This is a genomic window from Trinickia sp. (assembly GCF_051953955.1).
Taxonomy (GTDB): Bacteria; Pseudomonadota; Gammaproteobacteria; order Burkholderiales; family Burkholderiaceae; genus Trinickia.
The window spans coordinates 1-56,094 of record NZ_JBQCIF010000032.1; the positions used below are offsets into that span (position 1 = coordinate 1).

Annotated in this window: 55 protein-coding genes and 1 riboswitch (1 of these 56 only partly in view); of the genes, 8 read left to right on the forward strand and 47 right to left on the reverse strand. The window is 64.8% G+C overall.

What is annotated here, in order from left to right; all coding sequences use genetic code 11:
- From ACTHNZ_RS07185 to ACTHNZ_RS07250, 14 genes are all read right to left on the reverse strand, one after another.
- Window positions 1–734: UDP-N-acetylglucosamine 1-carboxyvinyltransferase (locus tag ACTHNZ_RS07185; RefSeq protein WP_440541814.1), on the reverse strand; the 734-nt coding region annotated here is incomplete at its 3' end.
- Between the two features lie 15 nt (window positions 735–749).
- Window positions 750–998: a BolA family protein gene (locus tag ACTHNZ_RS07190; RefSeq protein WP_440541815.1), complete on the reverse strand. Its 249-nt coding sequence runs from the start codon at window positions 996–998 to the stop codon at window positions 750–752.
- Between the two features lie 19 nt (window positions 999–1,017).
- Window positions 1,018–1,773, reverse strand: a complete 756-nt coding sequence (locus ACTHNZ_RS07195) for an ABC transporter permease (RefSeq protein WP_440541816.1) — start codon at window positions 1,771–1,773, stop codon at window positions 1,018–1,020.
- The gene (locus tag ACTHNZ_RS07200; RefSeq protein ID WP_440541817.1) at window positions 1,770–2,696 is read right to left on the reverse strand and encodes an ABC transporter ATP-binding protein; all 927 of its coding nucleotides are present in this window, start codon (window positions 2,694–2,696) and stop codon (window positions 1,770–1,772) included. The genes ACTHNZ_RS07195 and ACTHNZ_RS07200 overlap by 4 nt, the downstream gene beginning before the upstream one ends.
- A gap of 254 nt (window positions 2,697–2,950) precedes the next feature.
- Complete coding sequence (locus ACTHNZ_RS07205; protein ID WP_440541818.1) at window positions 2,951–3,262, reverse strand: STAS domain-containing protein; 312 nt, start codon at window positions 3,260–3,262, stop codon at window positions 2,951–2,953.
- The gene (locus tag ACTHNZ_RS07210) at window positions 3,259–3,891 is read right to left on the reverse strand and encodes an MlaC/ttg2D family ABC transporter substrate-binding protein (RefSeq protein ID WP_440541819.1); all 633 of its coding nucleotides are present in this window, start codon (window positions 3,889–3,891) and stop codon (window positions 3,259–3,261) included. The genes ACTHNZ_RS07205 and ACTHNZ_RS07210 overlap by 4 nt, the downstream gene beginning before the upstream one ends.
- A 144-nt stretch (window positions 3,892–4,035) precedes the next feature.
- Window positions 4,036–4,950, reverse strand: coding sequence for an MlaA family lipoprotein (locus ACTHNZ_RS07215; protein ID WP_440541820.1), 915 nt, complete (start codon window positions 4,948–4,950; stop codon window positions 4,036–4,038).
- 38 nt (window positions 4,951–4,988) lie between these two features.
- On the reverse strand, window positions 4,989–5,555 hold the full coding sequence (gene mlaD, locus ACTHNZ_RS07220) for an outer membrane lipid asymmetry maintenance protein MlaD (protein WP_440541821.1): 567 nt from the start codon (window positions 5,553–5,555) through the stop codon (window positions 4,989–4,991).
- A 45-nt stretch (window positions 5,556–5,600) separates the two neighbouring features.
- Window positions 5,601–6,368, reverse strand: coding sequence for a lipid asymmetry maintenance ABC transporter permease subunit MlaE (gene mlaE, locus ACTHNZ_RS07225; RefSeq protein ID WP_440541822.1), 768 nt, complete (start codon window positions 6,366–6,368; stop codon window positions 5,601–5,603).
- The gene (locus ACTHNZ_RS07230) at window positions 6,365–7,189 is read right to left on the reverse strand and encodes an ABC transporter ATP-binding protein (RefSeq protein ID WP_440541823.1); all 825 of its coding nucleotides are present in this window, start codon (window positions 7,187–7,189) and stop codon (window positions 6,365–6,367) included. The genes mlaE and ACTHNZ_RS07230 overlap by 4 nt, the downstream gene beginning before the upstream one ends.
- 124 nt (window positions 7,190–7,313) lie before the next feature.
- Complete coding sequence (gene thiE, locus ACTHNZ_RS07235; RefSeq protein WP_440541824.1) at window positions 7,314–8,411, reverse strand: thiamine phosphate synthase; 1,098 nt, start codon at window positions 8,409–8,411, stop codon at window positions 7,314–7,316.
- A gap of 40 nt (window positions 8,412–8,451) precedes the next feature.
- Window positions 8,452–9,276: a thiazole synthase gene (locus ACTHNZ_RS07240; RefSeq protein ID WP_440541825.1), complete on the reverse strand. Its 825-nt coding sequence runs from the start codon at window positions 9,274–9,276 to the stop codon at window positions 8,452–8,454.
- Window positions 9,277–9,427: 151 nt separating this feature from the next.
- Entirely contained in the window at window positions 9,428–9,625 is a 198-nt protein-coding gene (gene thiS, locus ACTHNZ_RS07245; protein ID WP_440541826.1) for a sulfur carrier protein ThiS, read from the reverse strand.
- Between the two features lie 108 nt (window positions 9,626–9,733).
- Window positions 9,734–10,906 carry an FAD-dependent oxidoreductase gene (locus ACTHNZ_RS07250; protein WP_440541827.1) on the reverse strand — a complete coding sequence of 391 codons (1,173 nt, stop codon included), beginning with the start codon at window positions 10,904–10,906 and terminating at the stop codon, window positions 9,734–9,736.
- Window positions 10,907–11,044: 138 nt separating this feature from the next.
- A riboswitch (TPP riboswitch) is annotated at window positions 11,045–11,184 on the reverse strand.
- 341 nt (window positions 11,185–11,525) lie between these two features.
- Between ACTHNZ_RS07250 and ACTHNZ_RS07255 the strand changes: the two genes are divergently transcribed.
- Entirely contained in the window at window positions 11,526–13,289 is a 1,764-nt protein-coding gene (locus ACTHNZ_RS07255) for an ABC transporter ATP-binding protein/permease (RefSeq protein WP_440541828.1), read from the forward strand.
- A gap of 43 nt (window positions 13,290–13,332) precedes the next feature.
- On the opposite strand, the gene thpR is transcribed toward ACTHNZ_RS07255, so the two are convergent.
- The 4 genes from thpR to ACTHNZ_RS07275 form a co-directional block, all read right to left on the reverse strand.
- Window positions 13,333–13,926 carry an RNA 2',3'-cyclic phosphodiesterase gene (thpR, locus tag ACTHNZ_RS07260; protein ID WP_440541829.1) on the reverse strand — a complete coding sequence of 198 codons (594 nt, stop codon included), beginning with the start codon at window positions 13,924–13,926 and terminating at the stop codon, window positions 13,333–13,335.
- 4 nt (window positions 13,927–13,930) lie between these two features.
- Window positions 13,931–15,397 carry a glutamate synthase subunit beta gene (locus ACTHNZ_RS07265; RefSeq protein WP_440541830.1) on the reverse strand — a complete coding sequence of 489 codons (1,467 nt, stop codon included), beginning with the start codon at window positions 15,395–15,397 and terminating at the stop codon, window positions 13,931–13,933.
- A 161-nt stretch (window positions 15,398–15,558) separates the two neighbouring features.
- Window positions 15,559–20,259: a glutamate synthase-related protein gene (locus ACTHNZ_RS07270; RefSeq protein ID WP_440541831.1), complete on the reverse strand. Its 4,701-nt coding sequence runs from the start codon at window positions 20,257–20,259 to the stop codon at window positions 15,559–15,561.
- Between the two features lie 417 nt (window positions 20,260–20,676).
- The gene (locus ACTHNZ_RS07275; protein WP_440541832.1) at window positions 20,677–21,411 is read right to left on the reverse strand and encodes a transposase; all 735 of its coding nucleotides are present in this window, start codon (window positions 21,409–21,411) and stop codon (window positions 20,677–20,679) included.
- A 187-nt stretch (window positions 21,412–21,598) separates the two neighbouring features.
- On the opposite strand from ACTHNZ_RS07275, the gene ACTHNZ_RS07280 reads away from it, so the two are divergent.
- On the forward strand, window positions 21,599–22,321 hold the full coding sequence (locus tag ACTHNZ_RS07280) for an OmpW/AlkL family protein (protein ID WP_440541833.1): 723 nt from the start codon (window positions 21,599–21,601) through the stop codon (window positions 22,319–22,321).
- Between the two features lie 272 nt (window positions 22,322–22,593).
- Window positions 22,594–22,971: a DUF883 family protein gene (locus ACTHNZ_RS07285; RefSeq protein ID WP_440541834.1), complete on the forward strand. Its 378-nt coding sequence runs from the start codon at window positions 22,594–22,596 to the stop codon at window positions 22,969–22,971.
- Window positions 22,972–23,111: 140 nt separating this feature from the next.
- Here the strand turns inward: ACTHNZ_RS07285 and ugpQ are convergent, their stop codons facing one another.
- The 12 genes from ugpQ to ACTHNZ_RS07345 form a co-directional block, all read right to left on the reverse strand.
- Complete coding sequence (gene ugpQ / locus ACTHNZ_RS07290; protein ID WP_440541865.1) at window positions 23,112–23,855, reverse strand: glycerophosphodiester phosphodiesterase; 744 nt, start codon at window positions 23,853–23,855, stop codon at window positions 23,112–23,114.
- A gap of 96 nt (window positions 23,856–23,951) precedes the next feature.
- Window positions 23,952–25,037 (reverse strand): sn-glycerol-3-phosphate import ATP-binding protein UgpC, encoded by a 1,086-nt coding sequence (locus tag ACTHNZ_RS07295; protein ID WP_440541835.1) that lies wholly within the window; start codon window positions 25,035–25,037, stop codon window positions 23,952–23,954.
- Between the two features lie 18 nt (window positions 25,038–25,055).
- Window positions 25,056–25,901, reverse strand: a complete 846-nt coding sequence (ugpE, locus tag ACTHNZ_RS07300; protein ID WP_440541836.1) for a sn-glycerol-3-phosphate ABC transporter permease UgpE — start codon at window positions 25,899–25,901, stop codon at window positions 25,056–25,058.
- Window positions 25,901–26,782 (reverse strand): sn-glycerol-3-phosphate ABC transporter permease UgpA, encoded by an 882-nt coding sequence (gene ugpA, locus ACTHNZ_RS07305; RefSeq protein ID WP_440541837.1) that lies wholly within the window; start codon window positions 26,780–26,782, stop codon window positions 25,901–25,903. The genes ugpE and ugpA overlap by 1 nt, the downstream gene beginning before the upstream one ends.
- Before the next feature lie 10 nt (window positions 26,783–26,792).
- Window positions 26,793–28,127: a sn-glycerol-3-phosphate ABC transporter substrate-binding protein UgpB gene (ugpB, locus tag ACTHNZ_RS07310; RefSeq protein WP_440541866.1), complete on the reverse strand. Its 1,335-nt coding sequence runs from the start codon at window positions 28,125–28,127 to the stop codon at window positions 26,793–26,795.
- Between the two features lie 101 nt (window positions 28,128–28,228).
- Window positions 28,229–29,356: a deoxyguanosinetriphosphate triphosphohydrolase gene (locus ACTHNZ_RS07315; RefSeq protein ID WP_440541867.1), complete on the reverse strand. Its 1,128-nt coding sequence runs from the start codon at window positions 29,354–29,356 to the stop codon at window positions 28,229–28,231.
- Window positions 29,357–29,501: 145 nt separating this feature from the next.
- A complete protein-coding gene (aroB, locus tag ACTHNZ_RS07320; protein ID WP_440541838.1) occupies window positions 29,502–30,578 on the reverse strand; it encodes a 3-dehydroquinate synthase in 1,077 nt (358 codons plus the stop codon).
- Window positions 30,575–31,081 (reverse strand): shikimate kinase, encoded by a 507-nt coding sequence (locus tag ACTHNZ_RS07325; RefSeq protein WP_440541868.1) that lies wholly within the window; start codon window positions 31,079–31,081, stop codon window positions 30,575–30,577. Before ACTHNZ_RS07325 ends, aroB begins: the two co-directional genes overlap by 4 nt.
- A 151-nt stretch (window positions 31,082–31,232) precedes the next feature.
- Entirely contained in the window at window positions 31,233–32,930 is a 1,698-nt protein-coding gene (locus ACTHNZ_RS07330; protein WP_440541839.1) for a type IV pilus secretin PilQ, read from the reverse strand.
- Window positions 32,927–33,682, reverse strand: a complete 756-nt coding sequence (locus ACTHNZ_RS07335; RefSeq protein WP_440541840.1) for a hypothetical protein — start codon at window positions 33,680–33,682, stop codon at window positions 32,927–32,929. The genes ACTHNZ_RS07330 and ACTHNZ_RS07335 overlap by 4 nt, the downstream gene beginning before the upstream one ends.
- A 167-nt stretch (window positions 33,683–33,849) precedes the next feature.
- Complete coding sequence (locus ACTHNZ_RS07340; protein WP_440541841.1) at window positions 33,850–34,521, reverse strand: hypothetical protein; 672 nt, start codon at window positions 34,519–34,521, stop codon at window positions 33,850–33,852.
- Window positions 34,518–35,321 (reverse strand): pilus assembly protein PilM, encoded by an 804-nt coding sequence (locus tag ACTHNZ_RS07345; protein ID WP_440541842.1) that lies wholly within the window; start codon window positions 35,319–35,321, stop codon window positions 34,518–34,520. The genes ACTHNZ_RS07340 and ACTHNZ_RS07345 overlap by 4 nt, the downstream gene beginning before the upstream one ends.
- Before the next feature lie 255 nt (window positions 35,322–35,576).
- Here ACTHNZ_RS07345 and ACTHNZ_RS07350 point away from each other — a divergent pair, with 255 nt between their 5' ends.
- Complete coding sequence (locus ACTHNZ_RS07350) at window positions 35,577–38,039, forward strand: penicillin-binding protein 1A (RefSeq protein ID WP_440541843.1); 2,463 nt, start codon at window positions 35,577–35,579, stop codon at window positions 38,037–38,039.
- A gap of 16 nt (window positions 38,040–38,055) precedes the next feature.
- Here the strand turns inward: ACTHNZ_RS07350 and cyaY are convergent, their stop codons facing one another.
- Entirely contained in the window at window positions 38,056–38,373 is a 318-nt protein-coding gene (cyaY, locus tag ACTHNZ_RS07355) for an iron donor protein CyaY (protein WP_440541844.1), read from the reverse strand.
- Window positions 38,374–38,425: 52 nt separating this feature from the next.
- Between cyaY and lptM the strand changes: the two genes are divergently transcribed.
- Together lptM and lysA are read left to right on the forward strand one after the other, a co-directional pair.
- Complete coding sequence (gene lptM, locus ACTHNZ_RS07360) at window positions 38,426–38,698, forward strand: LPS translocon maturation chaperone LptM (protein WP_440541845.1); 273 nt, start codon at window positions 38,426–38,428, stop codon at window positions 38,696–38,698.
- 14 nt (window positions 38,699–38,712) lie between these two features.
- Window positions 38,713–39,975 carry a diaminopimelate decarboxylase gene (gene lysA, locus ACTHNZ_RS07365; protein ID WP_440541846.1) on the forward strand — a complete coding sequence of 421 codons (1,263 nt, stop codon included), beginning with the start codon at window positions 38,713–38,715 and terminating at the stop codon, window positions 39,973–39,975.
- A 12-nt stretch (window positions 39,976–39,987) separates the two neighbouring features.
- Here lysA and msrQ read toward each other — a convergent pair whose 3' ends face one another.
- The 5 genes from msrQ to ACTHNZ_RS07390 all read right to left on the reverse strand — a co-directional run bounded on the left by msrQ (window position 39,988) and on the right by ACTHNZ_RS07390 (window position 46,149).
- The gene (gene msrQ / locus ACTHNZ_RS07370) at window positions 39,988–40,707 is read right to left on the reverse strand and encodes a protein-methionine-sulfoxide reductase heme-binding subunit MsrQ (protein WP_440541847.1); all 720 of its coding nucleotides are present in this window, start codon (window positions 40,705–40,707) and stop codon (window positions 39,988–39,990) included.
- A gap of 17 nt (window positions 40,708–40,724) precedes the next feature.
- Entirely contained in the window at window positions 40,725–41,729 is a 1,005-nt protein-coding gene (gene msrP, locus ACTHNZ_RS07375) for a protein-methionine-sulfoxide reductase catalytic subunit MsrP (protein WP_440541848.1), read from the reverse strand.
- 197 nt (window positions 41,730–41,926) lie between these two features.
- On the reverse strand, window positions 41,927–43,108 hold the full coding sequence (gene ccsB, locus ACTHNZ_RS07380; protein ID WP_440541849.1) for a c-type cytochrome biogenesis protein CcsB: 1,182 nt from the start codon (window positions 43,106–43,108) through the stop codon (window positions 41,927–41,929).
- Between the two features lie 15 nt (window positions 43,109–43,123).
- The gene (locus ACTHNZ_RS07385; RefSeq protein WP_440541850.1) at window positions 43,124–45,361 is read right to left on the reverse strand and encodes a cytochrome c biogenesis protein ResB; all 2,238 of its coding nucleotides are present in this window, start codon (window positions 45,359–45,361) and stop codon (window positions 43,124–43,126) included.
- 128 nt (window positions 45,362–45,489) lie between these two features.
- Complete coding sequence (locus tag ACTHNZ_RS07390; RefSeq protein ID WP_440541851.1) at window positions 45,490–46,149, reverse strand: c-type cytochrome; 660 nt, start codon at window positions 46,147–46,149, stop codon at window positions 45,490–45,492.
- Window positions 46,150–46,484: 335 nt separating this feature from the next.
- Between ACTHNZ_RS07390 and yihA the strand changes: the two genes are divergently transcribed.
- Window positions 46,485–47,150 (forward strand): ribosome biogenesis GTP-binding protein YihA/YsxC, encoded by a 666-nt coding sequence (gene yihA / locus ACTHNZ_RS07395; RefSeq protein ID WP_440541852.1) that lies wholly within the window; start codon window positions 46,485–46,487, stop codon window positions 47,148–47,150.
- A 310-nt stretch (window positions 47,151–47,460) separates the two neighbouring features.
- On the forward strand, window positions 47,461–48,459 hold the full coding sequence (gene hemB, locus ACTHNZ_RS07400; protein WP_440541853.1) for a porphobilinogen synthase: 999 nt from the start codon (window positions 47,461–47,463) through the stop codon (window positions 48,457–48,459).
- Window positions 48,460–48,581: 122 nt separating this feature from the next.
- On the opposite strand, the gene dsbD is transcribed toward hemB, so the two are convergent.
- From dsbD to rplO, 11 genes are all read right to left on the reverse strand, one after another.
- Complete coding sequence (gene dsbD / locus ACTHNZ_RS07405) at window positions 48,582–50,447, reverse strand: protein-disulfide reductase DsbD (protein ID WP_440541854.1); 1,866 nt, start codon at window positions 50,445–50,447, stop codon at window positions 48,582–48,584.
- On the reverse strand, window positions 50,440–50,751 hold the full coding sequence (gene cutA, locus ACTHNZ_RS07410; protein ID WP_440541869.1) for a divalent-cation tolerance protein CutA: 312 nt from the start codon (window positions 50,749–50,751) through the stop codon (window positions 50,440–50,442). Before cutA ends, dsbD begins: the two co-directional genes overlap by 8 nt.
- Before the next feature lie 243 nt (window positions 50,752–50,994).
- A complete protein-coding gene (rplQ, locus tag ACTHNZ_RS07415; protein WP_440541855.1) occupies window positions 50,995–51,387 on the reverse strand; it encodes a 50S ribosomal protein L17 in 393 nt (130 codons plus the stop codon).
- A 161-nt stretch (window positions 51,388–51,548) separates the two neighbouring features.
- Window positions 51,549–52,526: a DNA-directed RNA polymerase subunit alpha gene (locus ACTHNZ_RS07420; protein WP_440541856.1), complete on the reverse strand. Its 978-nt coding sequence runs from the start codon at window positions 52,524–52,526 to the stop codon at window positions 51,549–51,551.
- Window positions 52,527–52,650: 124 nt separating this feature from the next.
- On the reverse strand, window positions 52,651–53,274 hold the full coding sequence (gene rpsD, locus ACTHNZ_RS07425; protein WP_440541857.1) for a 30S ribosomal protein S4: 624 nt from the start codon (window positions 53,272–53,274) through the stop codon (window positions 52,651–52,653).
- A 165-nt stretch (window positions 53,275–53,439) separates the two neighbouring features.
- Entirely contained in the window at window positions 53,440–53,844 is a 405-nt protein-coding gene (rpsK, locus tag ACTHNZ_RS07430) for a 30S ribosomal protein S11 (RefSeq protein ID WP_017777173.1), read from the reverse strand.
- A 28-nt stretch (window positions 53,845–53,872) separates the two neighbouring features.
- Window positions 53,873–54,238: a 30S ribosomal protein S13 gene (rpsM, locus tag ACTHNZ_RS07435; RefSeq protein WP_440541858.1), complete on the reverse strand. Its 366-nt coding sequence runs from the start codon at window positions 54,236–54,238 to the stop codon at window positions 53,873–53,875.
- A gap of 41 nt (window positions 54,239–54,279) precedes the next feature.
- Window positions 54,280–54,396, reverse strand: coding sequence for a 50S ribosomal protein L36 (gene rpmJ / locus ACTHNZ_RS07440; protein WP_004199844.1), 117 nt, complete (start codon window positions 54,394–54,396; stop codon window positions 54,280–54,282).
- A gap of 20 nt (window positions 54,397–54,416) precedes the next feature.
- Window positions 54,417–54,635, reverse strand: coding sequence for a translation initiation factor IF-1 (gene infA / locus ACTHNZ_RS07445; protein WP_004521905.1), 219 nt, complete (start codon window positions 54,633–54,635; stop codon window positions 54,417–54,419).
- Between the two features lie 8 nt (window positions 54,636–54,643).
- Window positions 54,644–55,993 carry a preprotein translocase subunit SecY gene (secY, locus tag ACTHNZ_RS07450; protein ID WP_440541859.1) on the reverse strand — a complete coding sequence of 450 codons (1,350 nt, stop codon included), beginning with the start codon at window positions 55,991–55,993 and terminating at the stop codon, window positions 54,644–54,646.
- A 61-nt stretch (window positions 55,994–56,054) separates the two neighbouring features.
- On the reverse strand, window positions 56,055–56,094 hold the end of the coding sequence (gene rplO, locus ACTHNZ_RS07455; protein WP_440541860.1) for a 50S ribosomal protein L15. 395 nt of this gene lie beyond the right edge of the window; the window shows 40 of its 435 coding nt (coding positions 396–435); its start codon lies off the right edge, out of view — the gene reads right to left on this strand; it ends in the stop codon at window positions 56,055–56,057.

Here is a 56,094-nt window from a genome sequence, read left to right on the forward strand (position 1 = left end):
AGGCGCTCGACGCCCTCGACGGTGATGCGCGGCGTGCCAGCGCCCTCGATGCGCGCGCCCATCGCCTTGAGGCATTCGGCGAGGTCGACGATCTCCGGCTCCATCGCCGCGTTCTCGAGCACGCTGGTGCCCTCGGCGAGCGCGGCCGCCATCAATACGTTCTCGGTCGCGCCGACGCTGACCATGTCGAACACCACGCGCGCTCCGCGCAGGCGCTTCGCGCTGGCCTTGATGAAGCCGTGGTCGACGCTGACCTCCGCGCCGAGCGCCTGCATGCCCTTGATGTGCTGGTCGACCGGGCGCGCGCCGATCGCGCAGCCGCCGGGCAGCGACACCCTCGCATGCCCAAAGCGCGCGACGAGCGGCCCCAGCACGAGAATCGACGCGCGCATCGTCTTGACGAGCTCGTAAGGCGCGACGGGATTCTCCACGGCACTGGCATCGAGCATCAATTCGTTCGACGATCGCTCTTCCCGCACGCCCATTTGCGCGAGCAGCTTGAGCGTCGTGCGCACGTCCTGCAGATCGGGCACGTTCGAAAGATGGAGCGGATCGGCCGCCAGCAGGCTGGCGCAAAGGATCGGCAGCGCCGCATTCTTCGCACCGGAGATACGGACTTCGCCGGCTAGCGGCCGTCCGCCTTCAATCACGAGCTTGTCCATGCTCATTTGCCCGCTTCGGGCCTCCGTGGCGGCGCCGCTACCGGCGTCGCGTGAATCTTGTGTGATGCGCACTCTTGAAATCTCGAATTATCCGTTCTGCCCGTTCTGCCATTCCGACGGCGTGAGCGTCTTCATGCTCAGGGCGTGGATTTCTTGCCGCATGCGCTCGCCGAGCGCCGCATAGACGAGTTGATGCCGCTGGATCAGGCGCTTGCCTTCGAAGGCCTCCGCGACGATCGTCGCGAAAAAATGCTGGCCGTCGCCTTCGACTTCCAGATGCCGGCAGGCGAGCCCTGCTTCGATGTATTGCTTGACCTGATCGGGGGTCGGCAACATGGTGGATGCTCCTTTCGATTCAATAGCGCAGCTTGTAGCCCGACGCGAGCAGACGCATCGCGAGCACGGCGATCAGCGCGAAAAATCCGCCGACGACGGCAAGGCTCGCGAGCGGGTCGATGTCGGACAAGCCGAAGAACCCGTAGCGAAAGCCGTCGATCATGTAGAAAAACGGGTTCAGCCGCGACACCTCGCGCCAGAGCGGCGGCAACGTATGGGTCGAGTAGAACACGCCCGAGAGGAACGTGAGCGGCATGATCAGGAAATTCTGAAACGCGGCAAGCTGATCGAACTTCTCGGCCCAGATCCCCGCGATGAGCCCGAGCGTGCCGAGAATCGCCGAGCCGAGCACGGCGAACGCGACGATGAACAGCGGGGCCGCGAACTTCACCGGGATGAACCAGATCGTCACGATGAACACGCCCAGGCCGACGGCGAGCCCGCGCACGACCGATGCGAGCACGTAGGCGCCGAACATTTCCCCATAGGTGAGCGGCGGCAGCAGCACGAACACGAGGTTGCCCGTGATCTTCGATTGGATCAGCGACGACGAACTGTTCGCAAATGCGTTTTGCAGGACGCTCATCATGACGAGCCCCGGTACCAGGAAGCTCGTGTACTCCACGCCCGGATAGACTTCGACGTGCCCGCGCAAAGCGTGCCCGAAGATCGTCAGATAGAGCAGCGCCGTGATGACGGGCGCGAGCACCGTTTGGAACGACACCTTCCAAAAGCGCAGGATCTCTTTGTAGAAAAGCGTGCGAAATCCGCTCATGCGAGCCCCTCTACTAATTCGGGCGTATTCATCAATTGGACGAAAACATCTTCGAGGTCCGCCTTGCGCACGTCGATCTCCTCGAACGTGCAGCCCGCCGCGCGGCATTGAGCGAGGATGCGCTCGACGTCGTCGTAGGTGGACAGGCGTAGCAAATGCTGCCGCGAGCCCGGCTCGGCCGGCTCGATCTCGAGCGCGCGCAGCTCCGTGGGCAACACGCCGTCGGCCAAACGCACGAACAGCTGCATGCCGGCAAAACGCTGCAGCAGCGCACTCGTGCGATCGAGCGCGACCATTTCCCCGCGGCGCAACATCGCAATGCGGTCGCACAACGATTCGGCTTCCTCGAGGTAGTGCGTCGTCAGCACGATCGTGTGACCCTCACGGTTCAGCCGCGAGATGAATTTCCAGAGCGTTTGACGTAGCTCGACGTCGACGCCGGCCGTCGGCTCGTCGAGCACGATGACGGGCGGACGGTGCACGAGCGCCTGCGCGACGAGCACGCGCCGCTTCATGCCGCCCGAGAGCGCACGCATGTTCGCATCGGCCTTCTCGGTCAGATCGAGATTGGCCATGACTTCGTCGATCCAATCGTCGTTGCGGTGAAGCCCGTAGTAGCCCGACTGAATGCGCAGCGTTTCGCGCACCGTGAAGAACGGATCGAATACGAGTTCTTGCGGCACGACACCGAGCGCACGCCGCGCTTGCCGGAAGTCGGCGACGACGTCGTGCCCCCGCACCGAGACACTGCCTTCGTCGGCACGGGCCAGCCCGGCGAGGATGCTGATGAGGGTCGTCTTGCCCGCGCCGTTCGGGCCGAGCAGGCCAAAAAACTCGCCTTCCTCGACCGTCAAGCTGACGCCCTTGAGCGCTTGCAGCGCCTTATAGCGCTTCTTGACGTTGCGGATTTCTATCGCTGACATGGATGTGCGCGGCCTTTTTCGGCGGCGCGCCTTTGTTTAGACGTGATTCTTGCCCGATTCCGGGGCCCGGACGGGCATGGGGTTCGTCGCGCTTGGCATGCGCGCCATTTCGGCAGCGAAACGCCCTGCGCCGAAAAACGGTTGATTATAGGCTAAGTCGGGATCGGCGATCGGGCCCCGCCACCGGCCCGGACGTAGCCGGCAGGGGCGGCACGGGGCCGCCGCGGTACGCCGCAAAGGCTCACGCGCCGCCGTCAGAGCGGCGCGGCGTTCACGGGCGCGGGCGAATGTCTCGCCGCGAAGAGCGTGTCGATGCCGTAGACCTGCGCGAGGCTCGCGAGGCCGCTCGGGACGTTCAGTATCTCGAGCACGCGCCCGCGCGCCTCGGCGGCGCGGCGCCAAGCGAGCAGGACCGCGAGCGCGGAGGAGTCGAATTGCGAAAGCTGCGCGCAATCGACGGCGGCGGCGCCGCCTTCGATGCGCGCCAAGCCGGCCGCGAGCGCACTCGTCGCGCTCGCGTGCGTGAGCGTCGCGCCCGTGGCGAAACGGCTCGTATCGGCGCTCATGACGGTTGCTTGCCCGCGGCGAGCTGTTGATTGCGCTGCGTCAGGAATTGCAGCAGGCCGTCGACGCCGCCTTGATTGATCTTCTCGGCGAATTGCTGCTGATAGGCCTGGATCAGCCATGCGCCCGCGACGTTGAGGTCGTAGACGCGCCAGCCTTGCGGCGTCTTGTAGAGACGATAGTCGAGCTCGACCGGCTGGCCGTTGTTGATGACGCTCGAGCGCACCACCACGTCGGTCGCGCCCGGGTCCGCGCGGAACGGCTTGAACTGCACCGTTTGGTCGCGCACCTGCGACAGCGCGCCCGCATACGTGCGGATCAACAGCATCTTGAACTGCTCCACCATCTGATCTTGCTGCTGCGGGGAAGCCTGGCGCCATGCGCGGCCCATCGCCAATTGCGTCGTGCGGCGGAAATCCGTGTACGGCAGGATCTTTTCGTTCACGACCTGCGTGATCTTGTTGATGTCGCCGTTCTTGATGCTCGAGTCGCTCTTGATTTGGTCGAGCACCTGATTCGTCACCGTTTTGATCATGCCTTCGGGCGAGTTCGTGTCGACCGTTTGAGCAAAGCTGCCGGTGCCGAACGACAGCAGCGCGGAAAACAAAGCAAAGCAGAAGAATTTTTTCATCGTCGATCCTTAAATTTCGAGGAACCGGAGTTCGAACTCACCATGCCATGCAAGTTCGAGACCGGTCCAACATCGGGCGGCAACATTCGTTTCGAATCGTTACCGCGCAAGCCCCCCAACCGGGATTGAGCGCCCGCCGCGCGCTCAGCGCGGCAGCAAGCGGATCCCCGGCACGCCGCCGTGCGAGGGCGGCACGTACTGCTGCCCCGGAATCGTCTGCCCATCGCCGTCCGTCGAGCTCGCCGGCGCCGCAGGCGCTGCACCCGAGCTCGGCGCGGGGCTCGCCGCCGCCCCCGACGCGCCATCCGGCGCCGCCGCGGAGCCGTCGTCGTACTTCGGCAGCGAATCGTCGTAGTTCGGCACGCTGTCCGCGCCGTCCCCGCCCGTGATCAGGAAATGGCGGCGCTGCAGATACGCATTGCGAATGAACGAGTACTTGTCGATCGCGGCGGCCGAAAGCACGTCGACGGTCGTGAGCAGGTTGGCGCGCGTGTTGACGAGGTTCACGCCGTACAGCGCCCAACTCACGCTCGACGGCTGCACGTAGGTGAGCGGATTGCCGTAGTAATCGACGATGAGCCCCGTCGCATCGCGCATCGTGCTCGGACCGAGCAGCGGCAGCACGAGATACGGCCCCGAGGGCACACCATAGTGGCCGAGCGTGATGCCGAAATCGGCGGCATGCTTCGGCAGCTTGGCCGCCGTCGCGACGTCGAACAAGCCGCCCACGCCGAACACCGTGTTGATGACGACGCGCATGATGTCGCCCACGCCGTCCGCGATCTTGAGCTCGAGCAACTCGTTCGCGGCGACGTAGACGTCCCCGATGTTCGAGAAGAAGTTCGTGACGCTCGAGCGGACCGGCTGCGGCACCGCCCAGGCATAGCCCTTTGCCACGGGCTTGAGCGCATAGGTGTCGATCGTATCGTTGAACTTGAAGACGGTCCGGTTCAAGCCCTCGAGCGGATCGCCAGGGGTCGGCGTCGGGACGGACGCGCAGCCGGCCAAAGCTGCAGCGGCCAGAGCAAGCGCCGCATTCTTGGCGCGCGTGGTTCGCATTATTGTTCTCCGTTGACTCACGTTGGTCTGCAATTCGTTCATTTGCCGTCGCTGGCTGCCGGCGGCGCGCTCGCCCCCGCGGTGCTCGGCGCAGCGGCGGGTGCCGGGGCGGGCGCAGGCGCGGCCCCGGCCTTCGCACCACCCGCATCGGCAGCTTTGCTGTATAGGAAAGTCGAGATCAGGTTTTCGAGCACGATGGCCGATTGCGTCATCGAAATCGTATCGCCCGCCTTGAGCATCTCGCTGTCGCCGCCGGGCTCCAGCCCGATATATTGCTCGCCGAGCAGCCCGGACGTCAGAATCTTCGCCGACGTATCCTTCGGAAACGGATACTGCTTGTCGATATCGATCGTGACGACCGCCTGGTAGGTATTCGTGTCGAAGCCGATCGACGCCACGCGCCCCACGACGACCCCCGCGCTCTTCACGGGCGCGCGCGGCTTCAGGCCGCCGATGTTGTCGAACTTGAGCTTGACGGGATAGGTCGCCTCGAACGACAGCGAGCTCATGTTGCCGACCTTGAGCGCCAGGAACAGCACGGCGATCAAGCCCAGCAGCACGAACAAGCCGACCCAGAAGTCGAGAACAGTCTTTTTCATCGTCATTCCAACAAAGAGAAAGGGGCGTTAAGCGGCGAGCGGCGCCGGGCGTCAGCTGAACATGAGTGCCGTCAGCAGGAAATCGAGCCCGAGCACGCCGAGCGACGCGTAGACGACCGTGCGCGTCGTCGCCAGCGATACGCCTTCCGGCGTCGCCTTGGCTTCGTAGCCCTGGAACAGCGCGATGAACGTCACCGCGAAGCCGAACACGATGCTCTTGATGACGCCGTTGCCGACGTCGCGCCAGACGTCGACCCCACCTTGCATCTGCGACCAGAACGCACCGGGATCGACGCCGATCAGCAGCACGCCGACGACGTACCCGCCGAGCACGCCCACCGCGCTGAAGATCGCCGCGAGCAGCGGCATGGCGATCACGCCGGCCCACATGCGCGGCGCGAGCACGGTGGCGATCGGGTCGACCGCCATCATCTCGAGGGCCGTCAACTGCTCGCCGGCTTTCATGAGGCCGATCTCGGCCGTCAGCGACGTGCCCGCCCGTCCGGCGAACAGCAATGCCGTCACCACGGGCCCGAGCTCGCGCACGAGGGAAAGCGCCACGAGCAACCCCAGCGCTTGCTCGGAACCGTACCGGTTCAGCGTGTAGTAGCCCTGCAAGCCGAGCACGAAGCCGACGAACAAGCCCGACACGGCGATGATGATGAACGAGTAGTTGCCGACGAAGAAAATCTGCTTGACGACGAGCCCGGGCCGCCGCAGCAGCCTGAACCCTTCCAAGACGACGCGCAAGAACAGCCGCGCCGCGTAGCCCGTGCGCAGAATGCGGTTGATGACCCAACGACCGAGTGCGCTGATCATGCCCGCTCCCCCAAACCGAAATCCGCGGCGAGCGTTGCATGCGCCGGGTAGTGGAAGCGGAACGGGCCATCGGGGGCGCCGTCGATGAATTGCCGCACCGTCGGATCCGACGATTCGCGCAGCTGAGCAGGCGTGCCGTGTGCCAGAACGGTTCCGTTCGCGAGGAAGTAAACATAATCGGCAATCGCGAACGATTCCGGCACGTCGTGCGTGACGAGGATCGACGTCGCGCCGAGCGCCCGGTTCAACGTGCGGATCAAGTTGGCCGTGATGCCGAGCGAGATCGGGTCGAGGCCGGCAAACGGTTCGTCGTACATCATCAGCTCGGGATCGAGCGCGATCGCGCGCGCGAGCGCCACGCGCCGGGCCATCCCGCCGGAAATCTGCGAGGGGGCGAGATCGCGCGCGCCGCGCAGGCCCACGGCGTTCAATTTCATGAGGACGAGGTCGCGGATCAGAGGCTCGGGCAAATCGGTATGCTCGCGCAACGCGAAAGCGACGTTCTCGAACACCGACATGTCGGTGAAGAGCGCGCCGAACTGGAACAGCATGCCCATCTTGCGGCGCAACGCGTAAAGGCCCTCGCGCGTCTGGTTGCCGACGTCGCGCCCCTGAAACAGCACCTCGCCGCGGCGCGCCCGCTCGAGGCCGCCGATCAGCCGCAGCACCGTCGTCTTGCCGCCGCCGGAGCCTCCCATGACGGCCACGACCTGCCCGCGCTCGAAGCGCATGTTCAGATTCGAGAGAACGAGACGGCTCTCGTCGTAACCGAAGTCGACGTTGCGAAGTTCGAGAATAGGCTCGGAGGATGAAGGCGGCACGAAGCGGACTTTCCTTTTACGCGGAAGCGGAATTATAGGGCCTCAGCGATTACCCTGTGTTGACACCACCGCTGCCGCGCACGCAACGATGCGTTGCCGGCCGCTCGCGCTCGCGGCGCCGCCCCTAATCGACGAAAGCCCGTTGTAATAGTTCTACCGCCGACGCGGGGTCGGCAGCGGCGGTAATTGCGCTCACGAGCGCCGCGCTGCCTACGCCCGTCGCGAGCACGGCCGGTAGGCGAGCAAGGTCGATGCCGCCGATCGCGACGAGCGGAACGTGGCCATTCAGCAACCGCACATAGCGCTCGAGCCGCGCAAGCCCCTGTGGCGCCGTTGCGACGGTTTTCGTTCCCGTCGGGAAAATCGCGCCGAAAGCGAGGTAGCTCGGCCGGAAATGCAATGCCCGCAGCATTTCGTAGTAGCCGTGCGTCGATAGGCCGAGCCGCATCCCGGCTCGGGCGATCGCCGCGAGATCGGCGGTTTCGAGGTCTTCCTGCCCCAGATGGACGCCATAGGCGCCGGCCTGCGCCGCCTCGCGCCAATGATCGTTGATGAAGACGCGCGCACCGTGACGGCGGCCGGCCGCCACCGCTTGCGCGATTTCGTCTTGCAACTGCGCCGGCGGCGCCCCTTTTACGCGCAGTTGCACCGTCTCGACGCCGAACGCCAACACGCGCTCGACCCACTGCGCGCTCGGCAGAACAGGGTACAGGCCGAGCCGCGGCGGGCACTCGGCGAACCGCGGCGTCGGAGCCGCCGGCAGTCCGCCGACGCGTGGAAAGCGCGACAAATCGACGGGCCAAGCGTCTTCGCCGCGCGTTTCATCACCGTCGCGCCAGGCCAGCGCCAGCACGAGCGCGTCGTGCGGCTCGAAGCCGCAGTCGAGAAAGGCCGCAAGCGCGGGAAGCCAGTCCTCCGCGAGCGTGCCTTCGAGCACGAAGCGCTCGCCGCCGGCAGTCGTCAGCATCGCGCGGCTCGCGCCGGCTTCGATTCGGCTCGCACCGGCCGTGTGCCAGGCGGCTGCGTCGGCGGGCTCGGCCTCGCGACCGACGACGACGAGATCATCGGCGTCTGCCGTGTCTGGCGTGGCGAGGCAAATGCGCCAGGCGCGGCTCGCGCGCGGCCAATCGCCAAGGCGCGCGCGAATCCGCTCGGCCGCTTCGATCAACTCGTCGGCAGGGGGCCAAAAAAAGTCGCGGTCGGACAGTTTCAACGTTTCCATGTTCACTCCGTGCATCGCCGGCAGCCGCCGACCGCCGGACTCACGATCGATCCTGATGCCAGAACGGCATGCCGACGACGGGTGTGCTGGCCTGCGCGCTCTCGCGCTCGGCCATCGGCCCGGCGATGTAGGCTTCGCGGCCCGCTTCGACGGCTCGAGCGAACGCGCGCGCCATCGCGGCCGGATGCGTGGCTTGCGACACCGCCGTGTTGAGCAGCACGCCGTCGAATCCCCATTCCATGACCTGGCATGCGTGCGACGGCACGCCGAGCCCCGCATCGACGATCAACGGCACGTCGGGCAAACGCTCGCGCAGCACGCGCAAGCCGTAGGGGTTGATGACGCCTTTGCCGGTGCCGATCGGCGCGCCCCACGGCATCAACGCCTCGCATCCCACGTCGAGCAGGCGGCGTCCGACGACGAGATCCTCGGTGCAGTACGGCAGCACCTTGAAGCCGTCCTTGACGAGCCGCTCGGCCGCTTCGATCAACCCGATCGGGTCCGGCTGCAGCGTGTAGTCGTCTCCGATCAATTCGAGCTTGATCCACTCGGTCTCGAATACTTCGCGCGCCATCTGGGCCGTCGTCACCGCTTCGGCCACGCTCTGGCAACCGGCGGTGTTCGGCAGCAGCGGGACGCCGCGCGCCTTGAGCAAATCGAAGAAGCCGGCTTCGGCCGTTTGCGCATTCATCTGCCGGCGCAATGCGACCGTCACCATCCCGGGCCGGCCTGCGTCGATCGAATCGGCCAGCGATTGCAAAGAGGGGTAGCGCGACGTGCCGAGCAGCACGCGGCTCTCGAAGGCGGTGCCATACAGCGTCAGCGCATCGGCGGCAAAAGAGACGGGTTCGGAAGCGGAGTTCATCGGAGGTCCTGTGAGGCTCGGATACGTCGAATGCAACAAAGCGGAAAAAGCTCGCGAAGCCAAGATGCCGCGCGCGGACGGCCCGGCGATCGGCCGCGCAGGAGGTGGGCCTGCCCCGATCGCGCGCCGGGCTCGCGCGAGCAAGCGGTACTCATCCGCCCGCCACGGGATGGACGACGTCGATCTTGTCGCCCGCTCGCAAGGTCCGCGCCGCATGCTGGCCACGCGCGACGAATTCGCCGTTCACCGCGACGGCGAACGGCGGACGGGCGCCGAACAGAGAGAGCGCGTCGGCAAGCGTCGCCGGCTCGGGAAGCGAGAGCGGAGTTTGATTGACTTGAATGTCCATGATCAGCGATACGATTCGCGTTCGACTACGACTATGACTACAACACAACGGGCCCGAAGGAAAGGCGTGCGCGCGGCCGCTGCAGGCTTGCATCGACGGCGCACGCGGTCACGCCCCGACGGGCGGCGCGGCATGCGTTTGTTCGGCAGCGCAATGGAGCATCGGTGCCCAAGGCGACGCGGCGCGCAGCGCGCCGAAACCATCGGCATCCCTCACCTGCCCTGTCAGCAGCGCCTCGGCGAGCTCGGCGGCCGCCTTCGATACTTCGGGCGCGATCATGTACCCATGACGATACAGCCCGTTGACCGTCAGCGCTTGCGCGCCGTCCCAGATAATCGCGGGACGGTGATCGGGCAGCGTCGGACGGCACTGCGCATTGAGCTCGAGGATGCGCGCCTCGCCGAAGCCCGGATGGACCGCGAACGCCGCGCTCAGCAACTCGAGCGCCGAGCGCACGCTGACGGGCGACATGTCTTCGCCCTCGATTTCCGTCGCCCCCACGACATAAACGTCGTTCTCCTTCGGCGCCAAGTAGATCGGGTAGCGTGGATGGAGCAGCCGCACGGGACGCGTGAGGCCGATGCCGGGCGCCTTCACGCGTGCCACTTCGCCGCGGATGCCGCGCAGCGTAGGCAGCACCGGTTTCGCGCCGAGCCCGCGGCAATCGATCGTCACACGCGCACGCGGCCGAGCCCGTTCGTCCACGCACGTATTCCACTGCGCGGCGACACCGCGCTCGGCGAGCCCCGCGGCAAGTGCCTGCAGTACCTGGCGATTGTCGAGCTGCCCTTCGCGCGGCATCAGCCAGCCCGTCGCGAAGCGTCCGGCCAGCGCGGGCTCGGCGGCCGCGAGGGCCGGCCCGTCGACGCGGGCGAGACCCCCATCGGCGAGCAGCGCGGCCGGCGCGTTGGCGCGCACGCGCCGCTCGAACAACGACGCCTCGGCGCGATCGCCGTGATGCCAGACGACGAGCGTGCCGTTGCGCTGAAAGAAGACGGGTTCGGGCAGCGCGCCGATGATGCGCGGCCATTCATCGAGCGAGGCCGCGCCGAGCTCGACGATGAGGGGCTCGGCAACGGCGGCCTCGGCCAGCGGCGCGAGCATCGCGGCCGCCACCCATGCGGCCGAACCGGAGCCCGAGGCATCGCCGCGCTCGTAGAGCGCGACGCGGTGGCCGGCGCCGGCGAGCCGCCACGCGACGAGGCGGCCGCATAGGCCACCGCCGAGCACGGCGAAATCGGGCTGCGAGCCCGCCAAAACGACTGAAGATTGAACGGTCATCGGATCGATCCTTTCCGTACGGCATTGAACTGCACGTACACAAGGACGAAACCGGCCGGTGGGGCCGGCCGGGCAGACGGCGTGCGCAAAGCGAACGCGGCCCGGCGGGGAAGGACGACGGCCAAGCGGCGTCCCACGCAAAGCGTTCCCGAAACTTCCCGCGCCGGTATTATCCGGATCGGGTGCGAAGGGTCTCTCTCAGCCTCGCGCTAGTACGCTAGTACGGCAAACCGCCGGACTCACCACCTGCAGCGCGCAAAGCACCCCTGTTTCGTCGTCGGCCATTAGACCATAAAAGCGCGCATGCCCGCAAACGCGCGAGGCGCGCCGGGCGGGCCCGAACCCACCCCTTTTTTCCATGTTCGGACCAGCGAACGGGGCGGCATGGCTTCGCTCTGGCACAATGTCCGATCGCGGCGCCCGCCGAGCGGCAATTCGTGCGGCGAGGCATGCGGCCTGCTTCCGCGGGGCGTCGTATCGCGCAAACCGCGGCCGTTAAGACTCGTTTAAGTGCCACGCACAACAATCCGGGGCGACGACACGCAGCGCGAGCGTGCGATCGCCCGTCCGTGCCCCGCTAGACGAGCGCCCTGATTCGGAAACACCGTTCGGAATATCTATGACAGCGTCCCTCGTTCCCGTCCCCGAGCGCCACGATGCGCCCCGCGAGCCCTATTCGACCTCGGCTTGGGGCTTGATCAAGCCCTACTGGGTGTCGGAGGATTGGAAGGCCGCATGGGGTCTGCTCGTCGCGATCATCGCCATCAATCTGCTCATCGTCGCGTTCAACGTCTGGGTCAACCAGTGGTACGCGAAGTTCAACAACACGATGGTGGCGAAGAACGGCCCCGAGTTCTGGCATTTGCTGCTGCAGTTCACGATTGCAGCCTTCGTCTTCGTCGCGATGGCCGTCTACCGCGTCTACCTGCGCCAAATGCTCGAGTTCCGCTGGCGTCAGTGGCTGACGGACCGCTATCTGCGCGCGTGGCTCGGCGAGCGCGCGTTCTATCGCATCGAGCGCGACCGGCTCGCGGACAACCCCGACCAGCGGATCAGCGACGACCTTCAATCCTTCGCCTCGAACACGCTCGAACTGTCGCTCGGCTTGCTCTCGACGGTCGTGACGCTGTTCTCGTTCATCACGATCCTCTGGACGATCGTAGGCCCACTGACCGTGACGCTCGGCGGCTCGACGTGGACCATCCCGGGCTACATGGTGTGGGCCGCCGCGATTTACGCGATCGGCGGCTCTTATCTGATCCACAAGACCGGCCGGCCGCTCGTGTCGATCAGCTATCAGCAACAGCGCGTCGAGGCGGACTTCCGCTTCGGGCTCATCCGCGTGCGCGAGAACTCGGAACAGATCGCGCTCTACGACGGCATTCGCACCGAAGAGGGCAGCGCGCAGCACATCTTCGGACGCATCCGCGACAACTGGTGGCGCATCATGAAGTACACGCGGCGCCTGAATTTCGCGTCGAACTTCTACGCGCAGGCGGCCATTTTGTTTCCGTTCGTCGTCGCCTCGCCCCGTTATTTCGCGGGCGCGTTCAGCTTCGGCGTGCTGATGCAGGCCGTGGACGCGTTCGGCACCGTCAGCGGCTCGTTCTCCTGGTTCATCAACAATTACGCTTCGCTCGTCGCCTGGCGCGCCACGGTCAACCGTCTGCGCGAATTCACCCGCGTCGTGCAGAGCACGCACATGCGCGAATCGGTGTCGCCGGCTACTGAGCACGGCGGCATCAATCTGCACTACGTCGATTCCGACACGCTCGTCACCCGGGATTTGCAACTTGCGCTGCCCAACGGCACGCCGCTCGCGGCGATCCCCGACATCACCGTGAAACCGGGCTCGCGCTGGCTCGTGCGCGGCCCGTCCGGCGCCGGTAAAAGCACGCTGCTGCGCGCATTCGCCGGGCTCTGGCCGTTCGGCGACGGCGCCATCGACGCGCCCGTCGGGGCCCGCACGATGTTCGTCCCGCAGCAAAGCTATCTGCCGATCGGCACGCTCAAGGCGGCGCTCGCCTATCCGGCGACGGAAGACACGTTCTCCGATGAAGACTGCCGCGACGCGTTGCGCCTCGCCCGCCTCGACGATTACACAGAACGGCTCGGCGAATCGGCGCATTGGACGCGCGTGCTGTCGCCCGGCGAGCAGCAGCGTTTGGCCGCCGCCCGCGTGCTGCTGCACAAACCGGACTTTCTATTCCTCGACGAAGCAACGAGCGCCCTCGATCCCGCCAACGAAACGCACATTTACCGTTTGCTCGGCGAACGCCTGCCGGGCACGGCGATCGTCAGCGTGGCCCACCGGGAATCGCTGGTTGCCGTGCACGAGCACGTACTCGATATCGCGCGAGCCGACGAGCGCGCGGCCGCATAGTCACGGCATAAGGCAGCGTGCCGCCTTCAACCCGGCGGCACGGCTACTTCAACGAGACCTCAGCGAGCGCCCGGTAACGCGCTCCGTGGCGAGCGAGCGTGCTCGAATAGAGCGTCAGCGTATCGAAACGGGGGACGACGCCGAGCGTCGCTTCAATAGGCGGCTGTGAGGCACGCGGCGAGGCGCGGCCTAGGCTCGCTTCGCGCGCCGGCCGGGCGCTGCGCGCGAAGCGCGCGAGCGTGATGTGAGGGCGGAACGGACGGTGATCGTCGACGGGTAACCCGAGCGCGGCAACGAGCTCGCGCACGCGCCCTTCGAGCGCGGCCAACCCTTGGCCGGCCGCGAACGGCACGACGACGAGCCGCGGATGCGCGGCGCTCGGCCAGTACTCGCTGCGCTCGGCGCATTGCGGGGGCAGCGGCGCGACGACCTCTTCCAACCGCCCCGCCAGCACCCCACCCTTTTCCGGTGCGATGCTGCCGAGGAACGCCACCGTCATGTGCAACTGCTCGACGGCGACGGGCCTAGCGGCCGCGCCGACGGGCAATGCCGCCAGCGCATCGCGCGTGGCCGCATCGGGCACGAGCGCGATGAAGCAGCGATGCCAATCGTCGTCGACGGCCTCGCGTGCGCTCATGCGATCAGCGCGGCAACTCCGAGCTGCCCATCAGATAGATGTCGACCGCGCGCGCGCATTGGCGGCCTTCCCGAATCGCCCAGACGACGAGCGATTGCCCGCGCCGCATGTCACCCGCCGTGAACACCTTGTCGACGGACGTGTAGTAGGCGCGCTCGCCCTCGGTCGAGGCCCGCACGTTGCCGCGCGCGTCCTTGTCGACGCGGAAGGCGTCGAGTACCGGCGAAGCCGGCTGCGTGAAGCCCATCGCGAGCAGCACGAGATCCGCCTTCATTTCGAACTCCGAGCCCGGCACTTCCTGCATCTTGCCGTCCTTCCATTCGACGCGAGCGGCGATCAGCTTCTCGACCTTGCCGTTCTTGCCTTCGAGGCGCTTCGTCGCGACGGCCCAATCGCGGCCGCAGCCTTCCTCGTGCGAGGACGACGTGCGCAGCTTGATCGGCCAGTACGGCCACACGAGCGGCTTGTTCTCCTCTTCGGGCGGCTGCGGCAGCAGTTCGAACTGCGTCACGCTCTTCGCACCGTGCCGATTCGACGTGCCGACGCAGTCCGAGCCCGTGTCGCCGCCGCCGATCACGACGACGTGCTTGCCCTTGGCGAGCAATTGATCGGCGAGCTTGTCGCCGGCGTTGACCTTGTTCTGCTGCGGCAGAAATTCCATCGCGAAGTGGACGCCGGCCAGCTCACGGCCCGGCACCGGCAAATCGCGCGGCGTCTCGGCGCCGCCCGCGATCACGACCGCATCGAACTGCTCCTTGAGCGTATCGGGCGAGATCGTCTCTTTTGCCGTATTGCCGATGTGCGCGGCGAGCGGCTCCTGACCGATGAACACGTTCGAGCGGAACGTGACGCCCTCGGCTTCCATCTGGCGCATGCGCCGATCGATCAGCCACTTTTCCAGCTTGAAGTCGGGGATGCCATAGCGCAGCAAGCCGCCGATCCGATCGTTCTTCTCGAAGACCGTCACCTCATGGCCGGCGCGCGCGAGCTGCTGCGCCGCCGCCAATCCCGCGGGGCCGGAGCCGACGACGGCGACCTTTTTGCCCGTCTTCTTCTTGGGCGGCTGCGGCGCGACCCAGCCTTGGCTCCAGGCCTTGTCGATGATCGCGTGCTCGATCGACTTGATGCCGACCGGGTCGGCATTGATGCCGAGCGTGCATGCGGCTTCGCACGGCGCGGGGCAGATGCGGCCCGTGAACTCGGGGAAGTTGTTCGTCGAATGGAGCACCTCGATCGCGCGCTGCCAATCTTGGTGATAAACGAGGTCGTTGAAGTCGGGAATGACGTTGTTGACCGGGCAGCCGTTGTTGCAAAACGGGATGCCGCAATCCATGCAGCGTGCGCCTTGAACCTTCGCGTCGTCGTCGGACAGCGCTTGCACGAACTCTTTGTAGTGCTTCACGCGCGCGAGCGGGGCTTCGTAATGCTCGTGGCGGCGCTCAAATTCGAGAAAACCGGTTGCCTTGCCCATAGGGTGCTCTTCTTTCCAAAATCGTCTGTATCGGGGTGGGCCAGCGAGGCCACGCCGCACTCGATCCTCGATCGAGGGGCGCGCCATCATGGCCGGCCACTTTATCTCGTCGCGGCGCACGTCCCTCCGAGGAGAAGCGGCACCGCGCATGCGTCGGCTGCTTACGCGGCCATCGCCTCCTTGGCGGCCTTCTTGGCCGACAATTCGCCGAGTGCGCGCTTGTACTCCATCGGGAAGACCTTGACGAACTGCCGGCGCGACGCGTCCCAGTTCTCGAGCAGCGCCTTCGCGCGCGGCGAACCGGTGAACTGGAAGTGCCGCTCGATGAGCCCCTTGAGCAATGCTTCATCGGTCTCGCCCGCATGCCACAACCCGCGATCGATCGTGCGCTCCTGCTCGGCCTGCTGCAGCACCGGCTCGAGCGCGACCATCGCTTTGTTGCACTTGCTCGCGAAGGTTCCGTCGGCGTCATAGATGAACGCCACGCCGCCCGACATGCCGGCCGCGAAATTGCGGCCCGTCTCGCCGAGCACGACGACGGTGCCGCCCGTCATGTATTCGCAGCCATGATCGCCCGTGCCCTCGACGACGGCGCTCGCGCCCGAGTTGCGCACGCAGAAACGCTCGCCTGCCACGCCGCGCAGATACGCCTCGCCTTCGAGCGCCCCGTACATCACCGTGTTGCCGCAGATGATGTTCTCCTCGGACTTGCCGCGGAAATCGTTCGTCGGGCGGATGATGATGCGGCCGCCGGACAATCCCTTGCCGACGTAGTCGTTGCCGTCGCCGACGAGATCCAGCGTGACGCCGCGCGCGAGGAACGCACCGAAGCTCTGGCCCGCCGTCCCCTTCAACTGAATGTGGATCGCATCGTCGGCCAACCCGTCGTGGCCGTGCTTCTTCGCGATCACGCCGGAAAGCATCGCACCGACGCTACGGTTCACGTTGCGCACGGGCTGGATGAAGGAAACGTGCTCGCCATTCTCGATCGCGGCGCGCGCCTTCTCGATCAGCGTGTGATCGAGCGCGCGGGCCAGACCGTGATCCTGCTCTTCGACGTGCTTGTGCGCCACCTCGTTCGGCACCTTCGGCTGATAGAAGATGTTCGAGAAGTCGAGCCCCTTCGCCTTCCAATGCTCGATGCCCTTCTTCATGTCGAGCAGGTCCGCACGCCCGATCAGGTCGTCGAACTTGCGGATGCCGAGCTGCGCCATGATTTCGCGCACTTCCTCGGCAACGAAGAAGAAGTAGTTGACGACGTGCTCGGGCTGGCCTTGGAACTTGGCGCGCAGCACCGGATCTTGCGTCGCGACGCCGACGGGGCACGTATTCAGATGGCACTTGCGCATCATGATGCAGCCCTCGACGACGAGCGGCGCCGTCGCGAAGCCGAACTCGTCGGCGCCGAGCAGCGCGCCGATCACGACGTCGCGGCCCGTCTTCATTTGACCGTCGGCCTGCACGCGAATACGCCCGCGCAGGCGGTTCAGCACCAAAGTCTGCTGCGTCTCGGCCAAACCGAGCTCCCACGGCGTGCCGGCATGCTTGACCGACGACAGCGGCGACGCACCCGTGCCGCCGTCATGGCCCGCGATCACGACGTGATCGGCCTTCGCCTTCGCCACGCCTGCGGCCACCGTGCCGACGCCCACTTCGGAAACGAGCTTCACCGAAATGCTCGACGCGGGATTGACGTTCTTCAAATCGTGGATGAGCTGCGCCAGATCCTCGATCGAATAGATGTCGTGGTGCGGCGGCGGCGAGATCAGGCCGACACCAGGCACCGAGTAGCGCAGCTTGCCGATGTATTCGGACACCTTGTGGCCCGGCAACTGGCCGCCTTCCCCGGGTTTCGCGCCCTGCGCCATCTTGATCTGGATCTGATCGGCCGACGCCAGATATTCGGCCGACACGCCGAAGCGGCCCGACGCGACCTGCTTGATCTTCGAGCGCAGCGAATCGCCGTCCTTCAGCGGGATGTCGCGCACGACTTCGCTGCCGATCACCGAGGCGAGCGTATCGCCGTTCTTGATCGGAATGCCGCGCAGTTCGTTGCGATAGCGCGTTTCATCCTCGCCGCCCTCGCCCGTGTTCGACTTGCCGCCGATGCGGTTCATCGCAACGGCCAGCGTGGCGTGGGCTTCGGTGCTGATCGAGCCCATCGACATCGCGCCCGTCGCGAAACGCTTGACGATGTCCTTGGCCGATTCGACTTCGTCCAACGGGATGGCCTTGACAGGCTCGACCTTGAATTCGAACAGGCCGCGGAACGTCATGTGGCGGCGCGTCTGGTCGTTGATCAGATGCGCGTATTCCTTGTAGGTCTGATACGAATTGCTGCGCGTCGAGTGCTGCAGCTTGGCGATCGCATCGGGCGTCCACATGTGATCTTCGCCGCGCACGCGATAGGCGTACTCGCCGCCGGCGTCGAGCATGTTCGCGAGCACGGGGTTATCGCCGAACGCTTCCTTGTGCAGGCGAATCGCTTCCTCGGCCACGTCGAACAGGCCAATGCCGCCCACCTTCGAGGCCGTGCCCTTGAAGTACTTCTCGACCAAGTCGCCGGCCAGGCCGACCGCTTCGAAGATCTGCGCACCGGTGTACGACATGTAGGTCGAGATGCCCATCTTCGACATGACCTTCTGCAAGCCCTTGCCGACCGCCTTCGTGAAGTTGTAGACGGCCTTCTCGGGCGAGAGATCGCCCTTCAAGCCTTGCGCCAGTTGCGCGAGCGTCTCCATCGCAAGGTACGGATGGACCGCTTCCGCGCCGTAGCCGGCGAGCAGCGCGAAGTGGTGCACTTCGCGCGCCGACCCCGTTTCGACGACGAGGCCCGTGCTCGTGCGCAGCCCGTGCGAGACGAGATGCGTGTGGATCGCGGCCGTGGCGAGCAGCGCCGGAACCGCGACGTTGTCGCGATCGGTGCGCCGATCCGACACGATCAACATGTTGTAGCCGGATCTGACTGCATCGACGGCTTCCGCGCACAGCGACGCGAGCCGCGCCTCGATCCCTTCCTTGCCCCAGGCGACCGGATAGCAGATGTTCAGCTCGTACGAGCTGAACTTGCCGCCCGTGTACTGATCGATCGCGCGGATTTTCGCGATGTCCTTGAAGTCGAGCACGGGCTGCGACACTTCGAGGCGCATCGGCGGGTTGATGTTGTTCGTGTCGAGCAGGTTCGGCTTCGGGCCGACGAACGAGACGAGCGACATCACCATGTTCTCGCGGATCGGATCGATCGGCGGGTTCGTGACTTGCGCGAACAGCTGCTTGAAGTAGTGGTAGAGCGTCTTGTTCTTGTTCGACATGACGGCGAGCGGCGAATCGTTGCCCATCGAGCCGATCGCTTCCTCGCCTTGCTGGGCCATCGGCGCCATCAGGAACTTCAGATCTTCCTGCGTATAGCCGAACGCCTGCTGGCGATCGAGCAGGGCCGCCGCCTCGCGGCGCTCCGTGGCGACGTCCTCGGCCTTCGGCTCGATCTCGTCGAGCTTGATGCGCACGGCGTCGATCCAGCTCTTGTAGGGCTTCGCGTTGGACAGATTGTCTTTCAGCTCCTTGTCGCCGATGATGCGGCCGTGCTCCATGTCGATGAGGAACATCTTGCCCGGCTGCAGGCGCCACTTCTTGACGATCTTCGATTCGGGAATCGGCAGCACGCCCGCTTCCGACGCCATGATGACGAGGTCGTCGTCGGTGATGATGTAGCGCGCCGGGCGCAGGCCGTTGCGGTCGAGCGTCGCGCCGATCTGGCGGCCGTCCGTGAATGCGATCGCCGCGGGGCCGTCCCACGGCTCCATCATCGCGGCGTGGTATTCGTAAAACGCGCGGCGGTTCTCGTCCATCAGCGTGTGCTGCTCCCACGCTTCGGGAATCATCATCATCATCGCGTGCACGAGCGGGTAGCCCGCCATCACGAGCAGCTCGAGGCAGTTGTCGAACGAAGCCGTATCGGACTGGCCGGGGTAGATGAGCGGCCACAGCTTGGGCAGATCCTCGCCCAGCACGGCGCTCGCGATCGCGCCCGTACGCGCGTTGAGCCAGTTGACGTTGCCCTTCACCGTGTTGATCTCGCCGTTGTGCGCGATCATCCGGTAGGGGTGAGCGAGTTCCCATGCCGGGAACGTGTTCGTCGAGAAGCGCTGGTGCACGAGCGCCAACGCCGATACCACGCGCTCGTCTTGCAGATCGCGGTAGTAGACGCCGACCTGACCTGCCAGCAGCAGCCCCTTGTAGACGACCGTGCGCGCCGACATCGACGGCACGAAGTACTCCTTGCCGTGCTTGAGCTTGAGCGCCTGGATGCGGTGGCTCGCCGTCTTGCGGATGACGTAGAGCTTGCGCTCAAGGGCGTCGGTCACCATGATGTCGCGCCCGCGGCCGATGAAGATCTGGCGGATCACCGGCTCGGTCGCCTTGACCGTCGGGGAAATCGGCATCGCGTGGTCGACCGGCACGTCGCGCCAGCCGAGCACCACTTGCCCTTCCGCCTTCACCGTCCGCTCGAGCTCCTGCTCGCAGGCAAGGCGCGACGCGTGTTCTTTCGGCAGAAAAATCATGCCGACGCCGTATTCACCGGCCGGCGGCAACGTCACGCCCTGGCGCGCCATCTCCTCGCGGTAAAACGCATCGGGAATCTGGATCAGGATGCCGGCACCGTCGCCCATGAGCGGATCGGCACCGACGGCGCCCCGGTGATCGAGATTCTCCAAAATCTTCAGACCTTGCTGAACGATTTCGTGGCTCTTCTGGCCCTTGATGTGCGCGACGAAGCCGACGCCGCAGGCGTCATGCTCGTTGCTAGGGTCGTACAGACCTTGGGCGGCGGGGACCGAATGGATCGGTTGGTGGTCGTTCATGGGGGACACCGTCTATCAGAGGCCTTGAGGCCGTTCGCATGAGAATGAGTGCAGTCTCGGGCGCCGAGCTGCGGGGAGCTACGAGAAGCTGCATGGCAGGCTGGCGCGAAACACTGTACTTGTCGCGGATCGAGCCAGGGGGTGGGGAGGCGCCGCGCGGCGAGGCGCGCTTATGGCGCGGGCCCGGCCGGAAATCGGAATATACGCGACGAATCAATCGAATAGCAAATAAAACGTGATGATCTGTCACCATTAATTTAATTGCACCGGTTTGATGCTCATTTATTGGGGACGTATCAATTCGATGCAAAGAAAAGCGGCACCTGGTGTGCCGCTCTTTGCGCGCCGCGCGGGCATCCGAGCGGACGACTGGGCTGCGTCGTCCGGTCCGGCCCGCCGCGACTCGAGCCCGCCGGTCTACTGATGGGGCGTCTGAGGCGTGTGGGGCGTTTGCGGCGCCGTGTCGCGCACCTTCTTGGGCCGCCCGCGCGGTAGCGGCGACACGCGCCGGTTCGCGGCGCGCGCCGCCCACTCGCGATACGAGTCGCCGCCGAGCACCCAGCCCTTGAGCGTGGCTTGCTGGAGCTCGTTCGCTTCGCGCTCGTCGAGCGGCTGCTCGCACAGCTCCTTATATGCTCGCTGCCGCTCGAACGGCGTGTTGCCGAGCGACCAGTAAAGCTGATGGTCGGTCACGAGACTGTCGACGGTGAGCCCGATGTGATGGCGATAGCTCGACCATCGGTAGTCTTCGGCCTCGCCTACGAGCTTCATGCGCACGGGCGCCGACTCGATTACACGGCTCGCCAGCAGGAAATAGCGTTCTCCCTCGATGACCGTTGCGCGGTAACGCCCCTCCCAGAGCGTGCCGCGCCGGGCATACCGGCGATTGAAGTGCGCGACGTAGCGCCGACCCACGGCCTGCATGGCCTTGGGCAGACTCGTTTCGTCGCTTGGCGTGACGAGCAGTTGCACCATGTCCGGCATGAGGACGTAAGCGTGAACCTCGAGATGATGATCGCGCGAGGCGGCTTTCAAGCAATCGACGAAAAGCTCGTAATCCTGCTCGTCGACAAAGGCGGGCTGCTGATCGAGTCCGCGCAGGATGACGTGCTGCGGCTGTTTCGGGACGTAAAGACGTGCGAGCCGTGCCATGCTGGATTCCGTTTAGTACGTTAGTAATTACCCCAAGGGACGATGCGTCGCCTCGAGCGTTTGCGAAGACGCACGCGGCTTTGAGCGCGCTCTTGCTGCGCTTAGGGAGAATGCTCTAGCACGCGCGCTTGGTTTGTTTGAAAGCTTCTACTCATAATAGGCGGGCCTTTCATGGAGGAGCACATAGATGAAATTAAAACAGGCCATCACAGCGGCCATCGCGGCGCTTGCATGCGCACAAGCGGCGCACGCCCAAACGGCCGGGACTTTTTACGTGACGTCGGGATGGTTCCATTTCGCGCCTCAGAGCGGTAGCGACAATCTGCAATTGCTCACCTTCGCCGGCGAGACCGTCAATCAGTATCAACCGAACACCGGTGCGAGGATCGACAACGCGGACACGCTCGGCCTGAGCATAGGCTACTTCGTCACCGATCACATCTCCACGGAGTTGGAACTCGGCATCCCGCCGAAGTTCGATATCGACGGCGCGGACGGCTACAGCCAGTACGGCAAAATCGGCAGCGCAAAGCTGTGGAGCCCCGCGCTGCTGCTCAAGTGGAATTTCTTGAAACCCACTGACAGCTTTCGTCCTTACATTGGCGTCGGCGTGACGCGCGTGTGGTTCACGGATGCCCAGATCACGAACGGCAACTTCCAGAACGGCGTGCTGCATGGTCCGACCTCCGTGTCGACGGATCGTTCCTGGGCGCCCGTGTTCAATGCGGGCTTCAACTACGCGTTCAACAAACATTGGTTTGCCGGCCTATCGATTTCGTACATCCCGGTGAGCGTCACGGCCAATCTCACGACCACCAATATCGGCCCGTTCGGCTTGACAGCTCAGACTCAAGCAAAGATCAGGCTCAACCCGATCGTCACGTTCGCGAAGATCGGCTACGCCTTCTGAAGCCTAGGCTGAAATTCGGCGCGTGCCTATCCGACGCCGCCCCGATGGGGCGGCGTTGTAATTTCGACTGTCTGGAATGCGTACCGATAAACTTTCTACGCGTCTGGGCTCGCCCGCCCGCGAGCCCTGTCAGCACGGGCCATGGGCGCGATGTCATCCCGATGACAGCCCCGCTCGGCGCACCGCTGGCACCGAAGTTGCGGCTAGGTGGTTCTTCCCGCACCGGATTCGCGGGTTCGTTCATCCCGTTATCCATTCCTGACGGAGCGACCATGACCGCACTACCGAATACGCGAGACGCGCTCGAGACTTCGTGGAACAGCGCCGGGCGGCACGCACGCCGGATTGCACGCCACGGCCGGCGCGCGACCGAGGACATCGGCGGCGAAATGCGCGAACTGCTCTCGGAGCTCGAGCAAACGTTGGCCGACGGCACCGGGGCCGACGCGGCAGTCTTGCGAGATCAAATGAGAAAGCGTCTCGACGTCGCCCGCGCACGGCTCGACGGTGCGCGCGAGACGATCCGCGACCGGGCCGCCGCGACGTTGACCGACGCGCAAGGCTACATCCGAGAAAATCCCTGGGAGACGATGGCCGTCGTCGGCGGGCTCGCGCTCATCGCCGGTTGGCTGCTCGCTCGCAACCGCTGATCATCGCGGCAGGCAGCGTCGCGCAAGCGCTTTGCGCGGCGGTTGGCGCTTTGCGGTTGGCGCTTGCAGACACCGTGCAGAGGGCACGGCGCCCATCCATCGTATGGCTGCGGCGAGCGATGCCCCCCGTCTAGCGGGGATCACGCGAGGAAGCTTGCCCCGATGAGATCGATGCGGTCCGTGCAAATCGCGTCGACGCCCCACTGCGCCAGCAGCCGCGCGCGTTCGGGGTCGTTGACCGTGTAGGCGAGGATGAAGAGCCCCGCCGCCTTGATCGATTCGACGAGCGGTGCGTTCAGTTTTCGATGATCGGCGTGCAACGAGACGCACGAGAGTGCGTCCGTCAGGGCCCGCCAATCGGCGGGCACCGCCCCGAACAGCAAACCGCGTGGCAGTTCCGGCTGCGCGTCGCGGGCGGCGGTCAGCGCGTCGAACGAGAACGACGACAGCAACGGCTGCACGGTGGCGCCTTGCCACAGCCGCGCCGCCTCTCGAGCGACGATTCGCCCCGTCTCGACCTCCCGGCCGGGGCACGGCTTGATTTCGATATTGGCGGCCAGGCCATGGGCCGCACAGCGTTCGTGCACTTCAGCCAGCGTCGGCATGCGCTCGCCCGCGAAGCGTGCGTCGAACCATTTGCCGGCATCTAGGGCCGCGAGTTCCGAGTAAGGCTTGCGCGCGGCCGCGCCGCGCCCGTCCGACGTGCGCTCGACAGCGTCGTCGTGTAGCAGAAAAACGACGTCGTCGGCCGAGAGCTTCGCGTCGAACTCGATCATCTTCAGGCCGAGCCGGGCGCCCGTGTCGATCGCGGCGAGCGTGTTCTCGGGCGCGAGCGCACCGCCGCCGCGATGGGCAACGATCCGTGGATACGGCCAACCCGCCATGCGATGCGTCGCCGGTGTGTGAACGTTATTCGTCATAGCGGGGCTCTCCTTCGTCTATCGAACCGCGGGCGGTCCGCTCCACCCGCGGTCCCTCGTTCAAAACGCCCGCTTTCCCGTCGCCGGATCGAAGAAATGCAGATGTTCGAGCGGCAATGCGGCGGGCACCGTCTCGCCGCGCTGCGGCCGATGCGCATGCGGCAGACGCACCGTGACGTCGTGCTCGCCCCAGCGTCCGTGGATCAGGTTATCGGCGCCGAGCAGCTCGCATGACTGAACCGCGAGCGGCGCTTGCGCGCAGCCGGCTCGAGGCGACATGTGCTCGGGGCGAATGCCGAGCACCCAGTCACGGCCACCGGCGATTTCGCGGCCGACACCCGCCGCACCGGCGACGGATAACGCCGGACCGCCTCCGGCGACCTCGAACGTCGCGCCGTCGTCGCTCAACCTGCCGGACAACAAGTTCATGGCCGGCGAGCCGATGAAGCTTGCAACGAACACGGAGGCCGGCCGCTCGTAGACTTCGGTCGGTGCGCCGATTTGCTCCGCATGGCCGCGGTTCATGACGATCACGCGCTGGGCGAGCGTCATCGCCTCGATCTGGTCGTGCGTCACGTAGAGACTCGTCGTTGCCAGCCGCGCGTGCAGCCGCTGAATCTCGAGACGCATTTGCACGCGCAGCTTCGCATCGAGATTGGAGAGCGGCTCATCGAACAGAAATACCGAAGGCTCGCGCACGATCGCGCGGCCCATCGCCACGCGCTGGCGCTGGCCGCCCGACAGCTCGCGCGGCCGACGGCCGAGCAGCGGCTCGAGCTCGAGAATCTTCGCGGCCGAAGCCACGCGCGCGTCGATCGTCTCGCGCGCGATTGCACGGATCTTGAGACCGTACGACATGTTCTCGCGCACGCTCATGTGCGGATAAAGCGCGTAGTTCTGAAAGACCATGGCGATGTCGCGGTCCTTCGGCTCGAGCCGATTGACGACGCGGCCGCCGATTGCGATTTCACCGTCCGAGACGCTCTCCAGACCGGCGACCATGCGCAGCAGCGTCGACTTCCCGCACCCGGACGGCCCCACCATGACGACGAATTCGCCGTCGTCCACGTCGATGTCGATGCCGTGCAATACGAACTGCTTGCCGTCGTAAGTCTTGCGCACACCCTTCAGAGTCAGCCCTGACATGCTCGGTGATCCCCTCGATTATTTTTCCGCGTCGACGAGCCCGCGCACGAACCAGCGCTGCATCGTCAGTACGACGACGAGCGGCGGCAGCATCGTCAACAGCAACGCAGCCATCACGAGATGCCACTCCGTCGCGGTATCCCCGCTCGCGATCATCGTCTTGATGCCGACGACGGCCGTCGTCAGCGATTGCTGATTCGTGATCAGGATCGGCCAGAGATACTGATTCCAGCCGTAGATGAACGTAATGACGAACAGCGCTGCGATGTTCGTCTTCGACAACGGCAGCACAACGTCGCGAAAGAAGCGCAGCGGTCCCGCGCCGTCGATGCGCGCCGCATCCATCAGCTCGTCCGGCAGCGTCAGAAAGAACTGCCGGAACAAGAACGTGGCCGTGGCAGAGGCGATCAAGGGCAACGTGAGGCCGGCATAGGTGTTCGTCAGATGCATCGACGAGACGACCTGAACCGTCGGAAAGATCCGCACTTCCACGGGCAGCATCAGCGTGACGAAGATCAGCCAAAACGCCGCGTTGCGGAACGGAAAGCGGAAGAAGACGATCGCATAGGCCGAGAGGATCGAAACAGCGATCTTGCCGACGGCAATGGCGAGCGCCATCACCAAGCTGTTGATCAGCATGCGGCCGAACGGGCTCGCCGCATTGCCGCTGCCGTGCGTCCAGACGTTGACGATGTTTTCGATCAAATGCGTGCTCGGAACGAGCGACAGCGGCACCGTGAAAACCTCGTGCTCGCTCATCGTCGCCGCGCAGAACGCCACGTAGACAGGAAACGCGACGAGCGCCACGCCGACGATCAAGACGGCATGGCAGAACAGATCGAAGCCCTTGCGATTTTCGATCATCAGTATTGCACCTTGCGCTCGATGAAGCGAAATTGGATCACCGTCAAGCCGACGACGATCGCCATCAGCACGATCGATTGGGCGCCCGAGCTGCCGATGTCGAGCCCTTGGAAGCCCTCGGTGAAAATCTTGTAGATGAGCGTCTTCGTGGCTTGAGCCGGCCCCCCGCCCGTCGCCGCATCGATGACGGGAAACGTATCGAAGAACGCATAGACGAGATTGACGACGAACAGGAAGAAGGTCGTCGGCGATAGCAGCGGCAGTGCGATGCCGAAGAAGCGCCGCACCGGTCCCGCCCCATCGATCGCCGCCGCTTCGATCAGCGAGCGCGGAATCGCCTGCAACCCAGCGTAGAAGAACAGGAAGCTATAGCTGACCTGCTTCCACACCGATGCGATGACGACGAGCGTCATCGCCTGCGTGCCGTTCAGCGCATGATTCCAGACGATGCCGCCCTTCGCGAGCGCGTAGGTGACGACTCCGATGCTCGGGTTGAATAAAAACGCCCACAGCACGCCGGCGATCGCCGGTGCGACCGCGTACGGCCAAATCAGCAGCGTGCGATAAAGCTTCAAGCCGCGCGTGACGCGATCGGCGCAGGCCGCCAGCAGCAACGATACCAATAAGCCAGATCCGGTAACGAGCCCGCTGAAGACCAGCGTCGTCTTGAAGGAATCCAGATACAGCGGATCGGCGAATAGATGCGCGAAGTTCGCGAGCCCGACGAATTCGCTCGACGTGCCGAATGCGTCCTGGGTCTGCGTCGACTGCCAAAGCGCCACGCCGGCCGGCCAAAGAAAGAACAGCGCGGTGATGGCGAGTTGCGGCGCAATGAGCAGATAAGGCAGCGGGCTCGCGGCAAAACGGGAACGTTCGCGCATGGCCGTCACGTCACTCTTGCGCCGATTGCTGGAAGCGGCGCAACAGCGCGTCGCCGCGCTCGACGGCGGAATCGAGTGCCGCCTTCGGTGTCTTCTTGCCCGCCCACACCTGCTCGAGTTCCTCGTCGACGACCGTGCGGATCTGCGGCATGTTGCCGAGGCGCAACCCCTTCGTGTACGGCAGCGGCGGCTTGTTCAGCATCTGCTTGATCGCCGTGTCCGAGCCCGGGTTCTTCGCATAGAAGCCTTGGCTGCGAGCGAGCTCGTAAGCGGCCGTCGTCACGGGCAGGTAGCCCGTATCTTCATGCCACTTGGCCGCCACGGCCGGCGAGGACAGATAGGCGAGGAACTGCGCGACACCCTTATAGACGCTCGGATCCTTGCCCGCGAGCACCCAGAGGCTCGCGCCGCCGATGATCGCGTTCTGCGGCGCACCCTTCACGTTCGCGTCGTACGGCATCATGCCGGTGCCGAAGTCGAACTTCGCATACTTACGGATCGTGGCCAGCGAACCCGACGAGTTCGTCAGAATGCCGCAGTCGCCGCTATAGAACTTCGACACGCTTTCGTCCTTGCGGCCGACATAGGTGAACGTGCCCTCCTTGGCCATATCCTGCAGGAATTGGATATGGGCGATCTGCTGCGGCTTGTTGAATTCGAGCTTGGCATCGAGGCCGTCGAAGCCGTTGTTCTCCGTCGCGAACGGCAAGCCGTGCCACGCGCTGTAGTTTTCGAGCTGGATCCACCCTTGCCAACCCGTCGTGAAGCCGCACGACATGCCCGACTCCTTGAGCTTCTTGGCGTCGGCGCGCACTTCATCCCACGTCTTCGGCGGATCGTTCGGGTTCAGCCCCGCCTTCTTGAAGGCTTCCTTGTTGTAGTAGAGCACCGGCGTGGAACTGTTGAACGGCATGGCGACGAGCTCGCCCGTCTTGGCATCGCTGTAGTAGCTCGCGATCGTCGGCACGAACGCCTTTTGATCGAGCGGCACGCCGGCTTGCTTGAACACCTCGGTGACGGGCACCACGGCCTTCTTCGCCGCCATCATCGTGGCGGTGCCGACTTCATAGACCTGCAGGATCGCCGGCGCATTGCCGCTGCGATACGCAGCGATGCCGGCGGCCAGCGTCTGATCATAGGTACCTTTGAAGACCGGCACGATCTTGTAGTCGCTCTGCGATTTGTTGAAATCGGCGGCGATGTCGTTCAAGCGCTCGCCGAGCGCGGCTTCCATCGCATGCCAAAACTGAATCTCGGTCGCGGCCGATGCAGCTTGGCTTACCCCGATGAGAAGCGCTCCCCCGAGCGCCAGCGAACGAACCAGCGTCTTGCAACCGTTCTTCATCTTCATTTAGTTCTCCTAAGTTCAGATGCTTCTTCTACCGGTGCCTCCGCTCGGCCCCGACTGCCGGAATGATAACGTTTTCATCCGGACGGGCCCGAATTCTAGTGATCGTTTATGACAAATAGACGTTGATACTCTTTCAGCGCGTAGCGATCGGTCATTCCGGCGATGTAATGCGCAATGAGGCGCGGCTGCGCGGCCTCGTCCTCGGCGAGGTAGGCCGGCGGCAGCAGGCGCGGGTCTTCGCTGAACGCTTCGAACAGCCCGCGGATGACGCGCCGCGCTTTGCTCGCCATCCGCATGACGCGGTAATGCCGGTAGAGATTCTTGAACAGGAAGCGCTTGAGCTCGGCCGCTTGCGCGGCGACGGCGCCGCTATGAGCCACCAGCGGCGGCGCCGATCGCACGGCGTCGAGCGACCGCGGCGCGTGCTCGGTGAGGTTGCGCCCCGTCGTTTCGATCAGATCGACGATGAGGGTGTTGATCATGCGGCGCACCGTTTCGTGCACCATGCGCCGGCCGTCGAGTTGCGCATGTTCGCGCTTGACTCGCTCGCAGTGGGTTTGCCAGAGCTCGACCTGCGCAAGCTGCTCGATCGTCAGAAGACCCGAGCGCAGGCCGTCGTCGACATCATGATTGTTGTAGGCGATTTCATCGGCGATGTTCGCGATTTGCGCTTCCAGCGACGGGCGCTTGCCAGTCAGGAAACGCTCGCCGAGATCGCCGAGCGTGAGTGCGTTCTCGCGCGAGCAATGCTTCAGGATGCCCTCGCGCGTCTCGAAGCACAGATTCAGCCCGTTGAAGCCCCCGTAGTGCTCCTCGAGCTCGTCCACGACGGCGAGGCTTTGCAGATTGTGCTCGAAGCCGCCATGCTCGCGCATGCACTCGTTCAGCGCATCTTGTCCGGCATGGCCGAACGGCGTGTGCCCCAGATCGTGCGCGAGCGAAATGGCTTCGACGAGATCTTCGTTCACGCGCAGGTTGCGCGCGACCGAGCGGGCGATTTGCGCCACCTCTAGGCTATGCGTGAGCCGCGTGCGAAAGAGGTCGCCCTCGTGATTGACGAAAACCTGTGTTTTGTACTCGAGGCGCCGGAACGCCGTGGAGTGGACGATGCGGTCGCGGTCGCGCTGGAATTCGGTGCGGGCCGACGGCGGCGCTTCGGGAAAGCGGCGGCCGCGCGATTGGCTCGAATGCGCGGCGTAGGGCGCAAGATGCGCTTCGAGCATGGCGATCGTTGGGGGCTCGACGAGCGCGGCGTGCGCCTCACCGCGCGCCGATCCGCTCGTCGCCGCTTCCTGCGTTGGGTCAACCCGTTCGCTCATCGTTCCCCTCCTGCATCGCAGCCAGCGCGGCGCGCCGGCGGCCTTCGGCTCAGAGACAGGCCGCGAGGGTGGCTCGCAGCGCGTGCTCCGGAACATCGGTAATCAGCGTCTCGCCCAGTTTCTCGAGCAAGATGAATTTGATCGTGCCCGACTCGGCCTTCTTGTCGACCTTCATGAGATCGATATAGCGCGCCTCGCCGAGCGCCGGCGCTCGCGTGGGCAAGCGGGCGGCGGCGATCAGTGCGACGAGCCGCCCGCGCACTGCCTCGTCGAGACGGCCAAGGCGCACGGACAAATCCGCGGCCATCACCATGCCGCATCCGACGGCTTCGCCGTGCAGCCATTCGCCGTAGCCGAGCCCCGCTTCGATCGCATGGCCGAACGTGTGCCCGAAGTTCAGAATGGCACGCAACCCGCCCTCGCGCTCGTCGGCCGCGACGACCGATGCCTTCACCTCGCAAGAACGCTTGACGGCATAGGCGAGCGCGGCCGGATCGCAGCCGCCGAGCGCCTCGATGTTTTGCTCGAGCCACTCGAAGAACGCGGCATCGGCGATCGCGGCCGTCTTGATGATTTCGGCCATGCCGGCCGCGAGCTCGCGCTCGGGCAGCGTGCGCAGCGTGCCGATGTCGGCAATGACCGCTTGCGGCTGGTAGAACGCGCCGATCATGTTCTTGCCGAGCGGATGGTTGATGCCCGTCTTGCCGCCCACGGACGAATCCACTTGCGAGAGCAGCGTGGTGGGCACTTGAATGAAGGGTACGCCGCGCATGTAGCAGGCCGCCGCGAATCCCGTCATGTCGCCGATCACGCCGCCGCCCAGCGCGATCAGCGTCGTTTTGCGATCGGCCTTCGCACCGAGCAGCGCATCGAAGATGCGGTTCAGGGTTTCCCAATGCTTGAATGCTTCGCCGTCAGGCAACACGACGGTCGAAACGTTCTTGCCCAGCGGGGCGAGCGTTGCTTTCAGCCTGTCGCCGTAGAGCGGTTCGACGGTCTCGTTCGTGACGATGGTGACCGAGTTGCCCGCAATGTGCGGCGCGAACAAATCGGCGTTACCGATCAGATCGGCACCGATGCGAATGGGGTAGGAGCGTTCGCCGAGATCGACGTTGACGGTAATCATGACTGTGTCTGTTTGGTAATGCCGGCCAGCTCGAGCTGCATGAGCACCATGTTCACGAGCCCGTTGACCGAAGGCCGTCCGGTTTCGACGACGAAATGCGCGCATTCGCGATAGAGCGGATCGCGCACGCTGTACAGCGCCTCTAGCTTGGCTTTCGGATCGTCGGTTTGCAGCAGCGGGCGATTCTTGTCCTTGCGTGTGCGCAGCCAAAGATCGTGAGGATTCGCTCGAAGATAAACGACGAGCCCGCGATCGTGCAGGGCGGCCCGATTTTCCGGACGCAATATCGCGCCACCGCCCGTGGCGAGCACGAGCGCTTCGCGGGCGGTGAGTTCGGCGATCACCTGGGCTTCGCGCTCGCGAAACCCCGCCTCGCCTTCGAGCTCGAAGATGACGGGGATGCGGGCGCCCGTTCGCGCCTCGATTTCGTGGTCGCTATCGAAGAACGGCCGACCGAGCCGGCGCGCCACGGCACGGCCGACGGTCGTCTTGCCCGCCCCCATGAGCCCCACGAAAAAAATGTTGGTGTTGGCGCCCCGCTGTTGCAACGTATCCTCTGCTCAATCGGCTATGGTTCGTGGCGCAGCTTACTGGCAAAGCCGCCGCCTTGTCGAGTCTGGCGGCCCGAGCGCTCGGGCTCGCCAAACGGGTGCTTCAATCGATCGGGACGACCCTCGGCGTGATGAATACGACGAGTTCGCTGCGCTGCTCGTGTACCGCCCGGTGGCGAAAAAGCGCCCCTAGCAACGGTATTTTGCCCAACAGCGGTACGCGCGTCACATCGTCGCGATCACGGATCTCATAAATACCGCCGATCGACACCGTCCCCCCGTCTTCGACCTCGACGCGCGTGCGCACGTGTTTCGTATCGATCGCGGGGCCGCCGGCGGTCTGCTTGCCGACGCTGTCTTTCGCGATGTCGAGATCGAGTATGACGCGCCCGCGCGGCGTAATGCGCGGCTCGACCTCCAATTTCAGACTGGCCCGGCGAAACTGGACGCCCGACACCCCGTTGCGGACCTTCGCCTGGTAAGGCAGCTCCGTTCCCTGCTCGACGAGCGCTTTCGTCCGATCAGCCGTCACGACGCGCGGGCTCGACACGATCTGCCCCCGCCCTTGCGCCTCGAGCGCGGATAGCTCGGCGGTGACGAGGCGCGTCGCCTGCGCGGCGAACAGCGTCAGCCCCGCCGTCGCCGCCTCGAAGCCCCCGATGGCGCGGGCCGACATGTCGAGCATCCGGCCTTGCTCGCCGCCGGCGAGCCCGGTTGCCGACGAACCCGTACCGCCGGAAGGCGTGTCGCCGCCGACCGATCGCATCGACAACCGCGCCCCCAGTTCGCGCGAGAATCCGCGATCGCCCTCGACGATACGCGCTTCGATCAATACCTGGCGATTCGGCTTGTCGATCGCGTCGATCAGACCGGCCACTTGCTCGAGGCGGGCCGCGAGGTCAGTGACGAACAGCAGATTCGTGCGCGCATCCGCCATCGCCGCGCCGCGCTTGGACAGCACGCGTTGCGTGCCGGGCGCGGTCAAGAGCCGCTGAACTTCGTCCGCGCGCGGATAGTTCAGCGCGAAGGCCCGGCTCGCCAGCGGCTCGAGATCGGCCGCGCGAGCATGGGTCTCGAATCGTTGACGCTCGCGCGCCGCGAGCTCGGCCTGCGGTGCGACCCAAATCACGTTGCCTCGCCTCGACATGGCCAGCCCCTGGGCGTCGAGCAGGGTGTCGAACGCGATGCGCCAAGGCACCTCGGTCAAGTTCAGGGAGACGCGGCCGCGCACACGCTCGCTGGCGACGATGTTCAGGCCCGTGAAGCGGGAAAATGCGTCGAGTACGTCCGCCAGGTCGGCATCCTTGAAGCGCATCGTGATCGGCTCGTCGCCGGCGGGCTGCGCTGGCGCGCCGTCCGCGGCGCCGTCGCTCATTCGCAGGAGGGGGGCCAGCGGTACCGGTGGGCCTTCCAGCGCGGCGGCCCCGCCGGACGGACTACGCGCGAGCGGGCTCGGGTCACCGGCCGCCGACGCCTGGGCCGACGCTTGCCCCGCTGCCTGTCCGGAATGCGCCGGCGCGGGGCCCGCAGCGCCGATCGCGGCGCGCTCCTCGTCGAGTCCGTCGAGTTCGTCCGCCATCGGGCGGCCATCCAATGGCGGCTCCCCAACGTTCGGCCAGTGCGAAGCGGACTGCTCGCCCGAGTCGCCGGCCAACATTGCAGGCGGCAAGGGCGGAAGCGGCGAATCGTCGGACAGTGCGCCCGCAGATGCTGCGGCCGGGGCAGCCGCCGTCATGAAGACCGCAACGGCCGCGAACGGGGCGAGCCAACGGACGCCAAGACCCCGCATGCGCGATTTCATCGGCGCTCCTTCTCGAGCGGGACTTTGCGTGTTCCCGCGCGAGCGGCAAGCACTACGCCGTCGGCATCGATACGGACGAGCCGGTCCGCTCCGAGCGTTTGCCCCGGCATGAGCACGATCGCCAGCCCGCTCGCCGGCTCGAATAGAGCGAGCGCACGCCGCCCGTCGTGCACGACGCCCACGAGGCGCCCCGCCGATGCATTGGCCTGAGTTCCCCCGGCGCCGTCGCCGAACGGGTTCACGATCGGCTGGGCCGCTTGCCCCAGCGCATGGAGCTCGGGTGCTGCTTGCACGGGCGGCATGTCGAAGATGTCGAGCGTTGCCCCGAGCGCGAGTTCGCCGTTGTCCGGTTTGATCTCGACCGCATTGGGCACGGCAAGCATCGGCAAGGTCGAAAGACCGCTCAAGAACGCATAGAGGCCCGGGAAATCGGCCCGCCCCTCGACACGCAGCGCGCGCGCAGCCGGAGCGCCGCTTCCGGCACGCGCAGCCGCCGCTGATGCCGGCCCGAGCGCGCGCAGCGTCATGCCAGCGCGCGAAGCCAGCCCGGCGACGGCCTGCCAGTCGCCGCCCGCCGCGCGCGCCGGCACATCCTGCAGCGCGGGCTGCGAACGGGCCGCCTCGCGCAACTGCGGCAATCGGGCCAGCTTGCCGCGGCTCTCGCGCAGGCGCTGTTCCAAGGCGTCGACCGCCGCCTCGCGAGCCGCGCGGTCGCTGGCGTCGATCAGGCGCCACCCGTAAGTCACGAGCATGAACGTCGCTGACGCGACAGCCGCGCAAAGCATCAACCGCCGCCGGACGTCCCATTTTTCCGCGGGTGAGCGCCGCAGCCGGATGGTACGAACGAATCTCCGGCTCGCGGTGCATCGGCCAAGAGCCCGCCGCATCCGCCGCAGCGCTCGCCGCGGAAGCGCGCCGCTCATCGCCCGCTCCCGCCGCTGCGCCGCTCACGGCCTTCGGGAGTGCGCCAAGGCATCGGCACGGGCGCCGCGGTGCGCAGCGGTAGGCGCACACGAGCCTGCATCGCGCGGCCGCCCTGCCCGCCGATCCGCGCAGCGGCGAGGGTGAGGTCCGCGATGTCCGCAGCCTCCCATCCGGGTATGCGCGCCAGGCGCTTCACCCACGCGGCGCAAGCCGCACTGTCGACGGCATGAACCTGCAGTTCGAATCCTTCTTGGGTCTGCCGAAGCCGGCTGACGGTCACGCCTGCTTGCGCCTCGCGGCTCAACGTCTCGAGCAGCGTGCGCAACTCCACGTTCGGACGCGCTCGGGCGGCCGCCACGGCGACACGCGCCCGCGCGCTTTCGTCGGCACGCGCGAGACGCGCGAACTCCGTCAGCGAAGGCGACAGTTGCGCCAACTCCCGCTCGAACCGCGCCTGGCGAGCGCTTGCACCGTCGCCGGCTACAGCCACGGAACAGCCGATCGCCACTAACGCTCCGAGGGCCATTGCCGCCACGCCGTCTACGACGCCGCGGCGGCGCCACCAGGGCGTCACGCTATCCCCACGCGGTGCCGAACCTGAACCGCGCAGCGCATTGATTGCACTCTCGTAGAGGCATCGCGCCTCGATTGCGCCGGTCATGCTCATTCGGACACCCCATGCAGTGCCATGCCGAAGGCTACAGCGAACGCCGCGGTGCGCCGCGGATCGACGTGCAAACCAAGCACGGCGCCGCCCGTGCGAAACGACGCGCATTCGAACGGCGCGACGCCGCAGCCGAGACACTCGCCGACGTCGGCCAATGCCAGCCCGACGCGTTCGAGCAAACCGAGATCGCCGCCGACGAACGCCCGATCGAGCCCTTGGCCGCCGGCCAAGGCTCTGAGCGCCGATTCGAGGTCGGCATGCTCGCCCCCGGGGAACCGAACGCTCGCGCGAACCGCGCCGTCGACGACGCGCCAGCCATGAACGCCGCCGTAGCCGGCCCAGACGGCGGCGAAACGCGTGCTCGGCCGCATCGCACGCTGGGCGGCATGGACGAGCGCGCGCAAGGCAGCTTGGGGTTCGCTCTCGATCACGGAAAGCGCAACGCCAGCGGCTGCGGCGACCTCCACGCGCGCCTGCACGTGGCGATCGCCGTCGATCGCCGTGCCCGCCTGCGCGCAGTCCGGTATCGCCATCGCCCACGGCATGCCGCGCATGGCTCGCCGCCGCGGCCGCCGCGCACACAGCGACCCGAGCGCGGCGGCTACAGCCGCGCGATCGACGAGATGCCCCCCGGACACGGCACCCGCACCGAGCGGTGCCGTGCCTATCCATTCGACGCCGATGGGCCGCCTGCCTCGGCGAGCACGACTGACGACGACGAGCCTCACCTCGTTGGAGCCAACATCGATACCTGCCGCGAAGCGGCACATAAGAGACGGTGAAGTGTTTCTGATCGGCATGGGTATCCTCGCATCAGCCGGGCCTTCGACATGAACGGCCCTAAGCGGCTTACTGCGGGAAATTGTCCGGCCGCCGTCTCGACGCGGGAATTCGACCGAACGGCCAACGCCAACGCAACGCCGGCGCAACGAAGCGAGAAGCGGTGGCGGCCGTGAGGAGCAGCGAGGGCAGAGCCCGTCCGGCTCGGCCATTAAGCCAATCGAAAGCCTCATCGAGCGCCGCTATAATCGCGGCCATCCCAAGGCAGCCTAGTTATGGATTCACACCCGCCCTCGCCCGTCCCGTCTCCGCCCGAACGCCCATCGCCGCCCCCGCCGCGTCGATGGGCCGCGAGGCTCGTCCTATGGAGCGTCGGCACGATCATGGCCGCGTGCGTGTGCTGCGCTCTCCTGCTGCTGTACGCACTCGTGATCGCCGCCCCGAATCTGCCTTCGCTCGAGGCGCTCACCGACTATCGCCCCAAGGTGCCGCTGCGCGTCTACACGCTCGATCACGTGCTGATCGGCGAATTCGGCGAAGAGCGGCGCGACGTGGTTCGCATCGGCGACGTCCCGCCGTATCTGAAGCAAGCGATTCTGGCGATCGAGGACGCCCGCTTCTACGATCATGGCGGAGTCGATTTGGCCGGGGTCGCGCGCGCGGGCATCGCGGCGCTCACGAACGGTCATGCGACGCAAGGGGCGAGCACGATCACGATGCAAGTGGCACGCAACTTCTTCCTGTCGAGCGAGAAGACGTACACGCGCAAGATTTACGAGATGCTGCTGGCCTACAAGATCGAGCGCGAGCTGACGAAGGATCAGATTCTCGAGGTGTATATGAATCAGATCTATCTCGGCCAGCGCGCCTACGGTTTCGCATCGGCCGCGCGCGTGTACTTCGGCAAGGACATCGGACACATCACGCTCGCGCAGGCGGCGATGCTGGCCGGCCTGCCGAAAGCGCCTTCCGCCTACAATCCCGTCGTCAATCCGGCCCGCGCCAAGCTGCGTCAGCAATACATCCTTCAGCGCATGCTGGCGTTGCACGACATCACCCGGGCGCAGTACGACGCCGCGGTGGCCGAGCCGCTCGTGCTCGCCGGCACGCCCGCGCAGCAGTTCAGCGTGCACGCGGAATACGTGGCGGAATTGGTTCGGCAGGCCATGGTGGCGCAATATCACGACGAAGCCTATACGCGCGGCCTAAGCGTCGTCACCACGATCAATTCCGGCGATCAGGATACGGCCTACCGCGCCTTGCGCTCGGGCCTCATGGGCTACGATGCGCGGCGCGGCTATCGCGGTCCCGAAGCCTTCATCGATCTGCCGGGCGATGGCCGAGCGCGCGCCGACGCGATCGCACGGGCTCTCGAAAAATACCCCGACTGCGGCGAAATCGTCGCAGGCGTGGTCACATCGGCAGACGCGAGCGACGTGCAAGCCGTGCTCGCCGACGGCACGCATGCGAGCATCGAGGGCGACGGCTTGCGCTTCGCGCTCGGCCCGCCCGCTGCGCGCGCGAAAGCGCCCAGCCGCATACGGCCGGGGGCGGTCGTGCGGCTCGTCAAAGGGGACACGGGCGCGTGGTCGATCGTGCAGTTGCCGCAAGTCGAAGGGGCTTTCGTCTCGATCGTCCCGCAAGACGGCGCAATTCGCGCGCTCGTCGGCGGATTCGATTTCGGCAAAAACAAATTCAATCACGTCACGCAAGCGTGGCGCCAGCCCGGCTCGAGCTTCAAGCCGTTCATCTATTCGGCCTCGCTCGACAAAGGCCTCGGCCCGGCGACGATCATCAACGACGCTCCGCTCTATTTTAGTGCCGCCGAAACGGGCGGGCAGCCGTGGGAGCCGAAGAACTACGGTGGCCGCTTCGACGGCCCGATGACGATGCGCACGGCGCTGCAAAAGTCGCGCAACCTCGTTTCGATTCGAATCCTTGCTCATATCGGGACGCACTACGCTCAGCAGTACATCACGCGCTTCGGGTTCGATGCCGACAAGCATCCGGCCTACCTGCCGATGGCACTCGGCGCGGGCCTCGTCACGCCGCTGCAGATGGCCGGCGCCTATTCGGTGTTCGCCAACGGCGGCTACCGCGTCAATCCCTATTTGATCTCCGAGGTCACCGATTTGGACGGCGTCGTATTGGCGCGCGCGCAGCCGATCGTCGCCGAACGCGATGCGCCGCGTGCGATCGACGCGCGCAACGACTACGTGACGAACAGCCTGCTCCAAAGCGTCGCCCAGCACGGCACTGGAGCAAAATCGAACGAACTGGGGCGCAAGGATCTCGCCGGTAAAACGGGCACGACGAACGATTCGCGCGACGCCTGGTTCGCAGGCTATCAGCACACGCTCGCGGCGATTGCATGGATCGGCTATGACACCCCTCGCAGCCTCGGAGACCGCGAAACCGGAGGCGGCCTCGCCCTACCCGTCTGGATGGATTACATGCGCCAGGCGCTTCGGGACGTGCCCGAATATCAGATGCCGATTCCATCGGATGTCGTATCGATAGGCGGCGAGCTGTACTTCGATACGTTCTTGCCGGGGCAGGGCTTCGTGCCGACGATCGGGATCAGCGAAGCGGCGTTGCATGGAGAAGAGGCGCAAGCCGGCACCGGAGATGCCACCAGCGAAACGGGCGCATTGGGCGGCCCGCCCGAGGCGCCGGCCTTGCCGCGCTCGCCCGGTTCGGTAGCCGAGCCGCCGCCCGTCGCCGGCGGCGGGCTTTGAGCACGCAGGGGCGGGATCAGGCCGCGAACGTCACCGGCTCACCGGCCTGCTGCGAGGCGTAGTCGGAGAGCGACTCGAAAAACTCGCGGCCATTGCGCGTATCGAGCCATTGGCCGTCGACGAATTTGAAATGAAAGCCGCCGGCTTTCGCCGCGATCCAGATTTCCTGCATCGGCGGCTGCAGGTTGACGATGATTTTCGTGCCATTCTCGAATTCGAGCGTCAGCACGTTGCCGCTGCGATCGAGCTCGATGTCGGCGTCGTTCTCGTCGACGGCTTCCTCGATACGCAAGAGCACGGCTTCGGCGCGGGAAAGGTAGTCGCTATCGGTCATGCTAAACTCCGCCGGTTGAACTCACAGCTCCACAGCTCTATCAGAGACAGTCATGCGAGTCGTTTTCAGGATGAGCGCGATTGTAGCGGCTTTGGCCGTTGCGACAAGCGCGGCGCTGACCGGATGCGGTCAACGCGGGCCGCTTTACCTGCCGACGGTCCCGCCGCTGCCCGAAAAACCGGCGCTTCGAACGGACCTTCCTGCGTCGAATGCGCAGGCCCCGCACGCGCCGCTGACGCTCGCACCGGCCGATTCGCTCGGCGCCACGCCGAGCACCGCTGGCGCTGCACCGGCCCCGGCTTCGAGCCCCGCCCCCGATCAATAAAGCAGGACTTTCGCATGTCTCACTCCGCCTTCGCTTATGTCGACGGCGCGCTGCACGCCGAAGGCGTCAGCGCCGTCACGCTCGCCGAACGTTTCGGCACCCCGCTGTTCGTCTATTCGCGCGCGGCGTTGACCGAAGCGTATCAAGCGTACGCGCAAGCCTGCGCGGGGCGCCGGGCGTCCGTGCACGTCGCCGTCAAAGCCAATGGCAACCTCGCCGTGCTCAACGTGTTCGCCCGGCTCGGCGCCGGCTTCGACATCGTCTCGGGAGGCGAGCTGGCACGCGTGCTCGCGGCCGGTGGCCAAGCGAAAGACATCGTGTTTTCGGGCGTCGGCAAAAGCGCGGCCGAGATGCACCAGGCGCTTAAGGCCGGCGTGAAGTGCTTCAACGTCGAATCGATCCCCGAGCTCGATCGCCTGAATACCGTCGCGGGCGAACTCGGCAAAAAAGCGCCGATCTCGCTGCGCGTCAATCCCGACGTCGATCCGAAAACGCACCCGTACATCTCGACGGGGCTCAAGGCGAACAAGTTCGGCGTCGCCTTCGACGAAGCGCGCGCGGCCTACCGCACCGCACTCGCGCTCGAGCATCTCGACGTCGTCGGGATCGACTGTCACATCGGCTCGCAGATCACCGAGATCTCGCCCTACCTGGACGCGCTCGACAAACTGCTCGATCTCATTGCGCAAATCGAAGCCGACGGCGCGCGGATCCATCATATCGACGTCGGCGGCGGGCTCGGCATCACTTATTCGGACGAAACGCCGCCCGATACGGGCCTGTTCGTGCGCACGCTGCTCGAACGGATCGAAGCGCGCGGCCACGGCCATCGTGAGGTGTTCTTCGAGCCGGGCCGCTCCGTTACGGGCAATGCGGGCATCTTGCTCACGCAAGTCGAATTCTTGAAGCCCGGTGCTGAAAAGAATTTCGCGATCGTCGATGCGGCGATGAACGATCTCGCCCGGCCGGCGATGTACGAGGCCTATCACGCGATCGATCCCGTCGTGCCGCGTGACGCCGAGCCGCAGGTCTACGATGTCGTCGGCCCCGTCTGCGAAAGCGGCGACTGGCTCGGGCGCGAGCGGACGCTCGCTCTCGAGCCCGGCGATCTGCTGGCGATTCGCTCTGCCGGTGCCTATGGATTCACGATGAGCTCGAACTACAACACGCGCCCGCGTGCAGCCGAAGTCATGGTCGACGGCAACGACGCCCACGTCGTGCGTGCTCGCGAAACGGTGCCCGAATTGTTCGCGGGCGAATCGATCCTGCCGGCCTGAGCGCTAGCTCATTTACGCCCGCGGGCGCGCGGCGAGCTTCGCGCGCGCCCAGACGAGCAACCGCCAGCCAAGCAGCGCAACGATGATCGCGCCGTAGATCTTCGGCAAAACGAGATCGTGCTTGCCGGCCTTCATCCACCAGAAATGCAGGATCGCGAGCGCCGCGATCGCGTAGATCGCACGATGCAGCGTCTGCCAGCGCCGGCCCAGCTTGCGCGCGGCCGCACGGGGGGACGTTGCTGCGAGCGGAATCAGCAAGACGAACGCCGCAAAGCCAACCGTGATGAACGGACGCTTCCCGATGTCCTTCAGGATGTCGGCCAGATCGAACCATTTGTCGAACCAGATGTACGTCGTAAAGTGCAGCGTCGCATAGAAGAACGCGTACAGGCCGAGCATCCGCCGAAACCGCAAGAGCGCATTGACCCCAGTGAGCCTGCGCAGCGGCGTGACCGTCAGCGTGATGCACAGGAACACCAGCGTCCACAGCCCCGTCGAGCGCGTGATGAACTCGATCGGATTCGCGCCGAGGCGATCGGTCAAACCGAATAATACGAGACGCGCGAGCGGGTAGCAGGCCGCGATGAAAACACCGGCCTTGGCGGGTGCGATCCAGCGGTCGGTGCCACGCGCCCGGGCGGCGGCTCCGGCTGCGGCCGCCGTCCGCGAAGCACGCGCGGCGCGTCCGTTGCCTGTACTCGTGCCCATCAGCGTGGAGGTTTCGAGAGACATGCGTCGCTCCTTTCGATTCAGAAGTATTTGCGCAGGTCCATGCCCTGATACATCGACGCGACGAAATTGCCATAGCCGTTGAACATCAGCGTCTTGCGCTTCGGCTTGAAGAAGCCGTCCTCGCCGATGCGGCGCTCGGTGGCCTGACTCCACCGCGGGTGGTCGACGGTCGGATTCACGTTCGAATAAAACCCGTATTCGTTGGGCGCTTCGGTGTTCCAGCTCGTCGGAGGTTGTTTTTCGACGAAGCGAATCTTGACGAGCGACTTGGCGCTTTTGAACCCGTATTTCCAGGGCAACACCACGCGGATCGGCGCGCCGTTCTGATTCGGCAGCACTTGGCCGTACACGCCAACGGTGAGCAGCGTGAGCGGATTCATCGCCTCGTCCATGCGCAGCCCTTCGGAATACGGCCAATTGAGGATCGGATCGGCGATTCCCGGCATTTGCGAGGGATCGGCGAGCGTAATGAACTGGACGAATTTCGCGTTGCCGGTCGGTTGTGCACGCTTGATCAGTTCGGCGAGCGGGTAGCCGATCCACGGAATGACCATCGACCAGCCCTCGACGCAGCGATGCCGATAGATGCGCTCCTCGAGCGGCGCGAGCTTGAGCAACTCGTCGATGTCGTACACCTTCGGGTTCTTGATCTCGCCCTCGACGCTGATTCGCCACGGGTGGGGCCGCAGCGTGCCCGCGTTTTGCGACGGATCGCTCTTACCCGTCCCGAACTCGTAGAAGTTGTTGTAAGTCGTGATGTCCTGATACGACGTGACGGGCTCGGGAACGACGAATTTCGAATTGGTCATGGCCGCCAGCTTCTGCGCTTTCGCGTTGGGCGACTGCAAGGCGCCGAAAGCGGCACGGCTGAACCCGAGCGCCCCGCCGGCCACCGCAAGGCCAGCCGCACCCGCGGCCTGCAACACGCGTCTGCGGTTTTCGAACACCGCACGCGGCGTGATTTCGCTCGGGGCGATGTCTTCGCCCGTCAATAAGATGCGCTGCTCTCGCTTGATCCACACGATGCTGCTCCTCTAGAAAACCCGGGCCCCGTCGTTCGCGCGTTCGTCGAACGCCTGAGCAGGCCCGCTAGCGCTATATACCGTCGCCGACGCCATTCGGATGCATGAAAAAAAACCGCCGCGAGTGACCATGCGGCGGTTTCTTCGTGGCGGGGCGCGATCGAAATCGACGCTGGGGCGCTTCGTGCGCGTGCCCGTTACAGCTTGCCGTAGCTATGCAATCCCGACAAGAACATATTGACGCCGAGGAACGCGAACGTCGTCACGAGCAGCCCCGTCAGTGCCCACCAGGCCGCGACCGCACCGCGCAAGCCTTTCATCAGACGCATATGCAGCCACGCGGCGTAGTTGAGCCAAACGATGAGCGCCCAGGTTTCCTTCGGGTCCCAGCTCCAGTAGCCGCCCCAGGCTTGAGCGGCCCACAGCGCACCGAGAATCGTCGCAACCGTGAAGAACGCGAAGCCCACGGCGATCGACTTGTACATGACGTCGTCGAGCACGGCGAGCGAGGGCAGCCGATCTGCCAGGATGCCGCGCTCGGCCAGCAGATACGCGACGCCCACCATGGCCGACAGCGCGAACGAGCCGTAGCCGATGAAGTTGGCCGGTACGTGAATCTTCATCCACCAGCTCTGCAAGGCCGGCACGAGCGGCTGAATCTGCTGGGCATCGCGCGCCACCGAGTACCACATCAGAAAGCCGACCGCGGCGCTGATGATGAGCAGCACGAACGCGCCAAGCGAGCGCGTCCCGTAGTGCTGCTCGTAGTAGAGGTAGAACAGCGCCGTGATCAGACAAAAGAGCACGAACACTTCATAAAGGTTCGAAATCGGAATATGGCCGACGTCGCTGCCGATCAGGTAGGACTCGTACCAGCGCACCATCATGCCCGTGAAGCCCATCAGCACCGCGAACCAGGTCAGCGAGGAGCCGATCGCGCCGCCCGACGGCGAGCGCGACAACAAGCCGATCCAATAGAACAGCGTGGCCAGCACGAACAGCGCGCTCATCCAGAGAATCGCGGACTGGCTCGACAGGAAATACTTGAGGAAGAAAGCCGAATCGGCGCGCGACAGATCGCCGTGATAAATCTGCAGCGCGAGCAGCGACATGGCCGCGATGCCCACGGCGAGCAGGCGCACCGGCTTCCAGCGCCAGCCCAGCACGATCAGCGCGGGCACGCTGCACACGAGCACGAGCTTGTCGTAGTAGTTCATGAACGCGTGGTAGCGCGCCAGCGCGAAGCCGGCGCCGCCGGCCACGGCCAACGCGAACAGCCAATCGAACCGGCCGAGGCGGCGCAGGAACGATCGCTCGTCCAACGCGCCGGAGGCTCGTTCGGGGGCCGAGCTAGAGCGGGAAACGTGTGTCAAGTCCATGATGAATACCGAGTGTCAGTCTTGCGATCCAGGCGACGATTCGACTGCCGGATCGGGCGCCGGATGATCGGCTCGCTCGTGCGGCTCGTGATGGAGTGCCGGTGGGGCATCGTGCGGTGCGGCACCGAGCGTGGCGCCGACGGCATCGCGCACCGTGGCGAATTCTTTCTCGAAGTCGAGTGTCTTGCGCGCCGTCGACATCGCCATCACGACGGTCGTGCCGGCGGCCGCGTCTTTGAGCCAGAACCAGAGCCGCCGCTCACGCACGTAGAACATCGAGAAGATGCCGGCCACGAGCAGCAAGCTGCCAAGATACACCACTTTCGTGCCGGGTGCCCGCGTGAGCTGGAACACCGACGCCTGCACCTGCTTGAACGAATCGAGCTGCAAGAAGACCGGAGATCCATACAAGAAGCTGTCGGAAAGCGCGTTGATCGAATCCTGCACGAACCGGCTCGCGCTCGCCGTCGGCTTGGCATCCGGCTCGCCCGCCTGCTCGCGCGCCAGCTGCCACAAGTCCCACGTCGAGCCTTCGAGCATGCGCAGAAGCAGCGATGCCGCCTTTTGCTGATCGCCCTGCGGCACGGAATGATCGATGAACCCGGCCACGGCCTGAAAGCCTCCCGGCGCCGTCCCAGGCGCGGTCTTGCCCGCGTCCTCGCCGGCACCCGCGAATAGGCTCAGCACGCGCTCGGCACTCGCTTCGAGGTTGGCTCGCAACTCGGCATTCGAATCGGTCACGGAGCGCTGCGCGAAACGACGAGCGGCTTGCGCGCGCAAATCGGGGTTGGCCAGCGCCGCGCGCAGCTGCATCCACTCCTTCACGCTGCCTTGCTCGTCGGCCGGGATGCGCAGATAGCGGAACGGATCGTTCGGCGTCGTACGCATGCCGGCGAGGAAATAGCGCGCCCCTTCGACCTCGACGGGCACCATGTAATTGTTGAACTCGCGCGCCTGGCCGTCCGTGCCGCGGATCTTGTATTGAACCGACGGCCCGACGTTTTGGAGATCGAGCGGCTTCGACGACTTCGCGCCCGAGCCGAGTCGCCCATCGAGCATCTGCAGGGCCGAATGATGGACGACGACGCCGCGCGCATCGGTCTGGCCACTGCCGTTCGTGACGTTCTCGACGTTGATCGCGCGGAAATCGGCGAACTCGACGGTTTGCCCGTGCACGCCCGGCATCGACGCCGAGAGCGGCGCCGTGCCGCCGATCGTGCCGTCGACCGGCATCGTCTTCGTCGTATCGCCCGTCATGGGCCAAGCCGTCATCGTCATCTGCGAGCCGCCGTCCTGGAAGCTCGATTGATAGATCGAGACGCCGTCGTATTCGAAGGGCTTGTTGACTTCGACGCGGGCCGGGACGCGCTCGCCGGTCCGATGATCGATGACGACGATATCGCTCGCGAACAGCTTCGGCATGCCCGTCGAGTAATAGTCGACGATGAACTTCTTGAGCTCGATCGAAAACGGCAGATCCTGAATCAGCGAGCCGTTAGGCTGATTCAGAATCGCCGTCGAGACGTGCTGCCCTTCGGGCACCCATGCATAGCCTCGAAACGTCGGATTGGACGGCGAGAGACGGTGATCGGGCGAGATATCGTTGATGACGGCGCTCGTCGAAATCGGCGTCTTGCCGAACAGCCACATCTGGAATTTGATCGGCAGATTGCTGTCCATCAGCCCGCCGATACAGATGACGACGATGGCCAAGTGCGCAAAGATGTAGCCGAGCTTGGCCAATGCACCGCGTTTCGCGGCGATCAGCGTGGCGCCGTCCGTCTCGCGCACGACATGGCGATAGCCGAGCTTGCCCGCGAGTGTCACCAAGCGCTGCGACGTTTGCGCACGCGCGCCGGCGGCCGCGTACTCCGCCTTGTGATGGAAGGCGCGCAAGCTGCCTTCCCGCACTTTGTCCTTCCAGCTCTTGATGTCGGCGATCATCTTCGGTCCGTTGCGTATCACGCATAGCGAGATCGAGACGATCAAAAAACCGAGGATCAGCATGAACCACCACGCGCTGTACACCGTGAAGAGGCCAGCCGCGCGGAAGATGTCGGCCCAGAACGGACCGAATTGATTGACGTAGTTCGGGTAGGGGTCGTCTTGCGTGAGTACGGTACCCACGATGCTTGCGATCGACAGCACGACGAGCAGCGCGATCGCGAAGCGCATCGAGCTCACGAGCTCGATCGCATGTGCAAGGACCCGGCGGTCCGACTTCAATTCATAACCCGAGGTGGTGACGCTCATTCAAACTCCAACTTCAGACGACGCTACAGCAAAAAAGGGTGAGGGCCCGACCGCCGAAGGCGGTGGCGCTCCCACCCTTTTCTTGTCTTCGCCGGGAAGCCCGGCTGATCGTTCGATCCCGGTGGTGCTCAGTGCAGGCCGGCTATGTAATCGGCAACTGCCTTGATCTCGCTGTCCGAGAGCCGCGATGCGACAGCATGCATCACATCGCTGTTGTTGCGCGCCCCCGCGCCCTGCTGGAAGGCATGTAGCTGCGCAACCGTGTAGTCGGCCCACTGCCACGACAGGCGCGGATACTGGACGGGGATACCCATGCCCGTCGGCCCGTGACAGCCGGCGCAAGCCGGCACGTTCTTCTCGGCGATGCCGCCACGGTAGATCTTTTGCCCCTCGGGCACCGTGGCCGGGTCGCGCGCGAAGCCCGCCTTCGGCGTTTGGCTCGCGAAATACGCGGCCACGTTGACCATGTCTTGGTCGGACAGCGCACCGGCCATGCCCGCCATGATCGCATTCGTGCGCGCGGCGGATTTCGCCCCCGTCTGCACTTTGAAATCCTTCAACTGCTTGACGAGGTAGTCTTGGTGCTGCCCCGCCAGTTTCGGAAACGACCCGCTCGCGCTGTTACCGTCCGCTCCGTGGCAAGAGGCGCAGACCTTCGTCGCGATCGCTTGCCCTCGATTCAGATCCGGCTTAGGCGACTCCGCCGCTCTCGTTTGTGCCGCCCAACTCAACAAACCCGCTGCTGCAACGACCTCGAGCACCTTCAAAGACTTGCACAGTCGATTCATTCGCACACCCGGTTTCGTCTTGTGAGAATAGAGTGTCCTCGAGCGCCCGATGCCGGACGCCGCCCTCGCAGGCGAGGCGATCGCCAGGCGGCCCGACGATCTCCCAAGAGGTTGATGCAAAACGACAACGACCGATCGCCGCGAAAAATCGTGCAGCCATAAGCATGAAGCGTTTGACGGAGCCTTGACAAACACCTCGACCGGTCAGCAGTAAACCTTCGTATTGTACAATAACTCCCTAATCGCCAAGACGCCAGTGGGGAAGCCCCCGCCTCGTCAGCGCCGTCCTTCGAGCGCGTTCACGCGCCCGCTCTCGCTCTCCTTCCCGTCTCGCCATGGCCTTCCTGCTGCATCAAGCCCGCTTCTACACGACCGTCAATCACCTGCGCGACCTGCCTGCCACGGTGCAGCCCGAGATCGCCTTCGCGGGCCGCTCGAACGCCGGCAAGTCGACTGCCATCAACGTCTTGTGCAACCAAAAGCGGCTCGCCTTCGCCAGCAAGACACCCGGCCGCACGCAGCATATCAATTACTTCGGCGTCGGGCCCGCCGACGAGCCGGCCGGCTACGTCGTCGATTTGCCCGGCTACGGCTACGCGGAAGTGCCCGGCGCGGCCAAAGCGCACTGGGAAGCCCTGCTCTCCACCTACCTGCAAAGCCGCGCCCAGCTTCGCGGGATGGTGTTGATGATGGATTCGCGCCGCCCGTTGACCGAGCTCGACAGACGCATGATCGAGTGGTTTGCGCCGACGGGCAAGCCCATCCACACGCTATTGACGAAGTGCGACAAACTGACGCGGCAGGAAAGCATCAACGCGCTGCGCGCCACGGAAAAGGGGTTCGCCGAGTACCGCGCGAACGGCTATAAGGGGGAACTCTCGGCGCAACTCTTTTCGTCGCTCAAGCGCGTGGGTCTCGACGAAGCGCACGCGCGCCTCGAAGGCTGGCTTGCGGCCGATGCCGCCGGGGCCGGCGCCGATACGGGCGGCTCGGCCGCATAACACGGGCACCGCCGCCGCGAGGAGCGACGGTCGCGCGCATCGCTCGACACCCCGCTGCGGCGCAGCGTCGCAGCGTCGTCCGGTAGGCGCGTCGGCGAATCGTCATAAAAAAACCCGCCGAACGTCGGCGGGTCAAACAGCCTAATCGAAAAACGACAGGCACCCGCTCAGGGAGGAGAAGCGGGGAGGTCCACGACCTACACTCCCTTGGAGGCAGGTGCTTCGCTCGATCGCTATCATATACCATTGTTTGCAAAAGTTTTTGTGCCGGCCGAGCCGGCGGTTCCCTTTTCCGATAGCGATTTTTTCTATGAGCTTCTATCCGCATCACCGCCCTCGCCGCATGCGGCGCGACGATTTTTCCCGTCGACTCATGCGTGAAAACACGCTGACGACGAACGACCTCATCTACCCCGTATTCATCGTCGAAGGCACCAATGTGCGCCAGGCCGTTGCGTCGATGCCAGGGGTCGAGCGGGTATCCGTCGATCTCTTGACGCGTGTGGGCGAGCAGTGCGTTGAGCTCGGTGTGCCGGTGCTTTCGCTGTTTCCTGCTATCGAGCCCTCGCTGAAAACGCCCGACGGCCGCGAGGCTGCGAACCCGGAAGGGCTCATCCCGCGCGCCGTGCGCGAGTTGAAGAAGCGGTTCCCCGAACTTGGCGTGCTGACCGACGTGGCACTCGATCCCTACACGAGCCACGGCCAGGACGGCGTGCTCGATGAAGCCGGCTACGTGCTCAACGACGAAACGGTCGAGATTCTCGTCGAGCAGGCGCAAGCACAGGCCGAAGCGGGCGTCGACATCGTCGCACCGTCGGACATGATGGATGGCCGCATCGGCGCATTGCGCGAAATGCTCGAGAGCGAGGGCCATATCCATACGCGGATCATGGCCTATGCCGCGAAGTACGCGTCGGCGTTCTACGGCCCGTTCCGCGATGCTGTCGGCTCGGCGACGAATCTCGGCAAGAGCAACAAGATGACCTATCAGATGGACCCGGCCAACTCGGACGAAGCACTACGTGAGGTACGACTCGACATCGACGAGGGTGCCGACATGGTGATGGTCAAGCCGGGCATGCCGTATCTCGACATCGTGCGCCGCGTGAAGGACGAGTTCCGCTTCCCGACCTACGTCTATCAAGTGAGCGGGGAATACGCAATGCTGAAGGCCGCCGCGCAAAATGGCTGGCTCGATCACGACAAGGTGATGATGGAGTCGCTGCTGGCGTTCAAGCGAGCCGGGGCCGACGGCGTGCTCACCTATTTCGCGCTCGATGCGGCGCGGTTGCTGCGCGCGCAGAAATAACGGCGAACGGCGCGAACGACGCGGCAGCGCCCTCGCGACCGGTCTCGCGCCGTGAGGGCACCCACCGCGGGATGGCGTTCTTCGAATGCAACAATGCGGGGCGCTTCGAATGCCCCGCTCGCTTAGGACTGCAGTGCAGGCGCGACCCGATCCAAGCTACGCAAAAACTTGTCGGCCGATTCGTAGCCGACGACACGGAGCACCTCTTTCCCCGATCGATCGAAGAAGATGATGCCCGGTGGCCCGAATAGGTCGAACCGCTTCAGCAAGGCTTGATCGTCCCCATTGTTCGCGGTGACGTCGGCGCGCAGCAATTGCAGTTGCGCGAGACGCGCTTGCACGCGCTTGTCCGCGAACGTGAAGCGCTCCATTTCCTTGCAGCTCACGCACCAGTCGGCATAGAAATCGAGCATCGCGGGCCGCGCATTGGTCTTGAGCAGTGCGTCGAGACCAGCCGAGGACCGCACGGGAGCGAACGCAGCGTCCATTTTCGCAACCGCCGCGCCACTCGGCCCCTCTACCGCGCTCGTCGTATGCGCGGCCAGCACCGCGAGCGGGCGCACCGGATCGCCCGACCCCGCGGCGACGCCTACCAGCAACGCCGCGGCCCAAATCGCGAGCGCCGCGCCGACGCCGCGCCCCAACCGACGCCAAACGGACGGCCCGCCGGCACTCGGCGTGAACAGCCCGAGCGCGGCGGCGGCGATCAGCAGCCACAGCGCCGCGAGCAGCATTTGCACCGTCGAAGGCAGCACGGGCCACACGATCCACAGGGCTGCCGCAAGCAGCACCACGCCGAAGAACACCTTAACCCCGTCCATCCACGCGCCGGCACGCGGCAGCAGCGTCCCTGCGCCCAAGCCAATGACGAGCAGCGGAACACCGAGACCCAGCCCCATCGAAAACAGCGCGGCACCGCCGAGCACGGCGCTGCCCGTGTGCGCGATGAACGCGAGCACCGCGAAGAGCGGCGCCGTCATGCATGCGCCGACGACGAGCGCCGAGAGCGCGCCCATCACCGCGACCGCCGCGAACGTCCCGCCGGAGCGGCGGCCCGACGCCTGCGACACGCCGTCCTGCCAACGCTGCGGCAGCACGATATCGACGCCGGCGATCAGTGTGAGCGCAAACACCGTCAGCAGCACGGCGAACGCGCCAAGCACCCATGGGTTCTGCAACCATGCGCCGAGCGATTGCCCCACGAGCGCGGCCGCGACGCCCAGAGCGGTATAGACCAGCGCCATGCCGACGACGTAGGAAAGCGATAACGCAAAACCGCGCCCCCGCGTGACCTTGGTGCCCTGGCCAATGATGATGGCCGAGACGATCGGGATCATCGGATAGGAGCACGGCAGCAGGCTCAAAACGAGGCCGGCCAAGAAATAAAGGCCGACCGTTGCCGCAAAGCTGCCGCCCTGCAACAACGACTGCGCGTAGTCGGCGCTAGTCGCGCGGTCGTACCACGACGACGACTGTTGCGTCCCGTCGCCGGCAGCAGCTGGCACGGTGGCGCCCGAACCGGCGTTCAAGGCCGCACCGCTGACGTGGTAAACGTGCTGGGCAGGCGGATAGCAAATGCCGGCGTCGGCGCACCCTTGTGAGGTCACGGCAAGGTCGAATGGGCCGGACGCCGACTGCACCGGTACGCGTATCGTCAGCTCGCCGCGATAGGTTTCGACGTTCTTTTGGAACGTCTGGTCGAATTTGACGTGCCCCGCGGGCAACTGTGCCGCGCCGAGCGTCGCTGTTCCATTTTTGACTGCGAACTGGAATCGCTCTCGATAAAGGTAATACCCGTCCGCGATATTGAAGTGGACATCGACCTCGTGAGGCTGTTCACTGGCACTGAAGCGAAACGCAACCGACGGATCGAGAAAATCGTCGGCACGCGCGACGCTTGCGAACCCTGCCCCGAGCGCGGCCAACGCGATGAGGAACGACATGAAGCGCACGAACGTGCGCGCGGGATCGGAAAGCGGCTTAAACATGGGTAGGTCGGTACGTTTCGGTCTCCACCCATTGCGCGTATGCGGTTGACGCCGACGCCTGCCATGACAGCAGTTCGGGCGTCTCGTAAGGGTGATTCGCAAGAATGAACCGCTCGAGCTCGAGCGATCGAACGGTGCTGGTCTTGAACAACAATTGGATCTCGTCCGACGTTTCCACTTTGCCTTGCCAGCGATAGCGCGACCGCACCGGTCCGAGCTCCGTGACGCAGGCGGACAGACATGCATCGAGCGCACCTTGCGCGAGCTTTTGCGCCGATTCGGCGTCGGGTAACGTCGTCAGCATGAGCACGACAGAGAGAGGCACGGCGTCTTTTCCTCGATGATGACTCGGTACGCCGCTATCGTATCACCGCGCGCAATTTCGCCATGACGCCAACCAAGTAGGAGGCGCCCCACGGCCCAGCACATGCGCTCCTGGCTCGACAAGCGGTCCGCCGGGGGCCCGTAAAAGCGAAAGGGCCAAGCTCGCGCTTGACCCTTTTGCTAAACCAGCTCGAGCGAGAAGCCGCTAGGCTTTCCGCAGCGCTTATTCAGCTTCTTGAACGTCTTCTTCCACCACTTCCGGACGGTCGAGCAACTCGACGAGTGCCATCGGTGCGTTATCGCCCACGCGGAAACCAAACTTCAGGATGCGCAGATAGCCGCCCGGACGGTTCGCGAAACGCGGACCGAGCACGTCGAACAGCTTCGTGACGGAATCACGATCGCGCAGACGGTTGAACGCCAAACGGCGGTTCGCGAGCGACGGCTTCTTGCCGAGCGTGATCAACGGCTCGACAACCTTACGGAGTTCCTTCGCTTTCGGCAGCGTCGTCTTGATGACTTCGTGCTCGATCAGCGAGTTGGACATGTTACGGAGCATAGCCAAGCGGTGGCTGCTCGTGCGGTTCAGTTTCCGCAAACCATGACGGTGACGCATTTCAGTTCCTTGATTCGAAGTTTTGATCCAGCTCTTCTATCGTCCCCGCCTGATGCAGCTCAGCGGTGAGGACACGGGCCGGTAAGAAAAAGACAAGACGCGGATTTTAAAGGAAAATCCGCGTCCTTGCCAGATGCCGGGGCGCCAGCGCCCCGGTGGACTTACTTGTCGAGGCCGGCCGGCGGCCAGTTCTCGAGCTTCATGCCGAGCGTCAAACCGCGCGAAGCGAGCACTTCCTTGATCTCGTTCAGCGACTTGCGGCCCAGATTCGGCGTCTTGAGCAGCTCGTTCTCCGTGCGCTGGATCAGATCGCCGATGTAGTAGATGTTTTCGGCCTTCAGGCAGTTGGCCGAACGCACCGTCAACTCGAGATCGTCCACCGGACGCAGCAGGATCGGATCGATCTGCGGCGCGCGCGACGGGGCTTCGGCCGTCGCTTCCGTGCCTTCCAGCGCCGCGAACACGGCGAGCTGATCGACGAGGATACGGGCAGATTGACGAATCGCTTCCTCGGGCGAGATGACGCCGTTGGTCTCGATGTTCATCACGAGCTTGTCGAGATCGGTACGTTGCTCGACGCGCGCGCTTTCCACGGCGTAGCTCACGCGGCGAACCGGCGAGAACGACGCGTCGAGCACGATGCGGCCGATGATCTTGGCCGTTTCTTCGCCGTAGCGGCGCACGTTGCCCGGCACGTAGCCGCGGCCCTTCTCGACCTTGATCTGCACATCGAGCTTGCCGCCCTTGGACAGATGGGCAACCACGTGATCGGGGTTGATGACCTCGCAGTCGTGCGGCAGCTCGATGTCGCGAGCCGTCACGACGCCTTCGCCTTCCTTGCGCAGCGTGACCGTTACTTCGTCACGGTTGTGCAGCTTGAAGACGACGCCCTTCATGTTCAGCAGCAAGTTGACGACGTCTTCCTGCACGCCGTCGATCGTCGAGTACTCGTGCACGACGCCTGCGATCGTCACTTCGGTCGGCGCGTAGCCCACCATCGACGACAGCAGCACGCGCCGAAGCGCGTTGCCCAACGTGTGGCCGTAACCGCGTTCGAACGGTTCCATGACCACTTTCGCGTGGCTCTCGCCCAGCGATTCCACGGCGATGATCTTGGGCTTCAACAAACTGGTTTGCATAGGTTTTCCTTTTCAATACCCTCGGCTCGTTACACCGATAAGGCTGACCGGTAACACCCTGAAAATAAACAGCCGAGGTTCCCCCTTGCACACCGCAATCGAGGTACCCCGGCCGTAAATCCGATTAGCGCGAATACAATTCGACGATCAGGCTTTCGTTGATGTCGCCGGCGATATCGCTACGTTCCGGCATTTGCTTGAACGTGCCTTCGAACTTCTTCGCATCGACCGCAACCCAGCTCGCGATCCCGCTTTGCTCGGCAAGCGACAGCGCTTCGAGAATACGGGCCTGCTTCTTCGCTTGCTCGCGCACGGCCACGACGTCGCCTGCCTTCACTTGCATCGAGGGGACGTTCGCAACCACGCCGTTCACCGTGATCGCCTTGTGGCTCACGAGTTGGCGCGCTTCAGCGCGCGTCGAGCCGAAGCCCATGCGATAGACGACGTTGTCGAGGCGCGACTCGAGCAATTGCAGCAGGGTTTCACCCGTGTTGCCCTTGCGGCGGTCGGCTTCGGCGAAGTAGCGGCGGAACTGGCGCTCGAGCACGCCGTAGATGCGCTTCACCTTTTGCTTTTCGCGAAGCTGCGTGCCGTAGTCGGACGTACGCGCGCCCGAGGTGCGGCCGTGCTGGCCGGGCTTGCTGTCGAGCTTGCACTTGTCGGCGAGCGAACGGCGCGAGCTCTTCAGGAACAGATCGGTGCCTTCACGGCGGGACAACTTGGCTTTAGGGCCGGTATAGCGTGCCACTTTGCTTTCCTTCTGGTTTGATCACGCAAACTTTCGTCTGCGCTAGTTCGTCCCGGATTGAGGGCGAACGGTGGGCTTAGTCAATCAACACCGATGCGAAACATCAATGCGCAAATAGCCTGTTGGCGCACAATCGCGCCAACAGGCGTCAAACAGGCGCTCGTCTTAGATACGACGGCGCTTCGGCGGACGGCAGCCGTTGTGCGGAACGGGCGTAACGTCGGAGATCGCCGTGATCTTGATGCCAAGACCATGCAGAGCGCGCACCGCCGATTCGCGGCCGGGTCCAGGACCCTTGATCCGCACTTCGAGGTTCTTGACGCCGTACTCCATCGCCACGCGACCAGCCGACTCCGCCGCAACCTGCGCCGCGAACGGCGTCGACTTGCGCGAGCCCTTGAAGCCCTGGCCGCCCGACGTCGCCCAGGCAAGCGCGTTGCCTTGACGATCGGTGATCGTGATGATGGTGTTGTTGAACGACGCGTGAACGTGAACCACGCCCTCGGCGACGTTCTTCTTGACCTTCTTGCGAACGCGTTGCGCCGCGGTGTTGTTCGAAGCCTTAGCCATTACGTTTTCCTGTAACTGTCAGTCGCGCTTATTTCTTCAGCGATTGGGCAGCGCGGCGCGGACCCTTGCGCGTACGGGCGTTCGTGCGCGTACGTTGGCCACGCAGGGGCAGACCCTTGCGATGACGGACACCGCGATAGCAGCCGAGGTCCATCAGACGCTTGATGTTCATCGTCACTTCGCGGCGAAGATCGCCTTCGACGACGAACTTGCCGACTTCTTCACGCAGCTTCTCGAGATCCGCGTCCGTCAGGTCCTTGACCTTCTTGTTCACTGCGACGCCAGCCGATTCGCAAATTTGTTGCGAACGCGTGCGGCCGACCCCGTAGATCGCGGTCAGGCCGATCACGGCGTGCTGGTGGTTCGGGATGTTCACCCCTGCAATACGAGCCATTGTTTTTCCTCAAACAAAAAGCGCAAGCAAAAGCGCGGCGTTCAGCCTTGGCGCTGTTTGTGGCGCGGATCAGAGCTGCAAATCACGCGCACGACACCTTTGCGCTTGATGATCTTGCAATTGCGGCAAATGCGCTTAACCGATGCCATCACTTTCATGATATTACCCTTTTTTCAAATCACTTCGCCCGGAACACGATCCGCGCACGCGACAGATCGTAAGGCGTCAACTCAACCGTCACCTTGTCGCCCGGCAGGATGCGGATGTAGTGCATGCGCATCTTCCCGGAAATATGCCCCAACACGACATGGCCGTTTTCCAGCTTCACGCGGAAGGTAGCATTGGGCAGGTTCTCGATGACCTCGCCCTGCATCTGGATTACATCGTCTTTGGCCATAAGTCCTTTCAACGCATCGGGATGTTGCCGCTGCCCTTGAAGTTGGCCTTCTTGAGCAACGACTCATACTGTTGCGACATAACGTACGACTGCACCTGCGCCATGAAGTCCATCGTGACGACGACAATGATCAGCAGCGACGTTCCACCAAAATAAAACGGCACGTTCCAACGCAGCACCAAAAACTCCGGTAGCAGGCAGACGAACACGATGTAGATCGCACCAGCCAGCGTCAGACGCGTGAGGATGCGGTCGATATACCGTGCGGTCTGATCGCCCGGACGGATACCGGGAACGAACGCACCGCTCTTCTTCAGGTTGTCGGCCGTCTCTCTGCTGTTGAACACCAGTGCGGTGTAGAAAAAGCAGAAGAACACGATCGCCAACGCGTACAGCAACACATACACGGGCTGGCCCGGCTTGATCGCCTCGGCCACGTTGTGCAGCGTATCGGTGAGCCAGCTGCCGCGCGTACCCGAGCTGAACCAATTGAGAATCGTTGCCGGGAACAGGATGATCGACGATGCGAAGATCGGCGGAATCACGCCCGACATGTTCAGCTTGAGCGGCAAGTGCGACGACTGCCCGCCGTAAATCTTGTTACCGACCTGGCGCTTCGCGTAGTTCACGAGGATCTTGCGCTGACCGCGCTCGATGAACACCACGAGGTAGGTCACCGCACCAATCAACGCGACCACGATGATCGCCGTGAACGGATGCATCGACCCCGACTGCACGAGCGAGACCAGCCCACCCACTGCGTTCGGGAACCCCGCTGCGATCCCGGCGAAAATGATGATCGAGATACCGTTGCCAAGCCCGCGCTCCGTGATCTGCTCACCCAGCCACATCAGGAACATCGTGCCCGTCACCAGCGTCACGACCGTCGTGAGGCGAAACACCATACCCGGATCGATCACGAGGCCCGGCTGATTCTCGAGCGCCACGGCGATGCCGAACGCTTGGAACAATGCCAGCAGGACCGTGAAGATCCGCGTGTACTGCGTGATCTTGCGCTGCCCCGCCTGCCCTTCCTTCTTCAGCGCTTCGAGCTGCGGCGAGACGATCGCGAGCAATTGCATGATGATCGACGAGGAGATGTACGGCATGATCCCCAACGCGAAAATCGTGAACCGCGACAGCGCGCCACCCGAGAACATGTTGAACATGCCCAGGATACCGCCCGATTGGCTCTGGAACAGCTTCGCCAACTGATCCGGGTCGATCCCCGGCACCGGAATGTGCGCGCCGATGCGATAGACGACCAGAGCCAGCAGCAGGAACACTGCCCGCCGGCGCAGGTCGCCGAACTTCGCCGTGCTTCGACCGGCTTTTGCGAGACTCGGGCTGTTAGCCAAGTAGCTTCTCCGATGCAAATGCCATTGACGGCAATCGGTCTTTCACGCGATCGAAAGCCAATTACTCGGCGAACGAGCCGCCGGCCGCTTCGATCGCGGCA

Coding starts and splice junctions, on each gene's coding strand:
- ACTHNZ_RS07190 (WP_440541815.1), bottom strand. CDS start 998: ATGTTGCCGACCCCCGATCAGGTCAAGCAATACATCGAAGCAGGGCTC.
- ACTHNZ_RS07195 (WP_440541816.1), bottom strand. CDS start 1,773: ATGAGCGGATTTCGCACGCTTTTCTACAAAGAGATCCTGCGCTTTTGG.
- ACTHNZ_RS07200 (WP_440541817.1), bottom strand. CDS start 2,696: ATGTCAGCGATAGAAATCCGCAACGTCAAGAAGCGCTATAAGGCGCTG.
- ACTHNZ_RS07205 (WP_440541818.1), bottom strand. CDS start 3,262: ATGAGCGCCGATACGAGCCGTTTCGCCACGGGCGCGACGCTCACGCAC.
- ACTHNZ_RS07210 (WP_440541819.1), bottom strand. CDS start 3,891: ATGAAAAAATTCTTCTGCTTTGCTTTGTTTTCCGCGCTGCTGTCGTTC.
- ACTHNZ_RS07215 (WP_440541820.1), bottom strand. CDS start 4,950: ATGCGAACCACGCGCGCCAAGAATGCGGCGCTTGCTCTGGCCGCTGCA.
- mlaD (WP_440541821.1), bottom strand. CDS start 5,555: ATGACGATGAAAAAGACTGTTCTCGACTTCTGGGTCGGCTTGTTCGTG.
- mlaE (WP_440541822.1), bottom strand. CDS start 6,368: ATGATCAGCGCACTCGGTCGTTGGGTCATCAACCGCATTCTGCGCACG.
- thiE (WP_440541824.1), bottom strand. CDS start 8,411: ATGGAAACGTTGAAACTGTCCGACCGCGACTTTTTTTGGCCCCCTGCC.
- ACTHNZ_RS07240 (WP_440541825.1), bottom strand. CDS start 9,276: ATGAACTCCGCTTCCGAACCCGTCTCTTTTGCCGCCGATGCGCTGACG.
- thiS (WP_440541826.1), bottom strand. CDS start 9,625: ATGGACATTCAAGTCAATCAAACTCCGCTCTCGCTTCCCGAGCCGGCG.
- ACTHNZ_RS07250 (WP_440541827.1), bottom strand. CDS start 10,906: ATGACCGTTCAATCTTCAGTCGTTTTGGCGGGCTCGCAGCCCGATTTC.
- ACTHNZ_RS07255 (WP_440541828.1), top strand. CDS start 11,526: ATGACAGCGTCCCTCGTTCCCGTCCCCGAGCGCCACGATGCGCCCCGC.
- thpR (WP_440541829.1), bottom strand. CDS start 13,926: ATGAGCGCACGCGAGGCCGTCGACGACGATTGGCATCGCTGCTTCATC.
- ACTHNZ_RS07265 (WP_440541830.1), bottom strand. CDS start 15,397: ATGGGCAAGGCAACCGGTTTTCTCGAATTTGAGCGCCGCCACGAGCAT.
- ACTHNZ_RS07270 (WP_440541831.1), bottom strand. CDS start 20,259: ATGAACGACCACCAACCGATCCATTCGGTCCCCGCCGCCCAAGGTCTG.
- ACTHNZ_RS07275 (WP_440541832.1), bottom strand. CDS start 21,411: ATGGCACGGCTCGCACGTCTTTACGTCCCGAAACAGCCGCAGCACGTC.
- ACTHNZ_RS07280 (WP_440541833.1), top strand. CDS start 21,599: ATGAAATTAAAACAGGCCATCACAGCGGCCATCGCGGCGCTTGCATGC.
- ACTHNZ_RS07285 (WP_440541834.1), top strand. CDS start 22,594: ATGACCGCACTACCGAATACGCGAGACGCGCTCGAGACTTCGTGGAAC.
- ugpQ (WP_440541865.1), bottom strand. CDS start 23,855: ATGGCGGGTTGGCCGTATCCACGGATCGTTGCCCATCGCGGCGGCGGT.
- ACTHNZ_RS07295 (WP_440541835.1), bottom strand. CDS start 25,037: ATGTCAGGGCTGACTCTGAAGGGTGTGCGCAAGACTTACGACGGCAAG.
- ugpE (WP_440541836.1), bottom strand. CDS start 25,901: ATGATCGAAAATCGCAAGGGCTTCGATCTGTTCTGCCATGCCGTCTTG.
- ugpA (WP_440541837.1), bottom strand. CDS start 26,782: ATGCGCGAACGTTCCCGTTTTGCCGCGAGCCCGCTGCCTTATCTGCTC.
- ugpB (WP_440541866.1), bottom strand. CDS start 28,127: ATGAAGAACGGTTGCAAGACGCTGGTTCGTTCGCTGGCGCTCGGGGGA.
- ACTHNZ_RS07315 (WP_440541867.1), bottom strand. CDS start 29,356: ATGCTCGAAGCGCATCTTGCGCCCTACGCCGCGCATTCGAGCCAATCG.
- aroB (WP_440541838.1), bottom strand. CDS start 30,578: ATGATTACCGTCAACGTCGATCTCGGCGAACGCTCCTACCCCATTCGC.
- ACTHNZ_RS07325 (WP_440541868.1), bottom strand. CDS start 31,081: ATGGGGGCGGGCAAGACGACCGTCGGCCGTGCCGTGGCGCGCCGGCTC.
- ACTHNZ_RS07330 (WP_440541839.1), bottom strand. CDS start 32,930: ATGAAATCGCGCATGCGGGGTCTTGGCGTCCGTTGGCTCGCCCCGTTC.
- ACTHNZ_RS07335 (WP_440541840.1), bottom strand. CDS start 33,682: ATGCTCGTGACTTACGGGTGGCGCCTGATCGACGCCAGCGACCGCGCG.
- ACTHNZ_RS07340 (WP_440541841.1), bottom strand. CDS start 34,521: ATGAGCATGACCGGCGCAATCGAGGCGCGATGCCTCTACGAGAGTGCA.
- ACTHNZ_RS07345 (WP_440541842.1), bottom strand. CDS start 35,321: ATGCCGATCAGAAACACTTCACCGTCTCTTATGTGCCGCTTCGCGGCA.
- ACTHNZ_RS07350 (WP_440541843.1), top strand. CDS start 35,577: ATGGATTCACACCCGCCCTCGCCCGTCCCGTCTCCGCCCGAACGCCCA.
- cyaY (WP_440541844.1), bottom strand. CDS start 38,373: ATGACCGATAGCGACTACCTTTCCCGCGCCGAAGCCGTGCTCTTGCGT.
- lptM (WP_440541845.1), top strand. CDS start 38,426: ATGCGAGTCGTTTTCAGGATGAGCGCGATTGTAGCGGCTTTGGCCGTT.
- lysA (WP_440541846.1), top strand. CDS start 38,713: ATGTCTCACTCCGCCTTCGCTTATGTCGACGGCGCGCTGCACGCCGAA.
- msrQ (WP_440541847.1), bottom strand. CDS start 40,707: ATGTCTCTCGAAACCTCCACGCTGATGGGCACGAGTACAGGCAACGGA.
- ccsB (WP_440541849.1), bottom strand. CDS start 43,108: ATGGACTTGACACACGTTTCCCGCTCTAGCTCGGCCCCCGAACGAGCC.
- ACTHNZ_RS07385 (WP_440541850.1), bottom strand. CDS start 45,361: ATGAGCGTCACCACCTCGGGTTATGAATTGAAGTCGGACCGCCGGGTC.
- ACTHNZ_RS07390 (WP_440541851.1), bottom strand. CDS start 46,149: ATGAATCGACTGTGCAAGTCTTTGAAGGTGCTCGAGGTCGTTGCAGCA.
- yihA (WP_440541852.1), top strand. CDS start 46,485: ATGGCCTTCCTGCTGCATCAAGCCCGCTTCTACACGACCGTCAATCAC.
- hemB (WP_440541853.1), top strand. CDS start 47,461: ATGAGCTTCTATCCGCATCACCGCCCTCGCCGCATGCGGCGCGACGAT.
- dsbD (WP_440541854.1), bottom strand. CDS start 50,447: ATGTTTAAGCCGCTTTCCGATCCCGCGCGCACGTTCGTGCGCTTCATG.
- cutA (WP_440541869.1), bottom strand. CDS start 50,751: ATGCTGACGACGTTACCCGACGCCGAATCGGCGCAAAAGCTCGCGCAA.
- rplQ (WP_440541855.1), bottom strand. CDS start 51,387: ATGCGTCACCGTCATGGTTTGCGGAAACTGAACCGCACGAGCAGCCAC.
- ACTHNZ_RS07420 (WP_440541856.1), bottom strand. CDS start 52,526: ATGCAAACCAGTTTGTTGAAGCCCAAGATCATCGCCGTGGAATCGCTG.
- rpsK (WP_017777173.1), bottom strand. CDS start 53,844: ATGGCTAAGGCTTCGAACAACACCGCGGCGCAACGCGTTCGCAAGAAG.
- rpsM (WP_440541858.1), bottom strand. CDS start 54,238: ATGGCTCGTATTGCAGGGGTGAACATCCCGAACCACCAGCACGCCGTG.
- rpmJ (WP_004199844.1), bottom strand. CDS start 54,396: ATGAAAGTGATGGCATCGGTTAAGCGCATTTGCCGCAATTGCAAGATC.
- infA (WP_004521905.1), bottom strand. CDS start 54,635: ATGGCCAAAGACGATGTAATCCAGATGCAGGGCGAGGTCATCGAGAAC.